This is a genomic window from Amycolatopsis sp. NPDC114505 (genome assembly GCF_055633615.1).
Genome location: NZ_JBVKDV010000002.1, coordinates 894,413 through 951,207, shown reverse-complemented (window position 1 = coordinate 951,207; position 56,795 = coordinate 894,413). Strand labels below are relative to the sequence as shown.

Annotated in this window: 49 protein-coding genes and 2 pseudogenes (2 of these 51 running past the window's edge); 25 read left to right on the top strand and 26 right to left on the bottom strand. The window is 70.9% G+C overall.

Going from position 1 to position 56,795, the window contains the following annotated elements; all coding sequences use genetic code 11:
* From ACZ7OU_RS22530 to ACZ7OU_RS22520, 3 genes and pseudogenes are all read left to right on the top strand, one after another.
* Positions 1–1,521 (top strand): annotated as a pseudogene (locus ACZ7OU_RS22530) (CocE/NonD family hydrolase) (it extends 234 nt beyond the left edge of the window).
* Positions 1,518–1,994 carry a nuclear transport factor 2 family protein gene (locus ACZ7OU_RS22525; RefSeq protein ID WP_470256528.1) on the top strand — a complete coding sequence of 159 codons (477 nt, stop codon included), beginning with the start codon at positions 1,518–1,520 and terminating at the stop codon, positions 1,992–1,994. Before ACZ7OU_RS22530 ends, ACZ7OU_RS22525 begins: the two are co-directional and overlap by 4 nt.
* 23 nt (positions 1,995–2,017) lie before the next feature.
* Positions 2,018–2,332: an NIPSNAP family protein gene (locus ACZ7OU_RS22520; protein ID WP_470256527.1), complete on the top strand. Its 315-nt coding sequence runs from the start codon at positions 2,018–2,020 to the stop codon at positions 2,330–2,332.
* 23 nt (positions 2,333–2,355) lie between these two features.
* Here ACZ7OU_RS22520 and ACZ7OU_RS22515 read toward each other — a convergent pair whose 3' ends face one another.
* On the bottom strand, positions 2,356–2,736 hold the full coding sequence (locus tag ACZ7OU_RS22515; protein ID WP_470256526.1) for a hypothetical protein: 381 nt from the start codon (positions 2,734–2,736) through the stop codon (positions 2,356–2,358).
* A gap of 63 nt (positions 2,737–2,799) precedes the next feature.
* Between ACZ7OU_RS22515 and ACZ7OU_RS22510 the strand changes: the two genes are divergently transcribed.
* The 3 genes from ACZ7OU_RS22510 (at position 2,800) to ACZ7OU_RS22500 (ending at position 6,126) form a co-directional block, all read left to right on the top strand.
* Complete coding sequence (locus ACZ7OU_RS22510; protein ID WP_470256525.1) at positions 2,800–3,525, top strand: PP2C family protein-serine/threonine phosphatase; 726 nt, start codon at positions 2,800–2,802, stop codon at positions 3,523–3,525.
* 94 nt (positions 3,526–3,619) lie between these two features.
* Positions 3,620–4,921: a DUF1800 domain-containing protein gene (locus ACZ7OU_RS22505; protein ID WP_470256524.1), complete on the top strand. Its 1,302-nt coding sequence runs from the start codon at positions 3,620–3,622 to the stop codon at positions 4,919–4,921.
* Positions 4,918–6,126: a DUF1501 domain-containing protein gene (locus tag ACZ7OU_RS22500; RefSeq protein WP_470256523.1), complete on the top strand. Its 1,209-nt coding sequence runs from the start codon at positions 4,918–4,920 to the stop codon at positions 6,124–6,126. The genes ACZ7OU_RS22505 and ACZ7OU_RS22500 overlap by 4 nt, the downstream gene beginning before the upstream one ends.
* Here the strand turns inward: ACZ7OU_RS22500 and ACZ7OU_RS22495 are convergent.
* The 4 genes from ACZ7OU_RS22495 to ACZ7OU_RS22480 all read right to left on the bottom strand — a co-directional run bounded on the left by ACZ7OU_RS22495 (position 6,123) and on the right by ACZ7OU_RS22480 (position 9,414).
* Positions 6,123–6,464, bottom strand: coding sequence for a hypothetical protein (locus ACZ7OU_RS22495; protein WP_470256522.1), 342 nt, complete (start codon positions 6,462–6,464; stop codon positions 6,123–6,125). The two genes, ACZ7OU_RS22500 and ACZ7OU_RS22495, sit on opposite strands and share 4 nt — an antisense overlap.
* Before the next feature lie 167 nt (positions 6,465–6,631).
* A complete protein-coding gene (locus ACZ7OU_RS22490) occupies positions 6,632–7,936 on the bottom strand; it encodes a sensor histidine kinase (protein ID WP_470256521.1) in 1,305 nt (434 codons plus the stop codon).
* Positions 7,933–8,613 carry a response regulator transcription factor gene (locus tag ACZ7OU_RS22485; protein WP_470238159.1) on the bottom strand — a complete coding sequence of 227 codons (681 nt, stop codon included), beginning with the start codon at positions 8,611–8,613 and terminating at the stop codon, positions 7,933–7,935. Before ACZ7OU_RS22485 ends, ACZ7OU_RS22490 begins: the two co-directional genes overlap by 4 nt.
* Before the next feature lie 45 nt (positions 8,614–8,658).
* Positions 8,659–9,414 (bottom strand): GntR family transcriptional regulator, encoded by a 756-nt coding sequence (locus ACZ7OU_RS22480; RefSeq protein WP_470238160.1) that lies wholly within the window; start codon positions 9,412–9,414, stop codon positions 8,659–8,661.
* Between the two features lie 95 nt (positions 9,415–9,509).
* On the opposite strand from ACZ7OU_RS22480, the gene ACZ7OU_RS22475 reads away from it, so the two are divergent.
* Together ACZ7OU_RS22475 and ACZ7OU_RS22470 are read left to right on the top strand one after the other, a co-directional pair.
* Positions 9,510–10,562 carry a YeiH family protein gene (locus tag ACZ7OU_RS22475; RefSeq protein ID WP_470256520.1) on the top strand — a complete coding sequence of 351 codons (1,053 nt, stop codon included), beginning with the start codon at positions 9,510–9,512 and terminating at the stop codon, positions 10,560–10,562.
* A 430-nt stretch (positions 10,563–10,992) separates the two neighbouring features.
* Positions 10,993–11,835, top strand: a complete 843-nt coding sequence (locus tag ACZ7OU_RS22470; protein ID WP_470256519.1) for a hypothetical protein — start codon at positions 10,993–10,995, stop codon at positions 11,833–11,835.
* Positions 11,836–12,078: 243 nt separating this feature from the next.
* Here ACZ7OU_RS22470 and ACZ7OU_RS22465 read toward each other — a convergent pair whose 3' ends face one another.
* Complete coding sequence (locus ACZ7OU_RS22465) at positions 12,079–12,342, bottom strand: hypothetical protein (RefSeq protein WP_470256518.1); 264 nt, start codon at positions 12,340–12,342, stop codon at positions 12,079–12,081.
* Between the two features lie 113 nt (positions 12,343–12,455).
* On the bottom strand, positions 12,456–13,289 hold the full coding sequence (locus ACZ7OU_RS22460; RefSeq protein ID WP_470256517.1) for a DeoR/GlpR family DNA-binding transcription regulator: 834 nt from the start codon (positions 13,287–13,289) through the stop codon (positions 12,456–12,458).
* A 187-nt stretch (positions 13,290–13,476) separates the two neighbouring features.
* Between ACZ7OU_RS22460 and ACZ7OU_RS22455 the strand changes: the two genes are divergently transcribed.
* Genes ACZ7OU_RS22455 through ACZ7OU_RS22435 form a run of 5 tightly spaced genes read left to right on the top strand, consistent with a single transcriptional unit; the run spans position 13,477 to position 18,264 of the window.
* Positions 13,477–14,616: an SIS domain-containing protein gene (locus ACZ7OU_RS22455; RefSeq protein WP_470256516.1), complete on the top strand. Its 1,140-nt coding sequence runs from the start codon at positions 13,477–13,479 to the stop codon at positions 14,614–14,616.
* 3 nt (positions 14,617–14,619) lie between these two features.
* Positions 14,620–15,591: an N-acetylglucosamine kinase gene (locus ACZ7OU_RS22450; RefSeq protein WP_470256515.1), complete on the top strand. Its 972-nt coding sequence runs from the start codon at positions 14,620–14,622 to the stop codon at positions 15,589–15,591.
* Entirely contained in the window at positions 15,588–16,514 is a 927-nt protein-coding gene (locus ACZ7OU_RS22445; RefSeq protein ID WP_470256514.1) for a DMT family transporter, read from the top strand. The genes ACZ7OU_RS22450 and ACZ7OU_RS22445 overlap by 4 nt, the downstream gene beginning before the upstream one ends.
* Entirely contained in the window at positions 16,511–17,443 is a 933-nt protein-coding gene (locus ACZ7OU_RS22440; RefSeq protein ID WP_470256513.1) for a 1-phosphofructokinase family hexose kinase, read from the top strand. The genes ACZ7OU_RS22445 and ACZ7OU_RS22440 overlap by 4 nt, the downstream gene beginning before the upstream one ends.
* Positions 17,440–18,264, top strand: coding sequence for a class II fructose-bisphosphate aldolase (locus ACZ7OU_RS22435; RefSeq protein ID WP_470256512.1), 825 nt, complete (start codon positions 17,440–17,442; stop codon positions 18,262–18,264). Before ACZ7OU_RS22440 ends, ACZ7OU_RS22435 begins: the two co-directional genes overlap by 4 nt.
* A gap of 3 nt (positions 18,265–18,267) precedes the next feature.
* Here ACZ7OU_RS22435 and ACZ7OU_RS22430 read toward each other — a convergent pair whose 3' ends face one another.
* From ACZ7OU_RS22430 to ACZ7OU_RS22420, 3 genes are read right to left on the bottom strand one after another with little or no spacing between them, the layout of a single operon-like run.
* A complete protein-coding gene (locus tag ACZ7OU_RS22430) occupies positions 18,268–19,110 on the bottom strand; it encodes an ABC transporter permease (protein WP_470256511.1) in 843 nt (280 codons plus the stop codon).
* 22 nt (positions 19,111–19,132) lie between these two features.
* Positions 19,133–19,930 (bottom strand): ABC transporter ATP-binding protein, encoded by a 798-nt coding sequence (locus ACZ7OU_RS22425; protein ID WP_470238171.1) that lies wholly within the window; start codon positions 19,928–19,930, stop codon positions 19,133–19,135.
* Positions 19,923–20,723: an IclR family transcriptional regulator gene (locus ACZ7OU_RS22420; RefSeq protein ID WP_470256510.1), complete on the bottom strand. Its 801-nt coding sequence runs from the start codon at positions 20,721–20,723 to the stop codon at positions 19,923–19,925. Before ACZ7OU_RS22420 ends, ACZ7OU_RS22425 begins: the two co-directional genes overlap by 8 nt.
* A 176-nt stretch (positions 20,724–20,899) precedes the next feature.
* Between ACZ7OU_RS22420 and ACZ7OU_RS22415 the strand changes: the two genes are divergently transcribed.
* The 4 genes from ACZ7OU_RS22415 to ACZ7OU_RS22400 are packed head-to-tail and all read left to right on the top strand — an operon-like array spanning position 20,900 to position 24,532.
* On the top strand, positions 20,900–21,982 hold the full coding sequence (locus tag ACZ7OU_RS22415) for an ABC transporter substrate-binding protein (protein ID WP_470238173.1): 1,083 nt from the start codon (positions 20,900–20,902) through the stop codon (positions 21,980–21,982).
* A 32-nt stretch (positions 21,983–22,014) separates the two neighbouring features.
* The gene (locus ACZ7OU_RS22410; RefSeq protein WP_470256509.1) at positions 22,015–23,196 is read left to right on the top strand and encodes a thiolase family protein; all 1,182 of its coding nucleotides are present in this window, start codon (positions 22,015–22,017) and stop codon (positions 23,194–23,196) included.
* On the top strand, positions 23,196–23,855 hold the full coding sequence (locus ACZ7OU_RS22405) for a 3-oxoacid CoA-transferase subunit A (protein ID WP_470256508.1): 660 nt from the start codon (positions 23,196–23,198) through the stop codon (positions 23,853–23,855). Before ACZ7OU_RS22410 ends, ACZ7OU_RS22405 begins: the two co-directional genes overlap by 1 nt.
* The gene (locus tag ACZ7OU_RS22400) at positions 23,852–24,532 is read left to right on the top strand and encodes a CoA-transferase (protein WP_470256507.1); all 681 of its coding nucleotides are present in this window, start codon (positions 23,852–23,854) and stop codon (positions 24,530–24,532) included. Before ACZ7OU_RS22405 ends, ACZ7OU_RS22400 begins: the two co-directional genes overlap by 4 nt.
* Before the next feature lie 108 nt (positions 24,533–24,640).
* Here the strand turns inward: ACZ7OU_RS22400 and ACZ7OU_RS22395 are convergent, their stop codons facing one another.
* From ACZ7OU_RS22395 to ACZ7OU_RS22380, 4 genes are read right to left on the bottom strand one after another with little or no spacing between them, the layout of a single operon-like run.
* Entirely contained in the window at positions 24,641–26,053 is a 1,413-nt protein-coding gene (locus ACZ7OU_RS22395) for an endo-1,4-beta-xylanase (RefSeq protein ID WP_470256506.1), read from the bottom strand.
* A gap of 28 nt (positions 26,054–26,081) precedes the next feature.
* A complete protein-coding gene (locus tag ACZ7OU_RS22390) occupies positions 26,082–27,548 on the bottom strand; it encodes an arabinofuranosidase catalytic domain-containing protein (protein WP_470238178.1) in 1,467 nt (488 codons plus the stop codon).
* Positions 27,549–27,579: 31 nt separating this feature from the next.
* Complete coding sequence (locus tag ACZ7OU_RS22385) at positions 27,580–29,964, bottom strand: ricin-type beta-trefoil lectin domain protein (protein ID WP_470256505.1); 2,385 nt, start codon at positions 29,962–29,964, stop codon at positions 27,580–27,582.
* 28 nt (positions 29,965–29,992) lie between these two features.
* A complete protein-coding gene (locus ACZ7OU_RS22380; RefSeq protein ID WP_470256504.1) occupies positions 29,993–31,960 on the bottom strand; it encodes an alpha-L-fucosidase in 1,968 nt (655 codons plus the stop codon).
* Between the two features lie 254 nt (positions 31,961–32,214).
* On the opposite strand from ACZ7OU_RS22380, the gene ACZ7OU_RS22375 reads away from it, so the two are divergent.
* Both ACZ7OU_RS22375 and ACZ7OU_RS22370 read left to right on the top strand, forming a co-directional pair.
* Entirely contained in the window at positions 32,215–33,594 is a 1,380-nt protein-coding gene (locus ACZ7OU_RS22375) for a glycoside hydrolase family 43 protein (RefSeq protein ID WP_470256503.1), read from the top strand.
* Between the two features lie 22 nt (positions 33,595–33,616).
* Positions 33,617–35,230, top strand: coding sequence for a glycoside hydrolase family 27 protein (locus ACZ7OU_RS22370; protein WP_470256502.1), 1,614 nt, complete (start codon positions 33,617–33,619; stop codon positions 35,228–35,230).
* 49 nt (positions 35,231–35,279) lie between these two features.
* On the opposite strand, the gene ACZ7OU_RS22365 is transcribed toward ACZ7OU_RS22370, so the two are convergent.
* The 4 genes from ACZ7OU_RS22365 to ACZ7OU_RS22350 all read right to left on the bottom strand — a co-directional run bounded on the left by ACZ7OU_RS22365 (position 35,280) and on the right by ACZ7OU_RS22350 (position 40,113).
* Complete coding sequence (locus tag ACZ7OU_RS22365) at positions 35,280–36,737, bottom strand: arabinofuranosidase catalytic domain-containing protein (protein WP_470256501.1); 1,458 nt, start codon at positions 36,735–36,737, stop codon at positions 35,280–35,282.
* Between the two features lie 60 nt (positions 36,738–36,797).
* On the bottom strand, positions 36,798–37,817 hold the full coding sequence (locus ACZ7OU_RS22360) for a LacI family DNA-binding transcriptional regulator (protein WP_470238184.1): 1,020 nt from the start codon (positions 37,815–37,817) through the stop codon (positions 36,798–36,800).
* 68 nt (positions 37,818–37,885) lie between these two features.
* On the bottom strand, positions 37,886–39,235 hold the full coding sequence (locus ACZ7OU_RS22355; RefSeq protein ID WP_470256500.1) for an RICIN domain-containing protein: 1,350 nt from the start codon (positions 39,233–39,235) through the stop codon (positions 37,886–37,888).
* A gap of 134 nt (positions 39,236–39,369) precedes the next feature.
* Entirely contained in the window at positions 39,370–40,113 is a 744-nt protein-coding gene (locus ACZ7OU_RS22350) for a FadR/GntR family transcriptional regulator (protein WP_470256499.1), read from the bottom strand.
* 211 nt (positions 40,114–40,324) lie between these two features.
* Here ACZ7OU_RS22350 and ACZ7OU_RS22345 point away from each other — a divergent pair, with 211 nt between their 5' ends.
* Positions 40,325–41,206, top strand: coding sequence for an RICIN domain-containing protein (locus ACZ7OU_RS22345; protein WP_470256498.1), 882 nt, complete (start codon positions 40,325–40,327; stop codon positions 41,204–41,206).
* Positions 41,207–41,520: 314 nt separating this feature from the next.
* Positions 41,521–42,228, top strand: a complete 708-nt coding sequence (locus tag ACZ7OU_RS22340; protein ID WP_470238189.1) for a FadR/GntR family transcriptional regulator — start codon at positions 41,521–41,523, stop codon at positions 42,226–42,228.
* Between the two features lie 3 nt (positions 42,229–42,231).
* Here the strand turns inward: ACZ7OU_RS22340 and ACZ7OU_RS22335 are convergent, their stop codons facing one another.
* The 4 genes from ACZ7OU_RS22335 to ACZ7OU_RS22320 are packed head-to-tail and all read right to left on the bottom strand — an operon-like array spanning position 42,232 to position 47,197.
* Positions 42,232–43,257 (bottom strand): ABC transporter permease, encoded by a 1,026-nt coding sequence (locus tag ACZ7OU_RS22335; RefSeq protein WP_470256497.1) that lies wholly within the window; start codon positions 43,255–43,257, stop codon positions 42,232–42,234.
* Positions 43,250–44,749: a sugar ABC transporter ATP-binding protein gene (locus tag ACZ7OU_RS22330; protein ID WP_470256496.1), complete on the bottom strand. Its 1,500-nt coding sequence runs from the start codon at positions 44,747–44,749 to the stop codon at positions 43,250–43,252. The genes ACZ7OU_RS22335 and ACZ7OU_RS22330 overlap by 8 nt, the downstream gene beginning before the upstream one ends.
* A gap of 26 nt (positions 44,750–44,775) precedes the next feature.
* The gene (locus tag ACZ7OU_RS22325; protein WP_470256495.1) at positions 44,776–45,828 is read right to left on the bottom strand and encodes a sugar ABC transporter substrate-binding protein; all 1,053 of its coding nucleotides are present in this window, start codon (positions 45,826–45,828) and stop codon (positions 44,776–44,778) included.
* Between the two features lie 46 nt (positions 45,829–45,874).
* The gene (locus ACZ7OU_RS22320) at positions 45,875–47,197 is read right to left on the bottom strand and encodes an enolase C-terminal domain-like protein (protein ID WP_470238193.1); all 1,323 of its coding nucleotides are present in this window, start codon (positions 47,195–47,197) and stop codon (positions 45,875–45,877) included.
* A 197-nt stretch (positions 47,198–47,394) separates the two neighbouring features.
* Here ACZ7OU_RS22320 and ACZ7OU_RS22315 point away from each other — a divergent pair, with 197 nt between their 5' ends.
* Genes ACZ7OU_RS22315 through ACZ7OU_RS22305 form a run of 3 tightly spaced genes read left to right on the top strand, consistent with a single transcriptional unit; the run spans position 47,395 to position 50,252 of the window.
* Entirely contained in the window at positions 47,395–48,492 is a 1,098-nt protein-coding gene (locus ACZ7OU_RS22315) for a substrate-binding domain-containing protein (protein WP_470256494.1), read from the top strand.
* A 9-nt stretch (positions 48,493–48,501) separates the two neighbouring features.
* Complete coding sequence (locus tag ACZ7OU_RS22310) at positions 48,502–49,476, top strand: ABC transporter permease (RefSeq protein ID WP_470256493.1); 975 nt, start codon at positions 48,502–48,504, stop codon at positions 49,474–49,476.
* The gene (locus ACZ7OU_RS22305; RefSeq protein ID WP_470256492.1) at positions 49,473–50,252 is read left to right on the top strand and encodes an ATP-binding cassette domain-containing protein; all 780 of its coding nucleotides are present in this window, start codon (positions 49,473–49,475) and stop codon (positions 50,250–50,252) included. The genes ACZ7OU_RS22310 and ACZ7OU_RS22305 overlap by 4 nt, the downstream gene beginning before the upstream one ends.
* Positions 50,253–50,323: 71 nt before the next feature.
* On the opposite strand, the pseudogene ACZ7OU_RS22300 reads toward ACZ7OU_RS22305, so the two are convergent.
* Positions 50,324–50,646 (bottom strand): annotated as a pseudogene (locus tag ACZ7OU_RS22300) (helix-turn-helix domain-containing protein).
* A gap of 326 nt (positions 50,647–50,972) precedes the next feature.
* The gene (locus ACZ7OU_RS22295) at positions 50,973–53,729 is read right to left on the bottom strand and encodes a glycosyl hydrolase family 65 domain-containing protein (RefSeq protein WP_470256491.1); all 2,757 of its coding nucleotides are present in this window, start codon (positions 53,727–53,729) and stop codon (positions 50,973–50,975) included.
* Between the two features lie 148 nt (positions 53,730–53,877).
* On the opposite strand from ACZ7OU_RS22295, the gene ACZ7OU_RS22290 reads away from it, so the two are divergent.
* Positions 53,878–54,746 (top strand): IS5 family transposase gene (locus ACZ7OU_RS22290; protein ID WP_470256490.1). Its coding sequence is split into 2 segments (ribosomal slippage): positions 53,878–54,249 and positions 54,252–54,746, totalling 867 coding nucleotides; the frame shifts between segments, so codons are not numbered across the junction.
* Between the two features lie 15 nt (positions 54,747–54,761).
* On the opposite strand, the gene ACZ7OU_RS22285 is transcribed toward ACZ7OU_RS22290, so the two are convergent.
* Together ACZ7OU_RS22285 and ACZ7OU_RS22280 are read right to left on the bottom strand one after the other, a co-directional pair.
* Positions 54,762–56,711, bottom strand: coding sequence for a right-handed parallel beta-helix repeat-containing protein (locus ACZ7OU_RS22285; protein ID WP_470256489.1), 1,950 nt, complete (start codon positions 56,709–56,711; stop codon positions 54,762–54,764).
* A 43-nt stretch (positions 56,712–56,754) separates the two neighbouring features.
* On the bottom strand, positions 56,755–56,795 hold the end of the coding sequence (locus tag ACZ7OU_RS22280) for an SDR family oxidoreductase (protein WP_470238199.1). It continues 730 nt past the right edge of the window; the window shows 41 of its 771 coding nt (coding positions 731–771); the start codon falls outside the window, past its right edge; the stop codon is at positions 56,755–56,757.

Here is a 56,795-nt window from a genome sequence, read left to right as displayed (position 1 = left end):
CCCGGGACGTTCGTGCCGCACACCTGCGAAGGCCCGGACAGCGTCGACACCCTCGCCTGGCTGACCGCCCAGCCGTGGTGCGACGGCGCGATCGGCATGTGGGGCGGGTCGTACATGGGGTTCAGCCAGTGGCAGGCCGCGGCGCACGACGTTCCGGCGCTGCGGGCGATCGCACCGGTGATGAGCTCGGCCGACCCGTACGCGGCGCCGTGGCGCTCCCCCGGCGGCGCGCTGTCCCAGGACGCGGTCCTGACCTGGGGCACGCTCTCGGCGTTGCGCAACAACCTGCGGCACGGGCTCGGCGACGCCGGAGCGCTGCTGTCCGGCTTGGCCGACCCGCGGTCGCTGCACGAGCCGTTGCCGATCGCCGAGCGCGCCGCGGTGACCCGCTCCCTGCCCTGGCTTGGCGACGTGCTCGACCACCCGGAGCGCGACGCCTTCTGGCGGGAGATCGCCGCGATCGACCACTGTGGACGGATCACCGTGCCGGCGCTCCACATCGGAGGGTAGTACGACGTGTTCGTCCGCGAAACCGTGCGGTCGTACACCACGATGCGCCGCGGCGGCGGCAGTGCCGCCGCCCGCGACGGTCAGCGGCTGGTCATCGGCCCCTGGTCCCACGCCGACGGGACCGACCTCGGCACGTACCCCGACCGGTCGTTCGGGCTCGCCGGCAGCATCAAGACCGCCGGCATCACCGAAGCGCACCTGCGGTTCTTCGACCGCTGGGTCCGCGGCCGGAGCGAGCCTCCCGACGACACCCACCGGGTCCGGATCTTCGTGATGGGGGCCGACGAGTGGCGCGACGAGCCGGACTGGCCGCTGCCGGACACCCGGTACACCGGCTTCTTCCTCGACGGCGGCGGGCGGGCCAACACCGCCGGCGGTGACGGCGTCCTGAACTCGGACGTCCCGGCCGAGGACGCGACGGACACGTTTCGCTACGACCCGCGTGATCCGGTGCCCAGCCTGGGCGGCACCGTGCTCGCCGCCGCGCCGGGTACCTACCCCGGACCGGCCGACCAGGCCGCGGTCGAAGCGCGCGAGGACGTCCTGTGCTTCACGAGTCCCGTCCTCGAGCGTCCCGTCGAGGTCACCGGGCACGTCTCGCTGGTGCTGCACATCCGATCGTCCACACCGGACACCGACTTCACCGGCAAGCTCGTCGACGTGCACCCCGACGGCCGGGCGATCCTGCTGTGCGAAGGCATCCAACGCGTCCGCTACCGCGATTCCCTCATCGAACCCGCGCTCCTGGCGCCGGGCACGGACGCCGAGCTCACCCTCGACCTGGGCGTCACCGCGAACGTCTTCCGGCCCGGGCACCGCATCCGGCTGGAAGTCTCCAGCAGCAACTTCCCCCGCTACGACCGCAACACCAACACCGGCGCGACGATCGCCACCGACGGCGCGGACGACGCGGTGGTCGCCGTCAACCACGTCCACCACGGACCCGCGCACCCCAGCCGGCTGTTCCTTCCGCTGATCGACCGGCCCACCCCCGAAGAGGATCGACCATGAGCGCACTACAGGATCTTCTCGATCGCGCGGCCATCGCCGACGTCGTCGCCGGTCTCGCCCACGCCCAGGACGACCGGGACTGGACGGCCCTGCAGCGGCTGTTCGCCGACGAGGTGGTGGTGGATCTGTCGACCCACCACCACGGCAGACCGCCGACGACGATGGCCGCCGCGGAGCTGGTCGAGCTGGCCCGCGCGACCCTGGAGGGTTTCGACAGCACCCACCACGTCGCCACGGACCTCGTCGTACGGCGGTCCGGCGACGACGCCACGTGCCGCGCGCAGGTGGTCGCCTACCACCACGTCCCCGCCGACCCCGGCGTCGTCGACCACTGCACGATGCGCGGCCGCTGGGAGCTGCGGCTGCGCGAGCGCGACGGGCAGTGGCTCATCCACCACTGGACCGTCCTGCGCACCGCACCGTGGGACGGCTCCCCGGACGTCTACGCACTCGCCGCCGCACGCCGCGCTTGACCGCCACCCGAGGAGTACCGCCGATGTTCTACGAGATCCGCACCGAGCACGCCCGCCCCGGCCGGGGCGCCGAACTGGCCCGCTACCTGGACGAGACCGTCATCCCGCTGCACCAGGAACACGAGATGAGCGTGGTGGGCTCGTTCACCGTGACCGGCGACGAGGAAGCTGTCGTCTGGATCAGGCGCTTCGAAGACGACGCCGACCGCGAACGCATCCTGAACGCCGTCCACCGCGATCCCCGGTGCGCGGCCCTGGCCGAGACCGTCGCCGCGCTGACGGGGGAACCCGCGTCGACGGTACGCCTGGCCCCGACGGCCGGATCCCTGCTCCGCTGACCGTCGGCGACGGCGAGTCCGCCTCAGCCGGGGCGCTTCCCGTAGTACGGCCGGACCACCTTCCCCAGCTTCCGCTGGACGCTCCGCAGCACACCGATCGTCGCCCCGTCGTCGAACCCGGTCGTCGTCGGCCACTCGAAGCCGGTGCCCGCCAGATCGCTGACGAAGACGATCTCCGTCGCGATCAGCACCCGTGCCCAGTCCGCCGGGGTCAGCGGGGTCCCCGCCCGCAGCGCGTCGCGCAGCCGCCGGCATTGGGCGACCAGGTCGGCGAAGCCCGCGAACCCCATGCCGACCGCCAGCTCGTCACTGCACCGGGCCGGGCCGCCCCACTCCAGCAGCGCCCGCTCCAGCAGCGCGATCTCGTCCGGGGCGAGCACGTCGCCCGCCGTCACCGGTGTCACGTCGATCCCTCCCCTTGGGTCGTCCTCCGGACAAGCCGACGACCGGCTGGCATCCTTGTCAGGGTGACCGACTTCGCGTTCCGTGCCGCTGCCGGCAGTGTCGTCGGCCGACGGTACTCGGACAATTTCGACGTCGTCCACCTGACACAGGAACCCTTGCTCGCGGTCGTGGCCGACGGCATGGGCGACGGGGAAGGCAGCCGCACTGCCGGCCGCACCACCGTCGGCGTCTTCATCGACCGAATCCGCACAGCCGGCGACACCCTCGACGCCGCGACACTCCGGGCCGCTGTCGCCGAAGCCCAAGTGCAGGTCGGCGCGGCCGGCCGGCGGATCGGCGAGCTGACCGGCTGCACCCTGACCGCGCTGGCAGCGTCCCCGGCCGGACTGTGGCTGGTGCAGATCGGCGACTCCCGCGGCTACCGCCTCCGAGACGGATTGCTGGAGCAACTGACCGTCGACCACACCATGGCCTGGCTCGGCGCCATCAACGGCTGGTACCCGTTCGACTCACCCGAAGCCCACTCCGCCCGCTACCAGCTGACCCGGTATATCGGGCACAGCGCGCACCCCGAACCGGACGTGCTCAACATCGCCCCGCGCCCCGGTGACGTCCTCCTGCTGTGCAGCGACGGCCTCACCGACCAGGTCCCGTACGCCCGGATCAGCGAAGTCCTCCAGTGGACGGCCACCCCGGACCGGCAGGTGCGCCAGCTGCTCGCCGACACCGAAAAGGCAGGTGGCGACGACAACGCCACCGCCGTGATCGTCCACGTGACCCCAGAGTGAGCGCACAACCGAAGACGACGCCGTAGCTGTGGATCGGCTTAAGGACCGCTCCGACCGGTCGCGTCGGTGCGCTCCCGCGTCCACCATCGAATGCATGGTGGTGCTTTCCGAACGAGCGGCCGTCCGGCGGCTGCACGACCGCCTCGGCTTCGGGCCGCGGCCCGGCGACCTCGACCGCGGGTTCGCCGAAACCCGTGACCGGCTGCTGGGTGCCGGGCCGGACGCCGGTGCGGCCGCGACGCCGATGCCCGATCCCGGTCCGCCGCCGGACAAACCCGGCAAGAACGCCGACCCGGCGGCGAAGCAGCAGGCCCGCAAGCAGACCCAGGCCCAGGCCACGCAGGCCGTGAGCTGGTGGCTGGACCGGATGGCGGCCACCGACCTCGCCTCCGTGGAACGGCTGACCTGGTTCTGGCACGGCCACTTCGCCACCAGCGAGCAGAAGGTCCGCAGCCCGCGGCTGATGCTCGCCCAGAACCGGACCCAGCGCGAACACGCCCTCGGCAGCTTCACCGACCTCGCTCGCGCCATGGTCGTCGACCCCGCGATGCTGCTGTGGCTGGACGGCAACAGCAACAAGGCGGGCAAACCCAACGAGAACCTCTCCCGCGAGTTCATGGAGCTGTTCACCCTCGGCGTCGGGCACTACACCGAAGACGACGTCCGCGAGGCCGCCCGCGCGCTCACCGGCTGGACCGCCAAGCGCGACGCCACCGGCGCGCAACTGGTCGCCAAGCGGCACGACGACGGTGTCAAGCACGTCCTCGGCACCGACGGTGACTACGACGCGGAGTCCTTTGTGGACCTGGTGTTGAGCCGGCCGGAATCGGCGCCGTTCGTCGCCGGCCGCGTCTGGTTCCGGCTGGTGTCCGCGACCCCGCCGCCGGCCGACGTGCTCAACCGCCTGGTCGCCGCCTACGGGAGCCGCCGCGACATCCGCGCGCTGCTGCACGCGATCACCGACGAAGCCGCTTTCCACGACAGCGCGACTTCGCTGGTCAAGCAGCCCGTCGAATGGCTGGCCGGGCTGCTGCGCGCTCTGGGGGTACGGCCGGCGAAGCTCGAGGACAAGACCCGGACCCAGCTGCTGGCGGCGTTGCGCGGAATGGGCCAGGTGCCGTTCCAGCCACCCAGTGTCGGCGGCTGGGCGGCCGGCGGGGCCTGGCTGACGACGTCGGCGGGCGTGGCCCGCCTGCACGCGGCCCAGCTGGTCGCCGAGCACGCCGACCTCGGCGCGGTGGCGAAGGCGCGGGACAAGACCGCGGCGATCGGCGACCTGCTCGGCGTCGACGCGTGGTCGGACCGGACCCGCACCGCGCTGGCCGGCGTCGGCGGCAACGTCCGTCAACTGTCCACAGTGGCCGCTTGCGCCCCCGAATACGTAGTGAGCGGGTGACGATCGTGCAGAAGGTGAACCGCCGCCGGTTCCTCACCGCGACCGGCGTGACGGCCGCCGCGGCCCTGGCCGCCGGCGCCACGCAGGTCGACTGGGGCCAGCTGCTGTCGGCCGCGCAGGAGAACCCGCTGGACCCGGACGCGGGCGTGCTCGTGGTCGTCACCCTCTACGGCGGCAACGACGGCCTCAACACCGTCGTCCCGGCGGGCGACCCGGCGTACCGGAACGCGCGCTCGGAACTGGCGTACAAGCCGGAAGAGGTGCTCGACCTCGGCGAGGGCCTCGGGCTGAACCCGGGGATGAAGGGGTTCAAGGGCCTCTGGGACAGCCGGCAGCTCGCCGTGCTGCGCGGCGTCGGCTACCCGAAGCCCGACCACAGCCACTTCCGGTCGATGGCGATCTGGCAGACGGCGTCGCCGGAGACGTCCGTGCCGACCGGCTGGCTCGGCCGCTGGCTGGACGCCACCGGCGACGACCCGCTGCGCGCGGTGTCGGTCGACCCGGTGCTGCCGCCGTTGCTCGCCGGGGAGCGGACCGCGGCGGCGTCGCTGCCGGTGGGCGGGCTGAAGCTCCCGGAAGGCGCGCTGGGCAAGGCGTTCGCCGACCTCGGGGCCGCCCAGCCGGGCGAGGGGTTCTGGCAGGCGCGCGCGGCACGGTCGGTCACCGACCTGCACCGGGCCGTGCAGACCCTGGGCAAGCCCGGCGACGCCGGGAAGAAGGCGAAGGGCGAGCTGGCGGCCCAGCTGGACGTCGTCGCCGGGCTGATCGAGGCGGGCGTGCCGACGCGGGCGTATTCGGTGTCGCTGGGCGGTTTCGACACACACGCCGACGAGCGCGGCACCCAGCAGCGGCTGCTGACCGAGCTGGACGGCGCGCTGACGCCGTTCGTCCAGCGGCTGGCGAAGTCCGACCGCGGCAAGCAGGCCACGGTGCTGGTGTATTCGGAGTTCGGCAGGCGGGTCGCGGCGAACGCGAGCCAGGGCACCGACCACGGCACAGCGGGCCCGGTGTTCGTCCTCGGCCCCCGCGTGAAGGGCGGCTTCCACGGCGCCGAGCCGAGCTTGACCGACCTGGACGACGGCGACCTGAAGCTGTCGACGGACTTCCGCGACGTGTACGCGACCTTGGTGGAGGACGTCCTCGGCACCGACGCGGGCAAGGTGCTCCCCGGCCACAGTGGACGGATCGCCGGCCTGTTCGCCTAGGCGTTGTCGGGCGCTGCTGTCTCCTTCGCTGCCCGATCTCCGTCTTGCTGGTTCCAGGACGTGGAGCGCCTCTGCAGCGTTCGGCGCGCCGCACGAATAGACCTGGAATATTTGATGGGCCGATACCGACTGAGATCCAGCACCGCTTTCGCGACCAAAGCACTGGCAATGAGGTCCAGCGCGTACTTTTTGAACCCTGATACAACCGGTTCGAGCAGAGACGGCTCAAGATCGCGATGGCCGTCCTTCTCGAGATCCGCCCGGAACCCGTCGAGAATTTCGAGATGATCATCCATGCCGTCGAGTGCGCCGGCGATCAGGATGGCGGCCTCCTTCAAGACGGCAGCCTGTCGTTTCCGAGTTCCGGAGAAACTTACAATGACTGCGAGCGTGGCCGAGAGCTTGATCCTCTTTTTCGCCGCGGTGATGATGCGGTCTTTTCGTCTCTCGAGGTACGGCTTCGTAGACCTCCGCCGACACGGATGAACCGCTTGCGGAAACAATCCTAAGCCGGCTGCAGGCCGGTCAACCGGAACCGCGCTCCCCCGCCCGGCGCGGCCTCGCACCACAGGTCGCCGCCGTGGGCGCGGGCGAAGCCGCGGGCGATCGGCAACCCCAGGCCCGAGCCGCCCTGCTCGCGCGCCGCGTCCAGGCGGACCAGGCGGTCGAAGATGCGCTCGCGCTCCGGGCCCGGTACGCCCGGTCCCGTGTCGGTCACCGTGAACCCGTCGGCGGTGACCTCCACGGTGAGCGTGCCCCGGCCGGCCATCGCGCGGACCGCGTTGCCGGCCAGGTTGGCCAAGATCTGCGTCAGCCGCGCCCGGTCGCCCACCACGACCGTGTCCGGCCCGGTGATCTCGACCGTCACGTCCGGGGTGGTCAGCCGCAGCTGCTCGGCCTGCGCGGCCGCCAGCTCGCGCAGCGCGACCGGCGTCCGGTCGAGGTCGGCGCCCGCGTCCAGCCGCGCCAGGTCGAGCAGGTCGGCGACGAGCCGGCCGGCCCGCTGGGACTCGCGGACCACCAGCAGCTGCAGCCGTTCCCGCTGCTCCTGGGGCGTGTCCGGCGGCTGCTGCAGCAACGCCTCGGCCGCCGCCTGCACGCCGGCCAGCGGCGTGCGCAGCTCGTGGGCCGCGTCGGCGACGAACCGCCGGGTCCGCTCCTCCGACGCGCGCGCCGCCTGCTCCGCGCCCTCGAGGGCGTCCAGCGCGGAGTCGAACGCCGCCGCCGCGCGGCCCAGCTCGGTGCCGGGCTTCTCCGGGGCGAGCCGGCCGCCCCGGCCGCCGGAGACGATCGAGCGGGCCAGCCGCGTCATGGCGTCCAGCGGCGCGAGCGCGAACCGGACGGCCAGCAGCAGCGCGACCGCGGCGACGACCAGCGCGCCGACGCCGGTGGCCAGCAGCACCCACCTCAGGCTCTGCTCGGCCGCGGCGATCAGGGACTCGTCCGCGGTGAGCGTCAGCTTCGCGCCGTTGATCCGCGCCGGTCCGGACAACGTCGCCCGCACCTGGCGGATCCGGGCGTCCGCCGGCAGGCCGGGGCCGCCGAGGACCGTGCCGTCGGGCAGGGTCAGCGAGCCCTGGACCCCGCGCGTTTCGACGCGCCGCAGCAGGTTCTGCGGGGCCGTGTTCTGCTTGGCCAGCTGCTGCGCCAGCTGGACGCGGGCGGTGAGCACCGCGTTGACGTCCCGCTCCGCCTGCGCGCGGAACACCGTGTCCACGACCAGGCCGACGGCGACCAGCACCACCGCGAGCACCACCAGCACGGTGACGGTGACCCGACGGCGCAGCGACGCCGTCCGCAGCCCGCTCACGCCTCACCGCGCAGCACGTACCCCTGCCCGCGCACGGTGTGCAGCACGCGCGGGCCGTGCGCTTCGAGCTTGCGGCGCAGCGTGCTGACGTTGACCTCGACGAGGTTGGGCGCCAGTTCGCCGTAGCCCCAGACGGCCGTGAGCACCTGCGTCTTGGACACCACGCGGTCGCGGTGCCGGGCGAAGTACAGCAGCACCTTCCACTCGGTGGCGGTCAGCTCGACGTCGGTGCCGTCGTAGCGGGCGCGGCCGCCTTCGACGTCGATCACGAGGCCGCCGACCTCCACGGCCGGCCGGGTGCGCCCGGTCCGGCGCAGCACCGCCGTCACCCGCGCGACCAGTTCGGCGAGGACGAACGGCTTCACGACGTAGTCGTCGGCGCCCTCGCCGAGTCCGCGCAGCCGGTCCTCGACGCCGTCTCGCGCGGTCAGCATCACCACCCCGGCCGCCGACGCGCGCCGGATCACCCGCAGCAGCTCGAACCCGTCCCGGCCGGGCAGCATGACGTCCAGCACGACCAGGTCCGGGCGGGCGCGGGCGAACTCCGCCTCCAGCCCGGTGCCGTCGGGCAGCGAACGGACCGTGAACCCCGCGCCGGCCAAAGCGGACTCGACGGGCACCCGGATCGCTTCCGCGTCCTCGATCACCAGGATGCGCGGCGGGGTCGGGTCGTCCACCCGGCCAGCTTAGAGGCGGCCGGGGCGCCTCGCGGGACGTCTCGCTCAGGCGCGTCCGAGCAGCCGGTAGCCCGCCGCCGAGAACTCCGCGGTGAGCGCGAACCGGTCGCCGCGGACGAGGGTGTGGCGCCACTCCACCGGGCGGCCGCGGGCGTGGCTCAGCCGGTTGATCGCGAACGCCGCGACGTCGTGCGCGCACGCGAGCTGGACGCGTTCGGCCGCGGTCGGGATGACCGCGCGCACCTCTTCCCGGCCGTGGTCCAGCTTGACCCCGGTTCGGCGGGCCAGTTCGGCGTAGAGACCGGTGTGGGAGAAGTCCGCCCGCAGCAACGGTTTCGCCAGATCCGCCGGGAGCCAGACCCGGTCGAGGGCGAGCGGTTCGTCCCCGGCGAGGCGGAGCCGCTCGAGGTAGACCAGAGGGGTGGACGATTCCAGGTCGAGGCGTTCGGCCACGAGGGCGTCGGCGCGGACGTCGAAAGTGCGCACGACGCTGTGCTGCGGCAGGCCGGCGGCCTCCACCGACGCGAAGAGGCTGTAGAGCGCGCCCATCGGCTGGGCGATCTCGGCCGGCGGGGCCACGCGTGGCTGCCGGCCGCGCTCGGCCACGATCACGCCGTCCGCGCGCAGCTGCCGCAGGGCCTGCCGGACCGTGTGCCTGCTCACGCCGTACTCGTCGACCAGCGCGAGCTCGCCCGGGAACCGGTCGGCGAACTCGCCCGCGTCGAGCCTGGTCAGCAGCTCGCGCTGCAGCTGGCGCCAGAGCGGCTCGGTATCCGAGCGGCTGAGCGTCCGCGGCGGCATGGTCCCTCCCGGCTGTCGCGCCCGACCCTACCCATGGCCAAATGTCCGAACATCATCTACTTTGATTGTACGTACATTTACCCGTGGAGGAGCCGGTGACCACATTCCGGGACGCGCCCGCCGAGACGCCGGCGCCGCCGGCCCGCGGGACTCGGGCGCTGCCGGGCTTGCTGGTCGCCGTCGCCGTCGCGGCCGTCGCGACCGGGCTCGGCGAGCTGGTCCCGGTCGTCGGCGGCCCGGTGTTCGGCATCGTGCTCGGCGCTGTCGCCGGCGCCGTGGTCCCCGGCTTGCGGGGCGAGCGGTGGGCGCCGGGCTACGCCGTGGCGGCCAAACCCGTGCTCCAGGCGTCGATCGTGGTCCTCGGCACCGGCCTGTCCCTGACGCAGGTGCTGCGGGTCGGCGGGGAGTCGCTGCCGGTCATGCTCGGCACGCTGGCGGTCGCCCTCGGCGGCGCGTGGCTGCTGGGCCGGTGGCTCGGCGTCCGCGGCGACACGCAGACCCTGATCGGCGTCGGCACCGGGATCTGCGGCGCGTCCGCGATCGCGGCCACCACCGCGGTCATCAAGCCGCGGCAGGCGGAAGTCGCCTACGCCATCGGCACGATCTTCACCTTCAACATCGCCGCCGTGCTGCTCTTCCCGCCGCTCGGGCACCTGCTCGACCTGGACGCGCACGCGTTCGGCCTCTGGGCGGGCACGGCGATCAACGACACGTCGTCGGTGGTCGCGGCGTCCTACGCCTACGGCGGCGACGCGGGGTCCTACGGCCTGGTCGTCAAGCTGACCCGCACCCTGACGCTGATCCCGATCGTCATGGTCCTGGCCGTGCTGAAGGCCCGCCGCGAGGCGGGGCGGCCGGGTTCCGGCGTCCCCGCGCTGCCGTGGCGGAAGATCGTCCCGCTGTTCCTGCTGGGTTTCCTCGCCGCGGCCGCGCTGAACAGCCTCGGTGTCGTCCCCGCGTCGTGGCACCCCGCCCTGTCGGCGCTGGGCGCTTTCCTCATCACGACGGCGCTGGCCGGCATCGGGCTTTCGACGCGCCTGGCCGACATGCGCCGGGCGGGGCCCCGTCCCCTGCTGCTGGGCGGCCTGCTCTGGCTCGCCGTCGCGGCGGCGAGCCTCGGCCTCCAGGCGTTGACCGGGGCCCTCTGACCGGGACCCTCTGACCGGCAGCCCGCTCAGCGGCTCGTCGTCGCCGGTGGCGGCGACCCCGCTGATGGTCAGGTTCCTTGGCAGAGACAGGAATCAGACAGGTTGGGCGAAAAGTCTAGACCAAGGCGTGGGCCCTTCTCACACTGGTGGGTGAATATCTCCCTGTCCCCGGAGGTGTGGCGGCACGACGGGCGACCCGGTGACCGGCCGGTGCTGTTCGACCACGATCTCCTTCACCACCAAGAGATTCCGCAGGAGTACCGCCTGAAGCCGGTCACCTCCTGATCCGCGCGGGGCCACCGGCCCCGTGCGCTCCCTCGCGCGCGCCGGCGCCGGTCCGTGTCCCCGGCTCGCTTGAGCGAGCCCGGCAAACCCCGCTCACGCACCGGATCCGGAGCCTGGGCGATGCGGTCGCAGACAAGGAGTTCTGATGCGAAAAACCCTCATCGCACTCTCCACCGCGGTATTCCTCGGCGTACCGGCCACTTCGATCGCGGCGCCGGCCCCGATGACGACGGAGGGCACCACCGTGGTCGGGGCCGTCGACGGCACCACCCAGGTCGCCGCCGCCGACCGGTTCCGGGAGATCCGGACCGGGCAGGCCGGCCACCGCACCCCGGCCACCAGCATCCACGACGACTGGGGCGTCTACACCGGTGGCAGCGCGGTCACCGGGCAGGACGCCGTCCAGTCGGCCTACAACGACCTCACGGTCTCCGGCGACACCCTCTACGCCCCGACGATGAAGGCCCCGAGGTCCTGCGTGGAGCTGGTGACCGCCTACAACGGCGGCGCCAAGCAGGTCTGGGCGTGGGACTGGTGCGTCGGCGTGCACGTGGCCAAGTCGGTCAGCATCGATGCCACTTTCCGCACCAACTACGTGACTTCGGTCAACGGCCACGACTCCTACCACGGCAAGGTCGAGCAGACCGACGCGAGCAGGAACACCTGGACGGCGTCGCTGTTCAACTACCACGCCAACCGCTGGGACACGCTGTACACCCAGTCGGGCACCGACCAGTCCCAGGACAACCGCAGCTGGAACATCTTCGAGGTCTACGCCAGCGGCACCACCACCGCGGCCTACTGCACCGCACTGGGCACCCGCACGATCGAAAGCAGCAGCTACAAGATCAAGCTGAACGGTTCCTGGCAGGCCGCGACCACCGGCAACACCTCGGTGCTCTCCAACTCGTCGACCGCGAACTTCCTGTGCCCGAACCTGTCCCGCACCGTGGCGCACGCCAACGACCAGTGGCAGGTCCACCGCTGACCGTCCACTGTAGACCGGGCGCCGGTTCGAGCACGTCCGGGCCGGCGCCCATTCGAAACCATCCGGACGGACGACCATCGGCTCGGCCGCGCCCTGCCACTCGTCCCGTGATCACGATGGCCGACTCCCGTCGCCCCGCCCGCGACCGCCCAGTGCGGTCACCTTGAGCACACGCTGGAGACGGCTCGTCGGTTCAGGCGGGCGCCGTTGTCGCGGCGGTGCCGTGGTCCGGTTGTGAGCGGGTCATGTTGTGGCCAGCGGTGGGAAGCCCCCGCCGAAGGCCGTCCGGTACCAGCTCACGGGCCGCGGCGAAGCATCCTCCGCGGCGTAGTCGATGAACCGCACGCCGACGGCCTCGGCGTACTGGTGCTTGGCGGCGCTCCCGGTGCCGATCACCCGCAGTTCGCGCGCCGCGGCCGGCTGGGCGACAGCGAGGCCGAGCTGGTCGAGCGCGTCCACCGCGGTCGTCCCGGCGATCATGCCGGCGACGTCGACCCGGATCAGCACCTCCCCGCGACCGGGGGCCCGAATCGGGGCGTTCGAAGGGCTCCCGCACTTCCGGCCCGCCGGGCCGGCGCCCACTCGCAACCGAGCCAGGTCCGCGCGCGGCGCCACCTTTCTCAGGCGATCGATCGGTTGTTCACCCCTTGCGCGGGCAGGTCGACGACCGTCACCTTCACTCCCCCCGCCCGGATCGCCGCCACGCTGGCCGCGTCGGCCGATGAGTCCGTGATCAGCTCGTCGACCTCGGTGATGTCGCCGATCCGGGCCAGTGTTCGCTTGCCGAGCTTGCTGCCGTCCGCGATGACGACCACCCGTTGCGCGCGGCCGAGCATCGCGCGGTTCGTCCGCGCCTCGTTTTCGTCGTGGGTGGTGATGCCGCCCGCCGCGTCGATGCCGTCGACCCCGATGAAGGCCGTGCCGATGTTGATCGACGCCAGCACCTGCTCCGCCCACGGGCCCACGAGCTCGTAGGACCGCGGCCGGGAGACGCCGCCGACGACGACGAGCTTCACCCGGGGCCGCAGCACGATCTCCATGGCCGTGTTCAGCGCGTTGGTCACCACCGTGAGATCCGCACGGTCGGGCAGCCCCTTCGCCAGCTCGCCCGTGGTCGTACCGCCGGTCAGCGCGATCACGTGCGGACCGGTGGGCAGCGTGCGCACCGCCTGCCGGGCGATCGCCCGTTTCGCCTCCCTCGACCGGCCTTCCCGGTACCGGACCGGCAGCTCGGAGGCCACCCCCTGGGCCAGCGCGCCGCCGTGGGTCCGGGTCAGCAGCCGCTGCTCCTCCAGCGCGGTCAGGTCGCGTCGCAGCGTGGCCTCGGAGACGCCGAACCGGCGCGCGAGCTCACCGACGCGCAGGCGGCCCGTTTCGCCCAGTTCGCGCACCATCTCCGCCATCCGTTCGGACCGGGGCGCGCGCCCTCGGGGCCGCACATCGACAAGGCTCATACTTGCACACTATACGACACTTTCGAGCATTTTCACGCATCGATCTGACAAATCACCAGCGGTAACGCGGGGCAAACGAACATCCGCGATGCTCGTTTGCGCAGCAACTCTTGCTCACGGGACGCGGCACGACGTACCAAGAGCGGACCGCTTGGCCGAACCGGCCACGACCCGAAAGGTGATGTGGGTGTCAGTGCACGAAACGCAGCCGGGGCACCAGGAGCAGCCGGACGAAAGCCGCACCGCCGGCGAGATCCGGCAGCAACCCGGGACGTGGCCCGCGGTGGCGCGGACCGTCGCCGCCGCGCGGGCCGACATCGACCGCCTGCTCGACGACGCGCTCGTCGACCCGCGGACCCGGATCGTCCTGACCGGCGCGGGAACTTCGTCCTACATCGGCGAAGTCGTGGCCCCCGACCTCACCCGGCACCTCGCCCGGCCGATCGAGCCGATCGCGACGACCGACATCGTCGCCGACCCGCACTCCGTGGTCGTCGACGACCGGCCGGTGCTGCTGGTGTCGTTCGCCCGCAGCGGCGACAGCCCCGAGTCGATCGCCGCCGCCGAGCTGCTGCAGCGGCTCACTCCCGCGCTGCACCACATCGTCATCACCTGCAACCCCGCCGGCGCGCTCGCCCGCCGCTGGGCCGACGCCAAGAACGCCGTCGTCCTGACGCTTCCCGACCAGCTGAACGACCGCGGCTTCGCCATGACGTCGTCGTTCACCGGGATGACCTTGGCCGCCCTGCTCGCCCTGGGCCTCGAGGTTGACGTCGACGCCGCGGCCCGAGCAGCGGAAGACGTCCTGGTCACCGCGGCGAGCCGGGCGGAAGCGGTCGCCGCCGCCGATCCGGCCCGGCTGGTCTACCTCGGCTCCGGCGCCTTCAAGGGCCTGGCCCGCGAAGCCGCGCTGAAGTGCCTCGAACTCACCGCCGGCACGGTCGTCGCGGTCGCCGACACCCCGCTGGGCTTCCGGCACGGCCCCAAGTCGTTCCTCGACGACCGGACTCTCGCGATCGTCTTCCCGTCCGGCGATCCGTACACCCGCCGCTACGACGACGACATCACGCGCGAGCTGGTGGAGTCCCTGGGACCCGACCGGGTGCTGGTCATCGGCGGCGACGACGGTGCGTGGCCGATCCCGGGGATCACGCACCTGCCCGACGCGCTGCGGGCCATCGTGGCGGCCATCCCGGCGCAGTCGATCGCCCTGGCGTGCTCGCTCGCCCGGGGCCTGACCCCCGACAACCCGTTCCCCGGCGGTGAGGTCAACCGCGTGGTCCAGGGGGTCGTCATCCACGAGTTCCCGAATCCGGCGAAGGGCTGAGCCATGTTCCTCGGTGTGGACGGCGGCGGGACGAAAACCGCCTTCTGCCTGGTCGACGAGCGGGGCCGCGTCCTCGCGGAAGCCGCCACGGCCGGGATCTACTACCTGCAGCAGGGCATCGACATCGTCGAGCCGTTGCTGCGTCAGGGAATCGGCGAGGTGTGCGCCACCGCGGGTATCGACGTCGCCGCCCTCTCCTACGCCTTCTTCGGCATTCCTTGCTACGGCGAGATTTCCGCCGACGTGCCGGTGCTCGACGCGCTCCCCCGCCGGATCCTCGGCGAAGTCGGTTACGCGTGCGGCAACGACATGATCTGCGGCTGGGCGGCCTCCCTCGGCGGCGCGGACGGGATCAACGTCGTCGCGGGCACCGGGTCCATCGCCTACGGGGAGCACCGGGGACGGCAGTGGCGAGCCGGCGGCTGGAGCGAGCTCTTCGGCGACGAAGGGTCCGGCTACTGGGTCGCGGTCCAGGGGCTCGGCGCGTTCTCCCGGATGAGCGACGGGCGCCAGCCGGCGAGCGCGCTGGCCGAAGAGATGCGCCGGACGCTCGGGGTGAGCACCGACCTCGACGCCATCGACATCGTCATGAACCGGTGGCACGGCGACCGCGGGCGGATCGCGGACCTCAGCAAGGTCGTCACCCGCGCCGCGGAGGCGGGCGACCCCACCGCGGCCGTCATCCTCGGCCGCGCCGGGCGGGAGCTCGCCCTCCACGTCGAAGCCGGCGCCGCCGCGCTGGGGTTCGAGCCGGACCAGACCGTGCCGGTCTCCTACTCCGGCGGCATGTTCGGCTCGGCCCACCTCCTGGGTTCCTTCCGCGAAGCGCTCCAGCACGGCAGCCACGGCTACGAACTGCGCGAGCCCCTGCTGCCCCCGCACGTCGGCGCGGCGGTCTACGCCGCCCGGCTGGCGGGCCACTCCATCCCGCTCGACCGGATTTCCGCCGTCCCCACCCTGGAGGGGTTGTCATGACCGCATCGAAGCGCCGCGCCACCTGGATTCCCTACGCCGGCCTGCTGGTCCTGTTCTGGGGTGTCTGGGGCGCGTTCTCCAGCCTGCCGACCTCCCGCTACGGCTACCCCGACCCGATGGTCTACGTCATCTGGTCGATCACCATGCTCATCCCCGCGTACTTCTCGCTGCGCGGGCAGAGGATCGACCGCCGTCCCATCGCCGCGGTCTACGGCCTGCTGATCGGCCTGACCGGCGCCGGCGGGCAGCTGGTGCTGTTCAAGGCCCTCACCATCGGGCCGGCCTACATCATCTTCCCGATCGTGGCGCTCTCCCCGGCGATCACCGTCTTGATGGCCTTCGCGGCCCTGCGGGAACGGCTCACCGCGCTCAGCTGGATCGGCGTCGCCCTCGCCCTGGTCGCCATCGTCCTGTTCTCGGTGTCTTCGGGCGACTCGCAGGAAACCAGCGGGACCTACCTGTGGCTCGCGATCCTGGTCTGCATCGCCTGGGGCGTGCAGGCGTACTTCATGCGCAAAGCCGCCGTCGTCGGGGTCAACGACGCGACGACCTTCGGCTGGATGACCGTCAGCGGGCTCCTGCTGATCCCGGTCGCGATCATCATGATGGGCGGGCTCCCCCTGTCGTTCCCGTGGCAGGCGCCCGCGTTGACCGCGATCACGCAGCTGCTCAACGCCGTGGGCGCGCTGTTCCTCGTGATGGCCATGAGCCGGGGCAAGGCCACGATCGTCGCGCCGATCACCAACGCGCTGGCGCCGGTGCTGACCATCGTGCTCTCGCTGATCGTCTTCCAGACCCTGCCTACCGGTTTCCAGATCGGCGGCATCGTGCTCGCCCTCGTGGGCTCGTCGCTCATGGTCTACAGCACGGAAAAGAGCGGCGAAGAGCCGGCCGATGTCCCCGCGCGGGAAGCCGCGTCGTGACCAGGATCCTCACCGTCACCCTCAACCCGGCCATCGACGTCACCTACCGGGTGGCCGGGCTGGCGGTCGGGGAGACCGTCCGGGTGACGGAGGTGCGCAGCCGCGCGGGCGGCAAGGGCGTCAACGTCGCCGCGGTGGCCCGGCAGCTGGGCGGCGACAGCCTCGTCCTGGCACTGACCGGCCGGGAAGAGCCGGACGAGTTCCGGGCCGGTCTCGACCGGCTCGGGCTCCCCCACCGCCTGGTCCCGGCGCTGGCCGCGGTCCGCCGGACCGTGGCCGTGGTGGCGGACGACGGCGTCACGACGAGCCTGCAGGAACGCGGCAGCGCCGTGGCGACCGGAACCCGGGACGACGTCGTGGCGGCCTTCCGCGCCGAGCTGGCGGCCGGCGTGGGAGCCGTGGTCGTCTCCGGGAGCGTGCCGCCCGGGCTCGGCGAGGACGTGCCCGCCCGGCTGGCGGAGCTCGGCGCCGAAGCCGGCGTCCCGGTGATCGCCGACGTCTCCGGCGCCGCTTTGCGCGCCGCGGCGACGACGGGGAGTGTGCTCGTGCCGAACCGGGACGAACTGGCCGAACTGTTCGGCGCCCGCCTCGACGTCCTCGCGGCCGGCCGGCGGCTGGTCCGGGACGGCGCCGCCGCCGTGGTCGCCACGCTGGGCGAAGAGGGCGTGGTCGCGGTGACCGCCGACCGCGAGTTCGCCGTCCGGCCGGTCGAGCGGGTCGTCGGCAACCCCACCGGCGCCGGCGACGCGGCCGCCGCCGCGCTCGCCCGCCACCTCGCGGCCGGTGTGTCCACAGTGGACTGGCCCGCCGCGCTGGCCGACGTCGTCGCGACGTCGGCCGCCGCTGTCCTGTGCCCCGTCGCGGGCGAAGTCGATCTCGAGGCCCGGGCCGGCTGGCTCGACGCACTCGCCGTGAAGGAGACCGCGTGAACACCGACGCCCCCAGCATCTTCACCGGCCTGCGAGGGGCGGTCGGGGCCTTCAACGCGATCCTCCTGGAGCACGCGGAGGCCATCGTGGCCGGCGCCGAACAGGCCGGGCTCCCCGTCATCCTGCAGATCTCCCAGAACGCCGTCCGCTACCACGGCTCCCTCGACCCGTTCGGCGCCGCGTGCCTGAGCATGGCGAGCGCCGCCGCGGTGCCGGTCCTGGTGCACCTCGACCACGTCGAGGACGAAGCCCTGGTCGACCAGGGTCTCGCGCTGGGCATCCGGTCGATCATGTTCGACGCCGCGAGCTCGGCCTACGCGGAGAACATGACCCGGACCCGGGCGGTCGCCGACCGGTGCCACGCCGCGGGGTGCTGGGTGGAGGCCGAGCTCGGGGAGATCGGCGGCAAGGACGGCGCGCACGCACCGGGCGTCCGGACCGATCCGGCCGAAGCGGCCGCGTTCGTCGCCGCGACCGGCGTCGACTCCCTCGCGGTGGCCGTCGGGTCGTCGCACGCGATGGCCGGCCGCGACGCGGTCCTGGACGACGAGCTGATCAGCCGGCTCGCGGACGCCGTGCCCGTGCCGCTGGTCCTGCACGGCTCGTCCGGGGTCCCCGACGACGGCGTCCGGCGCGCGGTCGGGCGCGGCATCCGCAAGGTCAACGTCGGCACCCGGCTCAACCAGGTCCTGACCGGCGCGGTCCGCGCGACGCTCGCCGAGCGGGAGAGCCTGACCGACCCACGCCGGTACCTCTCCCCCGGACGCGACCGGATGCGCGACGAGGTCGCCCGGCTCCTGGAGCTGCTGGCCGGCGCCTGAGCGTCACAACCGCTCTCGCACGGTCCGGTGTTCGGCGGACCAGAACACGATCTTCCGGTTGCCCACCACCACGATCGCGTGCAGCACCAGCCCGATGACCGAAAGGATCACCAGCACGGCGAACGTGCGGGACACGTCGAGCGTGAAGTTGGTGGCCTGGATGACGTAGCCGAGGCCGGCGGTCGCTCCGACGAACTCGGCCACGATGGCACCGGTGACGGACAGGACCACCGCGACGTCGAGCCCGGCGAAGATGTGCGGCAGCGCCGACGGGAGCTGCAGGTGGCGCAGGACGTGCAGGCGGCTCGCACCGAACGAGCGCAGCATGTCGACCTGGTCGGGGTCGGCCGAGCGCAGCCCGAGGATCGCGTTGATCAGCAGCGGGAAGAACGCGATGAGGGCGGTGGTCAGCACCTTGGACGTCATCTCGGTGCCGAACCAGATGACGAGCAGCGGCGCCATCGCCACCTTCGGGATCGTCTGCGTCATGACGACCAGCGGGAACAGCGCCTTGTCCAGGAGACTTGACTGGGTCACGAGGAACGCGCACAGCAACGCGGCGGCGACCGCCAGGCCGAAGCCGATCAAGATCTCCTGCAGGGTCACCCACGAGTGCTCGATCAGGGAACCGTCACCCAGACCGTCCACCAGGGAGGCCAGCACGTCGGTCGGGGCCGGCACGAGCACCGCCGACACGTCGAAGGCCCGGACGACGACCTGCCAGGCGACGAGCACGACGAGGAACACGGCTCCGCTGAAGACGAAACCCGGAGCCTGCCGCCGGGCTCGCTCGGCCGGTGGCTCCCGTCGCGGCCCGGCTTCGACGGTCACGCTGGAACTGGTCACGAGTCCTCCCACCCAGCGCGGTTCAGTGAGCGCTGTTCTCGGAGTTGAGCAGGATCCGGATCCGGCGCACGATCGCACCGAACTCCGGGGTGTTGATGTTCTCCAGCCCACGCGGACGGGGCAGGTCGACGTCGATCACGTCGGCGATCCGGCCCGGCCGCGGCGTCATGACGACGACCCGGTCGGACAGCAGGACCGACTCCGGGATGCTGTGGGTCACGAACAGCACGGTCTTCCGGTCGCGTTCCCAGATGTTCAGCAGGTCCATGCCCATCTGGTCCCGCGTCATGGCGTCCAGCGCGCCGAAGGGCTCGTCCATGAGCAGGATGTCGGGGTCGTGCATGAGCGCGCGCCCGATCCCGACCCGCTGCTGCATGCCGCCCGACAGCTCACCGGGGTACCGGTCGGCGAACTCCGCCAGGCCGAGCATCGCCACCATGGCTTCGGCCCGTTCCCGCGCGTCCCGCTCGTCCAGCCGGTGGTTGATGTCCTGGGAGATCAGCAGGTTCTTGGTCACCGTCCGCCAGGGAAGCAGGAGTGGCTGCTGGAACACCATGCCGAGCCGGGTGTCTCCGGCGCCACCGAACTCGACCTCGCCCGCGGTGCGCCCGGTCAGGCCGAGCAGCACTTTCAGCAGCGTGCTCTTGCCGCATCCGCTCGGTCCGACGATGGAGACGAACTCCCCGCGGGCGACGGAAAGTTCGATGTCGTGCAACGCGTCGACGACCCGGGGCGCCCCACGCCTCGAGCGCCTGGTCGTGTACCGCTTGGACACGTGCCTCAGTTCCACGGCACGGTCCGCGGTGGCTGCGTCACCCATGATGTCCCTTCGTCGCGACGTCGGTGGCCCCGCCACCCATTTCCGCGGTCACCCGCGCGGCGGCCTCGGCGAGCAGCGCCTCCTCCCGCGTGCTCCCGCCGACGGGCAGCAGGTGCGCGGTCCCCACGAACGCGAGCGTGGCGCAGATCGACGACTTGTCGAAAACCGGCGCGGCGACAACGCTGATCCCCCGCGCGTTGAGCATCGGTCCGGTCATGCCGAGGTCCCGGATCCCGGCGATCCGCTCGCGCACCCGCAACCGCTGATCGGCGGGCAGGGTCCCCAGCAACCGGTCGGCGGCCAGCTGATCGGGCAGGAACGCCAGGAACACCTGAGCCTGCGCGGAGCTCAGCGGCAACTGCACGCCGACGCGCACGGTGACGATGGTGCCGTGGGACTCGTCGTCCTCGACGTGGGACACCACGGCCCCGGATGGTCCCCAGAGGCTCAGGACGGCGGTGAGCCCGGTGGCCCGCGTGAGGTCCTGCATGTGGGGCGTCGCCAGCTGGATGACCTTCCGCCGGCCGAGGGCGAACGCCCCGAGCTGCAGCAACACGCGTCCCGGCGCGAACACCGAGCTGCGCTCCTCGGTGCGTTCGAGGAGCTGGGCCGCTTCGAGGGAGGCGAAGTACCGGTGCAGGGTCGTGCGGTTGAGGCCGAGCCGTTCGGCCGCCTCCGCGACGGTGATCTCCGGCGTCTGAGGACCGAACATGGTCAGGATCTGCGCGGTCCTGGACACGGCTTGGATGTCGCCGTTCGCCACGGCTCCCGGGTCGGGCCCAGCTGACGCCATCGTCATCCTCACGCTCGGCGGTGTTCACTTCATGAACAGCGTGTGCGGAAATCTAGGACATGCATCAGGGCAAATGCAACAGCTTCGGCAAAACTCAGCCTTGACACACCTCATCGTGAACATGGAGTGTGCGATGTGAACACGCCGACGGACGCCGGGCGTTCGAGGAGGAACCCATGCGCAAGCTGCCAGCCAGAGTCCACGCCGGACTCGTCGCCCTGATCGCCGCCGTTCTCGTGACCGGTCTCGCCGCCTGCGGCAGCGGGAGCGGTCACTCGTCGCTGAAGGTGGCCGTCACCACGCCCAGCTGGAACGCCGGGTTCGCCACGTTCCTGCTCTCCCAGGCCGAAGGCTATTTCGCCGACGAAGGCATCGACGTCCAGTTCACCCTGCCCCCGTCCGGAACGCAGGCGGCGCAACAGGTCGTCGCGGGCGGCGCCGACATCGCCCTCGTCACCCCGGAACCGGTGATCATCGGCGCGACCAAGGGCACGGACCTCACCTACTTCGCTTCCTACTACGGGGACTGGATCTACGGGCTGGCCTCGGTCGACGGATCCGGCATCACCGACGTCGCCCAGCTCAAGGGCAAGCGCATCGGCGTGACCACCGTGAGCAGCTCCGGCACGACCTTCGCGCGGGTCGCGCTGGGGCTCGCGGGGATCGACCCGGACGACGCGAAGTACGTCCCGATCGGCGTGGGAGCCCAGCAGGTCAGCGCGGTCCGGGACCACCAGGTCGACGCGCTGGCGTTGTGGGACACGCAGTACCAGATCCTCCGGAACGCCGGGCTGCGGATCGCCGACCTGCCCGTCGACCAGATGCAGGACATGTTCGGCGGCGGGTTCGTCGCCCGGAAGAGCAAGCTCGACGCGGACCCCGACCTCTTCGTGAAGTTCGGGCGCGCCTTCGCCAAGGGTGTCGTCTACGCCCAAGCCAACCCCGAAGCCGCCATCAAGGCGATGTGGAAGACCCAGCCCGACACCGCACCCGGGGCGTCGACGCCGGAAGCCGAAGCGCTGGCGCAGCAGGTGAAGGTGCTCGAAGTGCGGCTCGCCGGGCTCGGCATCCCGAAGGGCGCCAAGGACTGGGGAACCATCGACACCGAGCGAGTGGAGCGGTCGATCGCGTTCGCCCGGAAAGCCGGCCTCATCACCCAGCCGGTGGAGGTCGCCAAGATCGTCGACACCGGTCTCCTCGGGAAGATCAACGACTTCTCCCGCGACGAGATCCTGAAGCAGGCGTCCGCGAAGAAGTGAGCACCCCCTCCCCCGTCGAGAAAGTGAGCCCCATGCCGTCCTCCTTCGTCTACGCCGCCGTGCGCACGCCGTTCGGCCGCTACGGTGGCGCGCTGTCCGGCGTGCGGACCGACGACCTCGCGACCACCGTCCTGTCCGAGCTGCTCGCCAGGACACCGGAACTGGATCCGGCCCGGATCTCCGAGGTCGTGTACGGCAACGCGAACGGCGCCGGGGAAGACAACCGCAACGTCGGCCGGATGGCGGTGCTGCTCTCGGGCCTGCCGGTCACCGTCCCCGCCACGACGGTGAACCGGCTGTGCGGATCCAGCCTCGACGCGGCGATGATCGCCTCCCGGGCGGTGGAGACCGGCGACGCGGAAGTCGTGGTGGCGGGCGGGGTCGAGTCGATGAGCCGCTCGCCGTGGGTGCTGGCCAAACCGGCGCGGGCCTTCCCCGCCGGGGACGCCGCCCTGGTGTCGACCGCCTTGGGCTGGCGCATGGTGAACCCGCGCATGCGTCCCGAGTGGACGGTGTCGAACGGGGAGGCGAACGAGCAGCTGGCCGAGAAGTTCGGCGTCACCCGCGAACAGCAGGACGAGTTCGCGCTGCGCTCGCACCGGCTGGCGGCCCAGGCCTGGTCCGACGGTTTCTACGACGACCTCGTGGTGCCGGTGGCGGGCACGGACCTCAAGCGGGACGAAGGGATCCGCGCCGGGACCACGATCGAGAAGCTCGCCGCGCTCAAGCCGTCGTTCCGGCCGGACGGGCGGATCACCGCGGGCAACGCGTCACCGTTGTCCGATGGCGCGTCCGCGGTGCTGATCGGGTCGGAGGCGGCGGCGGGCACCATCGGCACCGGCCCGATCGCCCGGATCGCCGGGCGCGGCGCGGTCGGCTCCGTCCCCCAGGAGTTCGGCTACGCGCCGGTCGCGGCGGCACAGCGGGCGCTCGACGCGGCCGGGATCACCTGGTCCGACGTCGGAGCGGTCGAGCTGAACGAGGCGTTCGCCGCACAGTCGCTCGCCTGCGTGCACGCCTGGCCGATCGATCCCGGCATCGTCAACACCAAGGGTGGCGCACTCGCGCTGGGCCACCCCCTCGGCGCGTCGGGCGGCCGGATCCTCGGCACGCTCACCGCCGTGCTGCGGGAGCGCCGGGCGCGCTGGGGTGTCGCGGCCATCTGCATCGGCGTCGGCCAGGGTCTCGCGGTCGTCCTCGAGAACGTGACGTGATGGCGGAGATCGTCCCGGACACCGATGCCGCGGTGCACGGCATCGCGGACGGCGCCACGGTGCTGATCGGCGGGTTCGGGCCGGCCGGGCAGCCCGTCGCCCTCATCGACGCGGTGCGCCGCGCCGGTCCGAAGGACCTCACGGTGGTGAACAACAACGCGGGCAACGGAACGACCGGGCTGGCGGCGTTGCTGGCCGCCGGTCAGGTGCGCAAGATCATCTGCTCGTTCCCCCGGCAAACGGACTCGTTCGTGTTCGAAGAGCTCTACGCGGCCGGCCGGATCGAGCTGGAGGTCGCGCCGCAAGGCACCCTCGCCGAGCGCATCCGCGCGGCCGGCGCCGGCATCGGGGCGTTCTACACCCCGACCGGCGCGGGCACGCTGCTCGCCGGGGGAAAGGAGACCCGGGTCATCGACGGACGCGAACAGGTTCTGGAGTACGCGATCCACGCCGACGTGGCACTGATCCGGGCCCACACCGCCGACGAGGCGGGAAATCTGGTCTACCGCAAGACCGGGCGGAACTTCGGCCCCGTCATGGCGACGGCGGCGAAGCTCACCGTCGCCGAGGTCGTGCGGACCGTCCCGAGCGGCGCGCTCGACCCGGAAACCGTGGTGACGCCGGGAATCTACGTCGACCGGATCGTGGTGACCGCGTGATCGAGCACCTCGACCGGGGCCCGCTGGACCGCACCGAGCTGGCCCGGCTGGTGGCCGCCGACATCCCGGCGGGCGCGTACGTCAACCTCGGTATCGGCCGGCCGACCGCGGTCGCGGACCACCTCGATCCGGCGAGCGGCGTCGTGCTCCACACCGAGAACGGCATGCTCGGCATGGGACCGCTGGCCCACGGCGAGGACATCGACCCCGACCTGGTGAACGCGGGCAAGGTCCCGGTCACCGAACGGCCCGGCGCGTCGTACTTCGACCACGCGCAGTCGTTCGCCATGATGCGCGGCGGCCACCTCGACGTGTGCGTACTCGGCGCGTTCCAGGTAGCAGCCGACGGCACCCTGGCCAACTGGCACACCGGCGCCCCGGGCGCGATCCCCGCCGTGGGCGGCGCGATGGACCTCGCGGCCGGAGCGAAGGACGTCTTCGTGACGATGACGCTGTTCGACAAGGGCGGGAGACCGAAGCTGGTGCGGGAGTGCACATACCCGATCACCGGGCGACGCTGCGTGAGCCGGGTCTACAGCGACTTGGCGGTATTCCACCTCAGCGGCGGCAGCGTGCTGGTGGACCGGACGTTCGGCACCAGCTTCGCCGAGCTGTCCGCACGTCTCGATCTTCCGCTGGCTCCGACGCACCATAAGTCACTGTCCGGATCACCGTGATCAACGAATGGCCCCGGGGCACCATGGCGACCGAGCTGACGGCCGCCCGCCGCTCGGGGAGAGGACGGACCGTCCTCTCCCCGCGGAGATCGCGCCGGTCCGGCCGGCCTACGCGGTCGCCGGCGCGGTCCACTGCTGGTTGGTCCCGCCGTTGCAGGTCCAGACGATCACGGCGGTGCCGTTGGCGGTCGCCGCGCCGGTCACGTCCAGGCACAGGCCCGACTGCCCGTTCGTGATGGTGCCGTTGGTGTTCGACGTCCACCTCTGGCCGTTCCCGCCCGTGCAGTTCGCGATCACCGTGGCGGTGCCGGCGGCCGTGCCGCCACCGGCGGTGTCCAGGCACCGCTGCGAGCCACCCGAGTAGACGGTCAGAGCCCCGGCGCTCGTCCGCGTCCACTGCTGGTTGGTTCCGCCGTGGCAGTCCCAGATCTGCAGAGCGGTGCCGGCCGTGGTCGACGAGCTCGGCACGTCCAGGCACCGGTTCGCGGCCACCGCACGCAGCGCGGCGTCACCTCCACCGCCGCCACCGCTGTTGAGCACGTCGAGGACCGCGCTGTAGGCCTGCTTCTTGCCGTAGTTGCCGTCGAACAGCAGCGGCGTGTCGCCCGAACGCCACGAGTACTTGTCCGTGACGCCCCAGACGGTGATGCCGGTGCAGCGCGACACCGCCAGGCACGCCTGGGCGACCTGCCGGTACACGTTCGCCTGGCCGGAACCCGAGCCGCCGACGTCCAGCTCGGTGATCTGCACGTCGACCCCGAGGTCGGCGAAGCGCTGCAGGTTCGCCTGGTAGCTGCTCAGGTTGGACGTCGAGCCGAGGTGGCTCTGGAAGCCCACGCAGTCGATCGGCACGCCGCGGCTCTTGAAGTCGCGGACCATGGTGTAGATCCCGGTGCTCTTCGCGTTGACGCCGTCGGTGTTGTAGTCGTTGTAGCAGAGCTTGGCGTTCGGGTCGGCCGACCTTGCCGCGCGGAACGCGTCCTCGATGTAGCCGTCACCGAGCTTCTGCTGGAACACCGACTGCCGGCGGGTGCCGTTCTCCTCGAACGCCTCGTTGACGACGTCCCACGCGTAGAGCTGGCCCTTCCAGTGCCCGGCCACCTGGCTGATGTGGTTCAGCATCGCCGAGCGCAGGTTGCCCGCGTCCAGGCCGCTGACCCACCCGGCCAGCTGCCCGTGCCACACCAGCGTGTGCCCGCGGATCTTCATGCCCTTGCTCCGGCCCTGGCTGACGATCTGTTCGCCCGGCCCGAAGTTGAACTGGTTGCGGTTGGGCTCGACCGTGGCCCACTTCATCTCGTTTTCCGGGGTGACGCCGTTGTGTTCCGACGTCCAGGTGTTCACGTAGGCCGCTTCGCCGAGGTGGCTCGTGGAGATCGCGGCGCCGAAGTACCTCCCGCTCTGCGCCGCCGCGGCGCCGAGCGTGCTCGCCGCGCCCGCGGTGCCGGGGACCAGCACCAGGGAAGCCGCTGTGAGGCCGGCGGCGAGTGCGGCCCGCCGCCGGGTCGGACTGGTGGTCATCACAACCTCGTTCCTTCCTCGAAGGTGCCTAACCGAGCGTCCACTGCTGGTTGCTGCCGCCGTTGCAAGTCCACAGCTCGACCAATGCGCCGTTGGCCGTGGACGCGCTCGTCACGTCCAGGCACAGCCCGGACTGCCCGCCGGTGACCGTGCCGTTGGAGTTGACGGTCCACTGCTGGTTGGCCCCGCCGTTGCAGGACCAGGTCACCACCTTCGTGCCGGCGCTCGTCCCGTTGCCCGAGGCGTCCAGGCAGAGCGTCTGCCCGCCGACGGTCGCCGTCAGCTGGTTCGACGACGTGCGCGTCCAGGTCTGGTTCGGCTGGCCGCTGCAGCTGTAGATCTGCAGCTGGGTACCGGGAGTGGTGCTGGAGCCCGGGACGTCGAGGCACTTGCCGGCGCCGACCGCGTGCAGCGGCCCGGTGGTGGTGCCACTGCCGCCGGTGCCGTACCCGGCCGCGGTGATGTTGGCCTGCACGGCGTTCTCGGTGGCGTCCGACGGGTAACCGGACGTCATCACGCCTTCGTAGAACGTCCCCGCGGAGCCGATGCTGTTGTCACCACCGGTGCCGAGGATGATCGCGCCTTCCTTGCGCATCGGGTTGTAGCCGGAGACGTTGGGACGGGCGCCGTCGTAGAAGGTCGACAGGCCGCCGGACTGCGCGTTGCCGCCGCGGATGGCCCAGTGGTTGGGCGCGCCCTTGATGATCGCGGTCAGGTAGCGGTGGCTGATGCTGGGGTCGTTGGCGTTGTAGCGCTGGTTGATCCCGGAGAACAGGCCGTTCTCGAGGTCGGCCATGATCCACGGGCCGTTCCCGGCGCCGTAGCCCCAGACCTTGATGTTGCCGAAGTAGATGGCCTCCATCGTGCCGTTGCCGTTGTCCCGGCTGTTGCGCTCGGCGTTGCCGTAGTCGAAGCAGCAGCCGCCGTTGTAGTGCGTGCCGTCGAAGATCGCGTACATGCCCTCGGACTGGTCACCGGTCGCCGTGCCGGTGGCGTTGTTGTTGCGGTACCCGGTGCCGGGCGCCACGAACACGCCGTAGGCCTTCTGACCGCCGACGGTGATCGGGGCGGCCGCCGCGTTGGCGAGGTTGTCGTACCCGCCGGCGGCCGGTCCCTGGAACCCGCCGGGTGGCGCCTGCGTGAGGTGGTTGCCGCGACCGGACTGGTCGTAGATGACGGTGATCAGGCACGTCGTGCCCGCGCAGAACGAATCCTGGGTCGCGGCGTTCGCGACACCGCCCGCGCTCAGGACGCCGACGTCCCGCGTCGCGTTGTCGGACGCCCGCCGGACCTGGTACAGGGCACCGTTGTACGAGCCGTACAACGCCCGGGTGGTCGAATGGGCTGCCACGCACGGCGTGCTGCCGGCGGCGTAGAGGTCACACGGCCCCTGGGTCGCGGCCTGCGCCGGTGCGGCCGGGCCGGCCAGCGCCCCCGCGGCGAGCGCGAGCGCGGCTCCCGTGGTCTGAAGCGACCTTCTCCATCGTGGTGTCATCGGCGAACTCCTTTGTCCGGACGAGATGCTGCTAGCTTCGTGTCCACTTCTGGGCGTCGCTGCCCGTGCAGGCCTGCAGGGTCACCGGCGCGCTGTTCGCGGCGCCGCTCGGGCCGAGGCAGAGTCCTGATGGGACACCGGTGATCGTGCCGTCGGTGTTGGCGTTCCACTGCTGGTTGGTGCCGCCCGTGCAGTCCCAGATGATCGCGCGGGTGCCGGCCGTGGTGCTCGTGCCTTCGGCGTCGAGGCACTTGGCGCCGTACACCAGGAGCTGCTTCCCGGAGGTGAGCGTCCACTGCTGGTTGCCGCCGCCGTTGCAGTCCCACAGCGCGACCTGGGTGCCGTTCGTCTGGGACACGTTGGGGACGTCGAGGCAGCGGCCGGAGCCCGTGTTGCGCAGCACCGACGTCGACCCGCCGCCCGTGCCGGTCACGGCGAGGTTGTCGAACTGGGCGGTCTCCCCCGTGCTCGTGCCGATCCCGGCCTGGCCGGCCGGGAAGGTGCCGTCGGTGACCGTGCCGAGCACGGCGCCGTCGAGCGAAGCGGTGATGGTGCTGCCGGAGAAGCCCAGGGACAGCTTGTGCCAGCGGTTGGTGCCCAGCGCGGTCGTCGTGCCGCTGCGCAGCGTCGTGACCTGCTGGCTGGTGTTGTTGCGCTGGATCGACCACGCGCCGGCGTCGCTGATCCGCAGGTAGTACGCGTTCACCGCGCCCTGGTTGCCCGTGTCCTGCGAGCCGACCCGGCCGAGCAGCTGGACCGACCCGGACTTCTCCAGCAGCACGTCCGCGTTGACCGTGTAGGTGCTCCAGGCGATGTTGCCCAGCAGCGCGTAGGGATCGACGAACTTCTTCCAGGGGATCGTCTTCTGCGGCGCGGCCTGGCGCACGCAGGTGCCGGAGCGGCCGGCACCGCAGGCGGATGTCTCGAAGGCACCCTCCATGTCCATCAGGTACTTGGCTTCCTTGCCGGTCGCGTACCCGTCGAAGTCGTCGCTGTAGGGCAGGTTCAGCGAACCCTGCGACGGGCCGGCCGCCGTGCCCTTGCCCTGTCCGGTGGTGGTCGTGATCGTGTAGAGGTACCCCGGCTGGGCGGTGAGCGAGAACGCGCCGCCGGACGGCGTGATGTCGGCCGTGTGCTTGAAGAAGTCCGCGGGGTTGTTGGAGTTCAGGTTGGTCGCCCACACGTGCACCTGGCCCGTGGACAGCCCGCCGGTGACGTTCAGGTTCAGCGTCTGGGCCGCAGTGGCGTCCATCGTCTCGATGACCGTGCTGTAGTCACCGGTGCTCGGGGACCTCAGCGAGACGTAGCTGCCGTTGGCGCGGTTGCCGCCGAGGTAGCCGCTGGCGGTGTCGAGGTACTTCCAGCCGGGTGCGGTGAACTGCGTGGTGTGCGCCAGCGCCCAGGCGTCCTTGCCGACCGAGTAGTACCCCGACCACGGCTGGTTGGCCAGGATCAGGCCCACGGTGGGCCAAGGGATGTTCGGCGTGGTGGCGGCGATGAGGTCCCAGTTGAGGTAGGCGGTCATCTTGCCGTCGAGGTAGACGCGGTTGATGCCGCGGGCCAGTGGCTTGGCGCCGTCGTTGTAGTCCTGGGAACCGTTTTCGCTCGACCACAGCGTCTTGCCGGTGCCGGTGACGCTCGAGGGGACGCTGCACGACGTCTGCGCGCTGAGGTAGCCGCACGTGTAATGGGCGCTGAGCACGTCGGTGGCGTTGCGGTAGGCCGTGTTCGTCGAGATCGCGCTCGCGGGTCCCCAGTCCCCCGGCCACGAGTCGCCGGAGATGACCTTGACCGCGCTGTACCCGTTGGCGTTGAGCGCATTGCGCAAGGTCACGGTCCAGTCCGCGCTCCACTGCTTCTCGTTCTGGACGCTGGTGAGGTAGTCGATCGTGAGCCCGTGCTGTTTGGCGCACCCGAGCCACGAAAGGTAGTAGCCGGTGAGGTCGTCGGAGAAGAACGTGCCGTTGCCGATCCAGCCCGGTGCGCCCCACGGCAGGCCGACCAGCTTGATACCGGGGTTGCGCGCCTTGGCCTGCTCCATGAGCCACCACTCGTACCCGCGGTTGCAGTCCAGGTCACCGCGGAAGTGCGCGTGGCTGGGTTCCGCGCCGCTGGTGGAGTTGGTGTCGCCGCCCATCTCCACCTTGAGGATCTGCAGCGCGGCGCCGTACCCCGGCTTGAAGAGGTAGTCGAGGATCTGGCCGCGCTGGGGCTCGGGGTAGTCGATCAGCAGACGGCTGTTGCCCCCGCCGCCGCTGACCGCGCCGACGCCGTCGAACGTGCGCCCGGCCGACCCGCCGTTGATCGTGATCGAGGTGGCGGCTTCGGCGGGCGCTGCGCCGGCCACCGCGCCGGCGGCCAGGACGACGGTGGCGACCACCGCGGCTCGCGCCCGCCGCAGCAGGGTTCGGGGCATGGCAGTTCTCTCTTCCGACGAAGGGGGATCAGACGGCTGTGAACGTCCACTGGTTGTTGGTGCTGCCGTTCGGGGCCCACAGGACGACCGGCGAGCCGGCCGTCGTGCTGCCCGCGCCGTCGAGCGCGGTGCCGGTGGCCCGGTTGACGATCTGGTAGCGGCCGTTGCCGAGCGCGGCCAGCCGCCACTGCTGGTTGTCGCTGCCGGTCCAGGCCGACTGCACGGCGTTGACGCCGTTGCCGGTCCGGCCGCCGCTGTCGGCGACCATGCCGTTGGTGCGGTTGACGATCCGGTGGTAGCCGGTGCCCAGGTCGACCAGCTGCCAGTGCAGGTTGGTGGAACCGTCGTAGGACCACTGCTTGAGCACCGACCCGGCCGCGACGGTCCCGCCGCTGTCGAGCACCAGGCCCGTCGTGACGTTGGCGATCCGCACCCAGCTCGTCGGGACCGGGCCCGAGCCCAGGGCCGGGATCTGGCCGGAGAACGTCAGCTTCACCACGTACGCCGGGGCGCTGAACGGCGCCGACGGCAGCCGGATGTGCAGCCCGGAGCCGTCCTGGGTGCGGTCGGGCAGGTCGGTGGAGGACCCGGCGGTGGCGCCGAGCAGCTGCACGGACTTCAGCGAGCCGAGGTTGATCCGGCCCGACCCGAGCGTCGTGATGTCCAGCGTGCCGCTCGGCCAGCCCAGGACCGTGGCGTACAGCACGGTGTTGTCCTTGCTGCGGGTGAAGCGGATGTCCCGGTTGGTGCCCTCGCGGGGTGTCGTGAAGGAACCGCCACCCATCTGCGTCGGGCCCTCGCCGTAGGCCGACCACGCGCGGGTGGCGTAGATCGACTCCCCGAAGCGGGCGAGGTAGTCGCCGATGCCGAGCAGGATGGTCCGCTGCCCGGACGGGATGGTGCCGTCGGCCATCGGCGCGATGTTCAGCAGCATGGTGCCGTTCTTGCTGACGCGGTCGATCAGCGAATGCAGCATCGCCTTCATCGAGTAGTAGCCGATGCCGGTCGTGTAGCACCAGCTGGAGCTGGAGATGCTGTCGTCGGTCAGCCAGTACGGGTTCTGGATGTCGCCCGGCCCGCCGCGCTCGAAGTCGAAGACCTCACCCCGGTTGTCGAACCCGTCCTTGTAGGTCGCGACGACGTCCTTGTTCCACGCGACGGCTTTGTTGTAGTAGTACGCAAGAAAGTTCAGCCGCCGAGACTCGTCGACGCGGGGCAGGTTGAAGTCCTGCCAGAGCAGATCCGGCTGGTAGCCGTCGATCACCTCGGCCAGCTTGTCGTACCAGAGCTGGTTCTCCGCCGCCGAGCCCAGCTGGCCGTACAGCTTGCGCAGACTGGAATCGGACTGCGTGGGCACGTGGTCGTAGTAGCCGGTGAAGTGGTAGGCGTGGTGCAGCGAAACCATGAACTTCAGGCCCCGGGCCCGGATCGCGTCGGCGTGCAGCCGCACCAGGTCCAGCCGCGGCCCCTTGGCCACCGAGTTCCACTCGTTGACGGCGCTGTTCCACATCGAGAAGCCGTCGTGGTGCTCGGCGACCGGCCCGGCGAACTTCGCGCCGGCGTCGGCGAACAGCTGCGCCCACTCCGCCGGGTCGAAGGTGCCGCCCGCGGACTTGAGCTTCGGCGCGAACTGCACCCAGTTGCCGGCCTTGTCGCGGGCCCCGTTGACGAAGTTGTGGTACGGCCACGCCGACGGATCGCCGTACACGGCCTTGTGGTGGTTGTTCTCGCTGGACCCGCTGACGTACATGTTCCGCGGGTACCACTCGTTGCCGAACGCGGGGACGCTGAACACACCCGAGTGGAAGTAGATGCCGAACTTGGCGTCCTGGAACCACTCCGCCGCGGGCGGGTGCTGGTCGACCGACGTCCAGGTGGGTGTGTAGCTGCTCGGCCCGGCGGTGGCCGAGGCGATCCCGCCGCGGAGGAGACCGGCCGCCGCCGCGCCGCCCACCGTGATCAGGCCCAGTGCTGTGCGACGGCTGAACTCGGGCATATCGGGAAGCCTCCTCGACGCCGATTAAGTTAGCGCTAACACGATCTGTTTAAGCTCCGGCGCTACCAGCGGTCAAGTTTTCCCCCCGCTCGAACCCGCGGACTGCCGCGAATTCCCAGCGTGCACCGCGCGGACGGCGTGTAACTTTCATGCGCTGCGACGAATGCTTGTGAGCGTGAACACCCGCGTGCCACACTGCTTTTCGCCTGGCCTCGGAGCGCGAGCAACGGTGACCTAAACCCGAAGGAGCACCCGTGAAAGTCGCTTCGACGACCGCCCGACGCCGGCGCACCCGCACCCTGGTCGTCGCGCTGCTGTGCGCGCTGGGCCTGGTCCCGGCCGTCGCCAGGGCCGACAACCCGATCGTCCAGACCATCTACACCGCCGATCCCGCGCCGCTGGTGTACAACGGCCGCGTCTACCTCTACACCGGCCACGACGAAGACGCCTCGACGTACTTCACCATGAAGGAATGGCGGGTGTGGTCGTCGGCGGACATGGTGAACTGGACCGACCACGGTTCGCCGTTGAACCTCGCGAGCTTCTCCTGGGCGAGCGCCAACGCCTGGGCGGGCCAAACCGTCTACCGCAACGGCAAGTTCTACTGGTACGTCCCGATGACGGTCCGGGCGACCGGCGCGATGGCCATCGGCGTGGCCGTGGCGGACAGCCCCACCGGGCCGTTCCACGACGCCCTCGGGCACCCGCTCGTCGCCAACGGTGAGTTCGACCCGACGGTGTTCATCGACGACGACGGGCAGGCGTACCTGTACTGGGGCAACCCGCACCTGTGGTACGTCAAGCTCAACGCCGACATGATCTCCTACTCCGGTGGGGTGAACCAGATCCCGCTCACGACCGCCGGGTTCGGCACGCGCACGGGGAACGCGAGCCGGCCGACGCTGTTCGAGGAAGGACCCTGGGTCTACAAGCGCAACGGCTTGTACTACAACGTGTTCGCGGCGAAGTGCTGTTCCGAGTTCATCGCCTACTCGACCGCGCCCGGCCCGACCGGGCCGTGGACCTACCGCGGGACGGTCATGCCCACCCAGGGCAGCAGCTTCACCAACCACCCAGGGGTCATCGACTTCGCCGGGAACTCCTACTTCTTCTACCACAACGGCGCTTTGCCTGGCGGCAGCGGCTACACGCGCTCAGTCGCCGTGGAGAAGTTCACCTACAACTCCGACGGCTCCATCCCCACGATCGGCATGAGCACCACGGGCGCGCCGCAGGTCGGCACGCTGAACCCGTACACGCGGCAGGAAGCCGAGACGATCGCCTGGGAGTCCGGCGTCGAGACCGAGCCGTCCACCGAGGGCGGGATGAACGTCGGCTACCTCGAGAACGGTGACTGGATCAAGGTCAAGGGCGCCGCTTTCGGTTCCGGCGCCCGGTCCTTCACGGCGCGAGTCGCTTCCGCGGCGGCCGGCGGGCGGATCGAGCTGCGGCTGGACAGCACCGCGGGCACCCTGGCCGGCAGCTGCACCGTCGGGGGCACCGGCGGCTGGCAGACCTGGACGAGCGTGTCCTGCCCGGTGAGCGGCGCCACCGGAACCCACGACCTGTACCTCCGGTTCACCGGCGGCAGCGGCTACCTGTTCAACCTGAACTGGTGGCAGTTCGCCGCCTGACGACTCCTGGAAAGGGGCGACGATGCCCGTTCGACCGCGTCACCTGCTCACCGCCGCGGCCACCGCACTGGCCGTGCTCACCGTGCCGACGTCCGCCACAGCCGCGCCCGGCAGCCCGGCGCTCACCCCGCCGCTGGGCTGGAACAGCTGGAACAGCTTCGGCTGCGGCGTCACCGAGACCGCCATCCGCCAGGCCGCCGACGCGATGGTCTCGTCCGGGATGAAGGACGCGGGTTACCAGTACGTCGTGGTCGACGACTGCTGGTTCGACCCGCAACGCGACGCCCAGGGCGCGCTGCGCGCCAACGCGTCGAAGTTCCCCAGCGGCATGAAGGCCCTGGGCGACTACATCCACGGCCGGGGCTTGAAGTTCGGCATCTACCAGGTGCCGACCGACCGCACCTGCGCCCAGCGCACCGGCACCTACCCCGGGTCGACCGGCAGCGCGGGGCACGAGGTCCAGGACGCGCGCACGTTCGCGTCCTGGGGCGTGGACTACCTGAAGTACGACTGGTGCTCCCCCGCCGGCACGCGGGACGAGCAGGTCGCCCGGTTCACGGTCATGCGTGACGCGGTGCGCACCACCGGGCGCCCGATCGTCTACAGCATCAACCCCAACAGCTACCACGCCATCACCGGCGACAAGTACGACTGGGGTCAGGTGGCGGACCTCTGGCGCACCACCGAGGACCTGCTGGACATCTGGCAGAACGGCAACACCAACAGCTACCCGATGGGCGTGGGCAACGTCCTCGACGTCACCGCCCCGCTGGCCGCCCAGGCCGGTCCGGGGCACTGGAACGACCCGGACATGCTGGTGGTCGGCCGGCCCGGGCTGTCCCTGACCGAATCCCGCACGCACTTCACGCTGTGGGCGCTCATGGCGGCGCCGCTGATGGCGGGCAACGACATCCGCACGATGTCGGCCGACATCGGCGCGGTGCTGCGGAACCCGCGGCTGCTGGCGGTCGACCAGGACCGGCTCGGCGCCGGGGGCCGCCGGGTGCGCGACGACGGCAACGTCGAGATCTTCGCCAAGGCGCTGGCCGACGGATCGGTGGCGGTCGGGCTGCTCAACCGCGGCAGTGCGACGGCCACCGTGAGCACGACCGCCGCGCAGGCCGGACTGTCCGGCACGGCGTTCACGCTGACCGACCTGTGGACCGGCGCGACGTCCTCGACGGGCGGGGCGATCACCGCGAGCGTCCCGGCGCACGGCGTCGTGGCGTACCGGGTTTCCGGCGGTTCCCCGCTCGCCACCACGACGTCACGGCTGCGGGGCGCGGGCTCGAGCCGGTGTCTCGACGTGGACAACGCCTCGACCGCGGCCGGGGCGGGCACGCTGCTCTGGGACTGCCAGACCGCGGCGAACCAGCTCTGGACCAGCTGGGAAAACGGCGAAGTCCGCGTCTTCGGCGACAAGTGCCTCGACGGCACGACCAGCGGCGCCCAGGTGACGAGCAGGCCGTGCACCGGGCAGGACAACCAGAAGTGGACGTTCGGTGCGGACGGCTCGGTGCGGAACGTCCATTCCGGACTGTGCCTGGACGCCGAGGGTGCGGCCACCGCCAACGGGACGCACGCGATCCTGTGGAGCTGCAACGGTCAGCCGAACCAGCGGTGGAGCCGCGTCTGACCACACGGAGGCCCGGGTCGTCCGAGGACGGCCCGGGCCTCCGTGTGGGTCAGCGGTAACCGGCGGCCACGATGTTCGCCTGCACCGCGTTCTCCGTCGCATCGGACGGATACCCGGCGACCATCGCCCCTTCGTAGAACGTCCCGGCGCTCAGGTTCGCGCCCCCGCCCGGCTTGCAGCAGTCACCGCCGCTGCCCAGCACGATCGCGCCCTGCTTCTTCATCGGGCTGTACCCGCTCGGGAGCCCGCCGTCCCACAGGGTCGTCAAGCTGCCGGACTGGGCGTCGCTGCCCTTGATCGCGAACCGCGACGTCCCGTTGTTCTTCAGCACCGCCGTGACGAACTTGCTGCCGAACGCCCGCTGGTTCGGGTTCCACGTCTGGCTGCCGCCGGGATAAAGCCCCCACTCGAGGTCGGCCTGCACCCACGGGCCGGTGCCGGAACAGCCGCCGAACCAGCACTGCTTGCCAAAGTTGAGGGCGTCCATCGCGCCGGCGGCGTCGGCCTTGCGGGTCGTTTCGCTGTTGCCGTAGTCGAAGCAGCAGCCGCTGTTGACGTGCGTCCCGCTGGTCACCATGTACATGCCCTCGGGCGCGCTGCCGGTGGGCACGCCGGTCGCGTGGCCGTCTCGCCAGTAGCTGTTACCGGGGTTGATGTACAGCGAATACGCCTTCCGGCCGCCGACCGTGAGCGACTCCGTGGTCGCCTTCGCCGGACTGCTCTGGCTGGACCCGGGCACCACGCTCGACCCTTGGTACCACAAGTCGTTCCCCCGGCCGGACTGGTCGTAGACCACCGTGGTGACGCAGGACGTGTTGGCACAGAAGGAGTCCTGGCCCGCGGCGTCGGCGGCCCCGCCCGCTGCCACGACGCCGACGTTGCGGGTCGTGTTGTCGGACGCGCGCCGGACCTGGTACAGATTTCCGCCGTAGGAGCCGTAAAGCGCGCGAACCGTGCTGTGCGCGGCGATGCACGGCGTACCGCCCGACGCGTAGATGTCGCACGGGCCCGCGCCGGTCGGCGGCGGGGTGCTCGTGCTCCACCGCTGGTTGCTCTGGCCGTGGCACGTCCAGAGGATGACCGCGGTGCCGTTGGCCGTCCCGGCCCCGTTCACGTCGAGGCACAGCCCCGACTGGACGCCGGTGACCGTCCCGTCGGAGTTCTGCCGCCACTGCTGGTTCGCCCCGCCGGTGCAGGTCCAGATGATCACCGCCGTCCCGGGCGCGGTCTGGTTGCCGTAGGCGTCCACGCACCGCGTCCCGCTCATCGCCCGCAGCTCCCCGGCGGAGCCGAACTCGAAGACCTGGCTCGCCTGGCCGGTGCAGTCCCGGATCTCCAGCGCCGTTCCCGCCGTGTCGACGCCACCCGGCACGTTCAGGCACCGCCCCGAGGCCGCGCTCGTGAGGGACGTCGACGCCGCGGACGCCGGTGCCGCGCCGGTCAGCGCGGCCGCCAGCACCGCGGCCGACACCAGGACGGCGCGCACCGGCTTGACTCGAATGGTCACGAATCCTCCTTCGCGCACTGCGGATCACCCGCAGGCGATTGTTAGCGCTAACAGTAAGAGCTAAGCTGTCGCCCGGAGGACGAGCTTGGTGTCCAGCACGGCACAGCGGGGCGCGGCCGAGCCGCCGAGCATCGCGAGCAGCTCCGCCGTCATCCGGGCCCCCATCTCCTCGATCGGCTGGCGGACGGTGGTGAGCGGCGGATCCGTCCGGCGGCCGATCGGCAGGTCGTCGAACCCGATGACGGCCACGTCGCCGGGTACCCGCCGTCCCGCGCGGCGCAGGGCCCGCATCGCGCCGACCGCCATCATGTCGGAGGCGGCGAAGATGGCATCGACGTGCGGCCGGCGATCCAGCAGGCGGACGGTGGCGTGCTCGCCGGAGGCCTGGCCGAAGTCGCCGAACACCACCAGGCCGCGGTCGGCGTGACCGGCGCCGACCACCGCCTGCCGGTAGCCGAGCAGCCGGTCCACGCCGGCGGTCATGTCCTGGGGGCCGGCGATGGTCGCCACCGTGCGCCGGCCCGCGTCGATCAGACGTTGGGTGGCCCGCCGCGCACCGCCCCGGTTGTCCACGTCGACGTACGAGGAGCAGTCCCCTTCGCGGACCGGGCGGCCGCCGAACACCACCGGGATGCCGAGCCAGTCCAGGTCGAGCGGACGGCGGCCGTGCATGCCGACGACGAGGGCGCCGTCGACGTGGCCGCCGTCGAGGTACCGCACCACCGGGGCCTGGTAGTCCTCGGTCGCGGGCACGGTGAGCAGGACGAGCTGCAGGCCCGCCTCGGTCAGCTCCTTCCCGGCGCCGGCCGAGATCCGGGCGAAGTAGGGATCGGCGAACAGCCGCAGCACCTCCTCGCACACGACCAGCGCGACCGATCCGGTGCGCCCCGCCGTCGCCCGCGCGGCTCTCTGCCGGGCGTAGCCGAGAGCCGACATCGCCGACTCCACCTGCTTGCGCGTTTTCGGCCGGACCCGCGGAAAACCGTTGAGCACGCGGGACGCGGTGGCGGTCGACACCCCGGCCGCCCGCGCGACGTCGGCCAGGGTCGGACGGAGCTGGGGCAACTCGACGGACGACACGTTCGCTCTCCCAAGACGTCTTTGTCTTTGCAGGGCCCGCTCGAGGATACCGCCGGGTAGCGGAGGCCTCAGGCGCGTTGGAGCCGGAACCGCTGGTTGGCCCCTCCGGTGGCCGTCCACTGGGAGATGCGCGCGCCGTCGGCGGTCGAGGCGCCCCACACGTCCATCGTCAGGCCGCTCAGGCGGTTGACCAGGCCGACGACACCGCCACCCTGGTCGGCCACGCGCCACTGCTGGGCGGCGGCCCCCGAGTCCGGCTGCTGGCTGATGTCCGCGCCGGTGCCCGAACCGGCCACCTGGAGCACCAGGCCGCTGTGGCGGGCCCGGACTCGGTAGTAGCCGTCGCCGGAGTCGAGGAAGTCGAACTGCTGGTTCTGCCCGCCGGTGGCCGGCCACTGCTGGAGCAGGGCGCCGGCCGCGGTGGAGACGCCGCTGACGTCCAGGAGCTTGCCGCTGTGCTCGGCCACCAGGGTGTAGTTCACCCCGACCTGCACCGGCGTCCCGGACGGCGGGGTCGACGAAGCGAACTGCGTGAAGAACTTCCACACCTCGCCGGAGGTCCAGGTCTGCCAGCCGCTGCAGGCGCACCCGTCGCGCGGGCCGGGGTCGTGGCCGCCGTCGAACGCGGCCCAGACCACCGGGTACCCGGCCCGGCAGCCGGAGTACGCGGTGACGATGTGGGTCCGGCTGCCGCTCGAGGGCTCCGGTGGGTTCTGCGCGGTGCAGCCGTTGTTCCGGACGAACTGGTCGCGCAACGACCGCCCGGACGCGATCGGCAGGACGTTGTCGCCGATGCCGTGCATGCCGATGTAGGCGACGGGCTGGGTGCCACCACTGCAGCCGCTGAGGTTCGCCCCGGAGTAGACGGCGACCGCGCGGAAGACCGCCGGCCGCGCGCAGGCGAGCGCGTAGCTCATGGCTCCGCCGTAGCTGAAGCCGCCCGCGAAAACCTGTGACGTGTCAACGCACAACGCCGCTTCGAGCTGCCTCAGCAGATCGTCGACGAACGTGACGTCCTGGCCACCGGGATTGGCCCAGCCGTTGCCGTTGCCCTGGGGCGCCACGAAGATCGTGGTGTCGCCCGCGGTGTCCGCGAGCCGCCGGAGCCCGTAGTACGACCAGTTGTAGCCGTCGGTCCCGCCGGAGTCGACGTCGTTGGCCGTGCCGCCGAGCCAGTGCAGCCCGACGAACAGCCGGTACGGATGGCTGCTGTCGTAGTTCGCCGGGATCCGCAGGATGTAGCTGCGGTTCTGGCCGCCACTGGAGATCGTGTGGGTGCCGCTCGCCAAGCCGGGAGCGGTCCCGCAGCCGGCGGCTGCCGACGTCTCACCGGCAGGGGCGGCCGCTTGCGCGGTACCGGCTGTCACCACCAGCGCCCCGATCGCGAAGGACGTGAGCAGGCTTCTGAACTTCACCATCGCGCGGCTCCCTCTGGTCGTCGAACCGGCTGGATCCACGATAGAAGTCGGCGTCGGCGAAGGTCAATGCGCGATGAAACTTACGCGGCGCAACGGATCGCGCCGGTCTGAACAGTCCACAAAGGAGGGATTGCTCACCGGGTGAAGAGCCGCCGCCGGATCTCACGCCGGTAGTCCTCCAGGGTGTTGTCGAGGTGGACGGCGGCCGCCTGGGCCGCTTCTTCCGGGTCGCCGTCACGGATCGCGCGGTAGATCGCCGCGTGCTCTTCGACCGCGTCCACGGCGTGTCCGCCGACCGCGCCGGACATCCCGATGATGTTCGTCTGGCGTTGCAGGCGGCGGGCTTCGCGCACGGCCGCGACGAGGAACTGGTTGTGGGACGCGGTGGCGATGGCGAGGTGGAAGTCGTCGTCGCCGCGGTCGAACACCACGCTCTGTCCGGTCAGGTGGCCCTGCCGGCAGGTCTCGGCGGCGGTCTCGATCGCACGCAGCTCGACCGGGGTGGCGTTCGTCGCCGCCAGCCGGGCGGCCGCCGTCTCCTGGACCCGGCGGAACTCGAAAAGCATGTACACGTGGTCGAGATCGGCGGGCAGGAAGAACCCGCCCCACCGGGAAGCGCCGAGCATGCCCTCGTCGTCGGAGACATACAGCCCACGTCCCTTGTGCGCGCGTACCCGGCCGATCGCCGAGAGGATCTTGACGGCCTCCCGCACCACGGTCCGGCTGGTTCCCATCCGCGCCGCCAGCTCGACCTCGGTCGGCATCCGGTCACCGGGCCTCAGTTCCAGCTCGGCGATCAGGTGCAGGATCTGCTCGGCCACCACTTCGTAGCCGGGCCGGTACGGGGCAGGCGGTGCGGTTTCCTCGCCACGAGTCACCCGATGAGTATGACTCAAGGGGCGCCGGCCAGTGACTGTACCTCGCGACCCGGTTACCGAGTCAACAGCAGCGGATCCGGGATGAAACTTACATGCGTTCCCGCAGGCGGAAAGTCGAGCGGCGCGAGGCCCGTGCTCATCCTCCGGCGCCCCGGGGACCATGGTCGGGCATGGGTCACACCCATCGCCGTCCCCAGGGAAGGTAGCCGCCATGCCGCCGCGCTCCGGTTCCGTGGCCGCCGCGCTCGTCACCGCCCTCGTGGTGACCGCGGTGGCCACGCCGCCCGCCCACGCCGCGACGGTCACCATCACCGTGGCACCCACCGGCGACGACGCCGACCCCGGCACCCCCGGCCGGCCGGTCGCCACCCCGGCGAAGGCCCAGCAGCTGGCCCGCGCCCGATCGGCGGCCGGTGACGTGGTCGTGCAGCTCGCCGGCGGCACCTACCGGCTCTCGGCCCCGCTGAAGCTCACCGGTGCCGACTCCGGGCAGGAGTCGGCCGTCCGCACGTTCAACTCCGCGATCCCCGGGATCGTCGCGAACAACCAGAACGCCGGGAAGCACGTGCACCTGGTGGACATGCACTCCGCGGTGACCACCGGCGACCTGATCGACGGCATCCACCCCACAGCCACCGGGTACGACAAAATGGCCGCCACCTGGTTCGGTGCGCTGCAGTCCGTGTCAGGGAGCATCGGCACCCCCGGGACCTCCTCGGCGCGGCAGATCGTCGGCGCGCAGTCGGGCCGGTGCGCGGACGCCGCGAGCGCCGCCAACGGAACCCAGGTGCGGCTGCAGGACTGCGGCGGGCAAGCCGGCCAAGCGTGGACTCCGCTGGGCCGGACGCTGACCGTCGGCGGGTCGAAGTGCCTCGACGCGTCCGGCCACGGGACGGCCAACGGCACCCCGGTGATCGTCTGGGACTGCCACGGGCAGGCCAACCAGCAGTGGACCGTGAACGCGAACGGCACGATCACCGGCGTCCAGTCGGGTCTCTGCCTCGACGCGTACGGGCAGGGCACCGCCAACGGCACCCAGCTGGTCCTGTGGACCTGCGGCGGGCAGGCCAACCAGCGGTGGACATTGCGCTAGGAGATCGTCACGCGCTTCTTCGACCGGGAGCTCCCGGACGTGGAGCAGGCGGGCACCGACGCGCCCGATGTCGTCGACGGCGCGATGGTGCCCTGCCGTGGCCGGCCCGGCTTGCCCGAGTGGTCCGGTGCTTTCCTTCGGGTGCTCGAGAAGGCGCTCGGTTCAGCGGCGCACGGAAGCCGAACTCCAAAGGCATCACATGTTTAAGCCTCCCCATAGCGCCTTTCTGGTCGAAATCGGCGAATAGCTCGACCTCAACTCGGAAATCATCATACGAATGATAGGATCTCGGCAGTCGACGCCCGAGGAGTGCCATGGCGAGGTCCCTGACCGACGAAGCGATCGACCGGATCCGGGAGTTCGTCCGGTCCGGGCGGTTCCCCGCCGGCGCCAAGCTCCCTCCCGAACACGAGCTCGCCACCGAGCTGGGCATTTCCCGCAGTCCCACCCGGGAAGCGGTGAAGGCGCTGGCATTGGCCCGGGTTCTCGAAGTCCGCCGCGGTGACGGCACCTACGTCACGAGCCTCGCGCCCAGTCTCCTGCTCGAAGGCCTCGGCAACGCGGTGGCGCTCATGCAGGGCGGCACCGTGCTCGAGCTGACCGAGGTTCGGCGGCTCCTGGAGCCCGCCGCCACCGGCCTCGCCGCGACCCGGATCACCGACGCCCAGCTCCGCACCGTGGCCGAGCTCCTCGACGCCATGCAAGAAGCCGTCGAGGACGTCGAACGCCTCACGGTGCTCGATGCCGCCTTCCACCGGGAAGTGGTCACCGCGGCGGGCAACGAAACCCTGACGGCTCTGCTGGACGGCATCTCCTCCCGGACGCTGCGGGCGAGGATCTGGCGGGGCACCATCGACCGGGGCGCGACGCACGAGACCCTGTCCCAGCACACGGCGATCCACGACGCACTGGCCGCCCGCGATCCCGCCCTGGCCACCGCGGCCGCGCTGTTGCACGTGGACACCTCCGAGCGCTGGCTGCGAGCGCACCTGGCCGATTTCCCGAACCTGGAAGACGGGTGACCCTCAGTTCTGCCGCTTGCCGCTGGTGATGCGGGACATCACCAGCGCGACCAGGATGATCGTGCCGTTGAGCGCCCCGATCCACTGCGCCGGCACCCCGGCCAGCGTCAGCACGTTCTGGATCATGTACAGCAGCAGGATCCCGGTGAAGGCACCGAACACCGTGCCCCGGCCGCCGTTCAGGCTGACGCCGCCGATCACCGCCGCGGCGAACACGGTGAAGATGTAGCCGTTGCCCTGAGCCGCGGCCACCGAAGCCAGCCGGCCCGACAGCAGCAGCCCGCCGAGCGCGGCGAGCACGCTCGCTCCGATGAGGACGATCCACACGATGCGGTCGGTCCGGATCCCGGCGGCTTTCGCCGCGTCTTCGTTGCCGCCGATGGCGTAAAGGCTGCGGCCGAACCGGGTGTACCCGAGCAGGACGACACCGCCGGCGAACAGCAGCACGCAGATCCAGATGGACGCCGGGATCCCGGCCCACAGCGTGGTGCCGAGGTAGAGCATCGAATCGGGCATGCCGAAGAACGTCTGGCCACCGGAGATCCCGGTCAGCAGGCCGCGCAGCACGATCAGCATGCCGAGGGTGACCACGAACCCGCTCAGCCCGAACCGGACGATCAGCAGGGCGTTGAGCACCCCGACGAGCACCCCGACCGCGAGCACCACGGGCACCGCGGTCCACGCGGGCAGCAGCCCGAGGGAATGGCCGCCCTCGATCGTCAGCCAGGCCGCCACCCCGGGGGCCAGGCCGAACGTGGACTCCAGCGACAGGTCCATCTTGCCGACGACCAGGACCAGCGTCTGGGCGAGCACCAGCAACGCGATCTCCGACATGGTCTGCAGGATGTTGATCACGTTGTCGTACTGCAGGAACACCGGGTTCACCAGCTGGCCCACCACGGCGATCGCGATGATCCCGGGCACGAGCGCGAGGTCGCGCAGCCGGGCGAAGGCGATCCGCCGCGGCGGTCGCGCGGCGGCGGGTTCGGTCTGCGCCTCGGCACGCAGCGCGGTCGGGCTTTCAGGCATCGAGGTCGACTCCTTCCATTGCGGCTACGACCTCGCGGTCCGGCCAGCCGGCGGGTAGTTCGGCGGTCAGCCGTCCGTGCACCATGACGAGCACGCGGTCGCAGAGGCGCAGGTCGTCCAGCTCGTCCGAGGCGATCAGCACCGCCGTGCCCTCGGCCGCGGCTTCCGCCACCTTGCCGAGCAGGAACTCCTTCGACCGCACGTCCACCCCGGCGGTGGGAGCGATCAGCACGAGCACGCGGGGATCCCCGGCGAGCGCACGGGCCAGGACGACCTTCTGCTGGTTGCCGCCGGAAAGCGCCGACACCGCGAGCTCCGGGCCCGGCGTCTTCACTGCCAGCCGGGTGATCATCGTCCCGGCCAGCCGGTCGCGGAGGGCGGACCGGACGAAGATGCCCGGGCCCAGCCGGTCCATGACGGACAGGGTGGTGTTGTCCGCGACCGACATCTCCGGCACGAGTCCCTGGCGGTGCCGGTCTTCCGGGACGAAGCCGATCCCGGCGGCGAGTGCCGCCGGGACGTCGCCGGGACGAGGGCGGTGGTCCCCGACGAGGATGGTGCCCGAACCGGCCTCCCGCAGCCCGGTCAGCGTCTCGGCGACCTCGGTCTTGCCGCTGCCGCCGGCCCCGGCCAGGCCGACGATCTCCCCCGGCGCGACGTCGAAGGAAACGCCTTCGTAGCCGGGGACCAGGGTCAGGTCGCGGACCTGGAGCATCGCGGGCGCGCCCGGCCGGATCGTGGACGGGCGTTCGGCCGACAGGGTGGCGTCTTCCCCGGTCATCGCGGCGACGAGGTCGGGCTTCGGCAGCTCGGCGACCGGCGCGGTCAGGACGTGCCGGGCGTCGCGGAAGACCGTGACGGTGTCGCAGATCTCGTAGACCTCCTGCAGGTGGTGGCTGATGAACAGGAACGTCACACCCTGGCGCTGCAGGTCGGCGATGTGGCCGAACAGCCGGGTGATGGCGCCCCCGTCCAGCTGCGCGGTCGGTTCGTCGAGGATGACGAACCGGGCCCCGAAGGACAGCGCCCGCGCGATCTCGACGAACTGCCGCTGCTCGACGCCGAGCTCCCCCGCGGGCCGCAGGACGTCGACGTCCACCGACCAGCGTTCGAGCAGCCGGGTGGCCGCGCGGCGCACCGCGGACCAGCGGACGAAGCCGCGCCGGGTCTCCTGCCGGTTGAGGAACAGGTTCTCCGCCACCGACAGCTCGGGGATGATCGTCGACTTCTGGTACACGCAGGCGACCAGCGACCGCCACCTGTCCCGATCGGACAGTCCCGGTACCGGCTCGCCGTTGACCAGCAGGGAACCGGAGTCCGGCTCGGCCAGGCCGGTGAGGATGGACACGAGCGTCGACTTCCCCGCGCCGTTGCGGCCGACGAGGGCGTGCGTCTGTCCCGGTAGGACGGTGAGGTCGGCGTGGTCCAACGCGACCGTGGCGCCGTAGCGCTTCACCACCTGCCGCGCTTCGACGACCGGTACCGTACTCATGTCCACCTCCTCCGCGGCGCGAGCGGTCAGCTCTTGCTGTTGCCCCACAGGGACGGGTCGTCGACCTTGACGCTGGCGACCGGCCCGAAGGTCGCGCCGTCCGCGGTGACCAGCGGCGCGGCCAGCTGGTCCTCCATCAGGCCGTCGCGGACGGCCACGACGGTGCTGTCGTGGTCGGTCTTGCCCGGCACCGGCTTCTTGCCCGCGATCGCGTCCTTGAGGTACTGCAGCGCGTACTTGGCGAACAGGTCCGCGGGCTGGGAGACGGTCGCGTCCATCTCCCCCGCCCGGATCTTCGCGAGCTCTTCGGGGATGCCGTCGTTGGACACGATGAACACGTGCTTCGGGTCGGCCGCCGGGACGAGCAGGCCCCGCTGCTTCAGCAGCTGCAGCGTCCCGGAAAGGGCGAAGCTCGACTGCATGTAGACGCCCTTGATGTCCGGGTTCGCCGTCAGCCGGGTCTGCAGTTTCTGCGCCGCGGTGCCGGCGTCCCAGTTGGTGGCTTCGCCGAACACCGTGATGCCGGGGAAGTTCTGCTTCATGCAGTCGTTGAACGCCTCGGTGCGGTCGCGCCCGTTGATCGAGGCGAGGTCGCCCTGCAGCATCACGACCTTGCCATGGCCGCCGAGCTTCGTGCCGAGGAACCGGCAGGCCTTTTCGCCGTAGGCGCGGTTGTCCGCCCGGACGACCATGTAGACCTCGCCCTGGTCGGGCCGGGTGTCGACGGACACGACCGGGATCTTCTTCCCGGCCAGCTGCTGCAGCGTCGGGATGATCGCCGCGGTGTCCTGCGGCGCCATGACGACGCCCTTCACGCCCTGGCTGATCATCGTCTGCACGTTGGCCGTCAGCGTGGCGACGTCGTTCTGCGAGTTCGTGGTCTTGAGGTCGAACCCGTCCTCGCCGGCGAACCGGGGCACGTACTTGATGTAGGCGTTCCAGAAGTCGGTGTCCGAGCGGGGGTAGTCGACGCCGACGACGGTGCTGCCGGACGCGGCGGTGCCACCGCCGCCGCTGCTGCAGCCGGCGAGCACGCCGGCCGCGACGACCGCGGCCGAGCACAGGTAACGGATTTTCATGGCCTCTCCTCGTTGACAGGCTGCGGGGTGGTGCGCGGGCCGGTGGTCACGCGACCACCACGGTGTTTTCGTGCCAGGCCGGACCATCGGGGTACCGGTAACGCGCCAGGGACTCGGTGTGCAGGCGGGCGCCGAGGCCGGGCCGGACCGGCGCCCGGTACCTCCCCCGCTCGACCCGCACCGGGTCGACGAAGTGCTCGTGCAGGTGGTCGACGTACTCGATGACCCGGTCCTGGTGGGTCCCGCTCACCGCGACGAAGTCGAACATCGCCAGGTGCTGCACCATCTCGCAGAGCCCGACCCCACCGGCGTGCGGGCACACCGGCACGCCGAACTTCGCGGCCAGCAACAGGATCGCGATGTTCTCGGTGACGCCGGCGACCCGGCTCGCGTCGAGCTGGAGGATGTCGATCGCCTCCGCCTGCAGCAGCTGCTTGAACATCACCGCGTTGTGGGTGTGCTCCCCGGTGGCCACCTTGATCGGCGCGACCGCCCGGCGGATCGCGGCGTGGCCGAGCACGTCGTCGGGCGAGGTCGGCTCCTCGATCCAGTACGGGTCGAACTCCGCCAGCGGCCGCAGCCAGGCGATGGCCTGGGCGACTCCCCAGGCCTGGTTGGCGTCGATGGCGATCCGCACGTCCGGCCCGACGACCTCGCGCGCCAGCCGCAGGCGCCGGACGTCCTCGTCGAGATCGGCCCCGACCTTGAGCTTGATCTGGGTGAACCCGTCCCGGACCGCCTTCGACGCGAGCGTCGCCAGCTTCTCCGGCGAGTAGCCGAGCCAGCCGGGAGTCGTGGTGTAGGCGGGGAAGCCGGCCGCGAGTAGCTCGGCCTGGCGCGCGGCCCGGCCCGGCTCGGCGCGGCGGAGGATGTCCAGCGCGTCGCCGGGGGTAAGCGCTTCCTTGAGGTACCGGAAGTCGACCAGGTCGACGAGGTCCGCCGGGGACATCTCCGCGAGCACCCGCCAGACCGGCTTGCCTTCGCGGCGCGCGCGCAGGTCCCACGCGGCGTTGACGATCGCCGCCGCGGCCATGTGGATCGCGCCCTTGTCGGGACCCAGCCACCGGAGCTGGCTGTCACCGGTCAGCCGGCGGGAGAAGCCCCCGAGGTCGGCGAGCGCGTCGTCCACCGGCATGCCCACGACCAGGGGCACCAGGGCCCGGACGGCGGCGACCTGCACGTCGTTGCCGCGGCCGACGGTGAACGCGAGGCCGTAGCCCTCCTCGCCCGCGCTGGTCCGGATCGTGACGTACGCGGCGGAATAGTCGGGTTCCGGGTTCATCGCGTCCGACCCGTCCAGGCTCAGCGAAGTCGGGAAACGCACGTCCACGGCTTCGATCGCGCTGATCACCTCGGGCACCGGCGTCACCTCTCACTCATCGACGAGTCAGACAACATACGTATGGCTACGCTCCGATCGAGTAAATGTCCAGAACTCCGATAGTTTTGCGATAGTTTCGCGAAAGTTTGTTCGAGACATCATACGTCTGCTACGGTCATCGACGCTGGACCGTGAGAGACCCGTCGTAGCCGGAGCACAGCCGCTGAGACGATTGCGGGGTCACGATGACTGCTGGAACGAATGCCACTTCCCGGAGAACAGCACTGAAGTACCTGGGTGCGGGCGGGGCGACGGTGGCCGCGAGCGCGGTGCTGTCGGCGTGCACCGGCGTCCAGGAAGCCCAGAACGGGGGCAAGTCGGGCCCGTTCCCGAGCACGCCGGGGTGGCGGTTCGTGTTCGTCAACCACGTCACCACGAACTCGTTCTTCGTACCGACGCGGACCGGGCTCGCCGACGCCGCCGCGCTGCTCGGCGTGCCCGAACCCCAGTGGACCGGTTCGGAGAACGGCAACGTCGCCCAGATGGCGAGCGCCATGGAGACCGCGATCACCGGCAAGGCCGACGGGATCGCCGTCGCGCTGACCGACGACAACGCTTTCGTCGACCTCACCAAACGCGCGCTGGGCGCGGGCATCCCGGTCATCGCCTACAACGCGAGCGCGGCCGGCAACTACCCGCTCACCTACGTCGGCCAGGACCTGTACCTGTCCGGATTCCGGATGGGACAACGCATCGCGCAGAAGGTCACCTCCGGCGACATCCTGGTCGGCATCTCCCAGCCCGGCGGCAACAACGTCCAGCCGCGGCTCGACGGCATCACCGACGCGCTCAAGCAGGCCGCGCCGGGTGTGCGCGTCCAGTCGGTGAACACCGGGGCCGAGCAGGCGGGCGAACTCAACGCGATGACCGCCGCCTACACCGGAAACAGTGCAGTGAAAGGGATCTACGCGGTCGACGCCGGCAGCACCGCCGCGTGCGCGAAGCTGGTCGCCGACCGCAAGCTGTCCGGCAAGCTCGGCAGCGGCGGGTTCGACCTGCTCGACGACACCGTCACCGGGGTGAAGGACGGCGCGCTCGACTTCACCATCGACCAGTCCCCCTACCTGCAAGGTTTCCTGTCGGTGCTCTACCTCTACCTGTTCCGGCTGTCCGGCACGCTGGTCGCGCCACCGGTCACCGACACCGGCCTCACGTTCGTCACCAAGGAGAACGTCGGCCCCTACGCGACGGCCAAGAGCAGGTTCGAGGGCGGCGACAACAAGGACGTGCTCGCGATGCCGGCTTCGATCCCGTTGCCGCCCGCGTCGGTGCTGAGCCGGTAGGCGCCGGCGATGTCGTCGAAGCCCGTGCTGCTCGGCGTGATGCAGGTCAAGGAGCTGAGCATCCTGCTGGTCACGATCGCCGCGGGGATCTACTTCACGGTGACGAGCGGGGCGTTCAACTCCCTGGACAACTACCAGACGATCGCGCAGTACGTCGCACCGTGGTCGATCATCGCTGGGGGACAGGTGATGCTGCTGATCTGCGGCGAGATCGACCTGTCCGCCGGGTTCGTGTTCACCCTGGCGCCGTTCATGATGATGCAGTTCTTCGTCAACGGCTGGCCGCTGTGGCTCGCGCTGCTCGGCGCGGTCGTGGTGAGCACGCTGGTCGGCTTGGCGAACGGCCTGATCCGGACGGTGCTGGGGATCCCGTCGTTCATCACCACGCTGGGGATGGCGTTCCTGTTGCAGGGCCTGGTGTTGATCATCTCGAACGCCCGCCCGGTCGGCACGCCGAAGAACAGCGGCGTGCTCGACGTGTTCGGCGGCGCGCGCTGGACCGAGTTCCTGTGGGCCCTCGGCGCGGTCGTCGTCATGCAGGTGGTGCTCTCGGCGACCCGCTTCGGCATCCACACGCAGGCCACCGGCGGCAACCCGGTCGGCGCCGCGGAGTCCGGCATCCCGGTCAACCGGGTGAAGGTGGTCAACTTCGCGATCACCAGCACCCTGGCCGGCCTCGCCGGCATCCTGCAAGGAACTCGCGTCGGCTCCTACGACCCGACCAACGGCGGGTTCACCACGATGTTCTTCGCGGTGGCGTCGGCCGTGATCGGCGGCACGGCGCTGCTCGGCGGGTCCGGCACGGTGGTCGGCGCGTTCCTCGGCGCGCTGCTGCTGGGCATCGTGTTCGACGGCTTCAACCTGACCGGCGTCAGCGCGAACGCGTTCAACGTGGTGCTCGGCGCCGCCATCCTGGGCGCGATGGTGCTCAACGTGACGCTGATCGTGGTGCGCAAGCGCGTCGGATCCCGGGAGCGGACATGACCGGCGAACCCGTGACCGAGCCGGCCGGGGAGATCATCCGGGTCGAGGGCATCAGCAAGAAGTTCGGGCCCGTCACCGCGCTCGCCGACATCAACCTGCATGTGCGGCGGGGAGAGATCCTCGGGCTCATCGGGGACAACGGCGCCGGCAAGTCGACGCTGATCAAGATCCTCACCGGCTACCACCAGCCGGACGGGGGAAGCATCGCGTTCGAGGGCGAGCCGACCACGCTGAAGTCCGTGGTGCACGCGCGGTCGCTGGGCATCGAGACGGTGTTCCAGGACCTGGCGATGATCAACGACCTGCCGGTGTACCTGAACCTGCACCTCAACCGCGAGCTCACCCACCGCGGGCTGCCGTTCCTGCGGCGCTCCGAGATGAAGCGCCGCGCCCGCGAGGCACTGGACTCGATCGGCATCGACATCCCTTCGGTGACCGCCGAGGTCGGCATGCTGTCCGGCGGTCAACGGCAGGCGATCGCGGTGGCCCGTTCGGTGTACTCGAAAGCGAAGCTGCTGCTGCTCGACGAGCCGCTCGCCGCGATGGGCGCCAAGGAGAGCGCGGTGATCCTGCGCCTGTTGCGGGAGCTGAAGCAGCGCGGGGACATCGCGATCATCCTCATCGCCCACAACTACGGGCAGGTGACGGACGTGTGCGATCGCGTGAACCTGTTGCAGCACGGCGAGATCACCTTCGACCGCCGGTCGGAGGACACCTCGGTGGCCGAGCTCTTCGAGCTGGTGAACGCGGAATACCGTCTCAACGGCGGGAACTAGGCCGGCTTCACGGTCGCCTGACGGGTCATGCCGGGACGATGACCCGCCGTCGTCATCTCTTCGCAACCGGTTCAGTCGCCGGCGCGCAGTTCGGTGTTGAGCCGCTGGGCTTCGTGGAGCTGGTCTTCGAGAGCGCAGTCGCGTCGATGGCGGTGCCCTCGTCGACCAGCTCCCGCGCCCGAGCGGCCAAGCGCAGCTGCCGCCGGGAATAGCGGCGATGCCCGCCGGTGGAGCGTTGCGGCGTGATCAGCCCGGCTTCGCCGAGACTGCGCAGGAAACCCTGCGTCGTGCCGAGCATTTCCGCGGCCCGGCCCATCGTGTAGGCGGGATAGTCCTCGTCGTCGAACTTGTCGGCCCGGCTCGGCGTGTCCGGCCCTTCCTGGTCAGGGATCAAATGGGTTTCACCATTGTCAACCGGCGTCGCCGCCGGCTTCCTGCACCCGCGTCCGGCCGAAAGCCGGACTGAGCGGGGATCGCTGACTCGTGACCGAGCACCACCTCCGAACTCGATGGAACTGCGGCACCCGCGCGGCACTACCCGGCCGCTGCGGGCGATCCAATGATGGCTCCGTTCCCTTCTCTCCTGGTTGTTCCACTTACTCGGTACAGGACACGCCCTAGCCGCACGCCGCGTCCCTCGACCGGCGTGCGTTCCGTCCGGGCGATTCGCAGGTGCTCAGGTCCGGCGTTTCGGAGCCGCCGACGCCTCGATCCACCCGGTCAGGAACCGCAGTTCGTCGGGTCGCCTCCGGGGTGCCGGGTGGGTACCCGCAGGGTGGTGCCGGGCCTGACCTGGCGTACGTCACGGCTGCCGATACCGACGCGGACCGGGAGTGGCGGGCCGGCGCGCAGGAGCAGACTCGTCGTCTGGCGGCCGACCGACAGGTCGAACGTGCGGCCTTGCCACTTGACCCCAGTGACGTCGACGCCCGGCAGCTGCGGTGGCAGGAAGGGGTCGATGGTGACCGCGTCGGTTCCCCAGCGCAGGCCGGTGAACCCGTACAGGAACTCCTGCAGGTAGCCGCCCTGGCCGGTGGTGAAGTCGAACGCTCCCCCGGTGCGGGTCTCGTACCACTGGTCGAACGGCGCGGCCAGGTACGGGCCCGCGCTCTTGACCAGAGAGCTGTAGACGGCACACCCGGGCGATCCGAGGGCAGCGCCGGCGATGGTCGCGATCGCGTCCGTCATGGACGGACCGTTCAGGTCGGTGCGCGCCCCGTAGTAGTCGAGGTCGTTCTGGGCGAGTCCGGGCGGCATCGGCACCGCCCACGGGTACTGCAGCAGCGTGACGTCGGCCTGCTTGACGGTCTGCCCGGCGTACCCGTCGAACTCGGGATGGATGTTCGCGGCCGCGTCCACCGGGATCTTCAGGCCGTCGGCGACCTTGCCCCACGCCGGGTCGGCGGGCCGGCCCACGATCCCCGCGGCACGGATGGCGATGCGCAGCGAAGCCTGCGCCCCGGCGTTGGTGCTCGCGCTGTTGTCGACGTTGTCGTGGTACTCGTCGGCGCCCTTGACGTCCTTGATGGCGTACGTGCCGTCCGCGTCGGGCACGGCGCGCGTGGCCCAGTAGTCGGCGATGCCCCGCAGCACGGGCCACGCCTTGTCCCGCAGCCACGCCTTGTCGCCGCTCGCCTCGTAGTACTGCCACTGCGCCAGCGCGATGTCGGAGTCGATGTGGATTTCCTGCTTGCCGTCCGGGGACCAGTCCGGAGTCGTCTCCTTGCCGGTCAACGCGCTCTGCCACGGGAACTTCGCGCCCTTGATCAGGTGGTCCGGAGTGGACAGTGCCGCGGCCGCGGCCTGAGCCGCCGGCAGGCGCTGCTGCCGGTAGGTGTTCGCGTCGGCGGCGATGTCGGGGTACTGGGCGAGCAGCGCCGGGTACATCCACGTCTCCATGTCCCAGAACACGTGCCCGCTGTACCCGTCCGAGGACAACCCGCCCGGACTGGCACTCCAGGCGACCCCGGCGCGCACACTCGCGAGCAGGTAGAACATCGACGCGTGGATCTGCGCGGTCATAGTGGTGTCACCGGGGACCGAGATGCTCGACCGCCAGAGGCGCGACCAGGCGTCGTCGTTGCGGGCCAGCGCGCGCCCGTAGCCGTCCGCGGCGGCACGAGCCGCGGTCTTCGCGGCCGCCTGCCGCGGCGCCTCGGCCGCCAATGGCCGGTCGGTGTCGACGCTGGAGGCGACACCCACGTACTTGGTGACGGTCACCGGCACTCCGGCGCGGACCCGGAAGTCCGCGCGCTGACCGGCGCCACCGTCGCCCGGGTCGGCGATCGCCCGGGTCGGCACCGCCTTCTCGTCGACGCGCAGGACGGAGCTCATCGCGGCGGTGACCAGGTTCCCGTCGCTCACGACGGTCTGCGACAGCGTCGCGGACCGTCCATCCACCTTCGGGTCTTTCGTCGAAGCGTGGTCCAGGCCGCGGCCGTCGAACTCGTCGACCACGGTGGCCGTGCCGCTCCAGTGCGGGACGGCCCGCACGCTGACCGTGCCCAGGTGGCCGTCCGCGCGGTTGGCGTTGACCTCGTAGGCGAAGCTGGTCATGTCGCCCGCGGGCGAGGTCCAGTCGAACGAAGTGGTCAGCACTCCGGTACGCAGGTCGATCGACTGCCGGTAGCCGGTGGTGGTGCCGACCGTGGCGGCGGCGACCTGGGTCGGTGGCTGCGCGCCGTCCGGGTACAGCGCGAGGTAGTCGACGTTGACCCGCGCGGTGTCTCCGTCGGCCACGGTGACCTCGAGCGTGTTCGCGCCCGCCTTCAGCGTCACCGGCACGGTCACGACCGCCCAGTCGTCCCACCCGGCCAGGCTCGGCACGGACACCTGCCGCGACCCGCCGTTCACGCCGATGTGGAGGGTCTGCGGGCCGCCGCTGCCGTTGCCGTAGCGCACGGCCAGCGTCGCCGGACCGGCCGGCGCGTCCCGGATCGGGAGGACGTCGGTGCCACCGACCGTCGGGGTGTCGTTGGTGTTCAGCCCGGCCAGGTACGAGCCGGCGGTGGAGCCGGGGTGCGAGCTCTCGACGAACGCGCCCCCGGAAATCTTGCCGTACGCGGCGGGGCACAGCTGCCCGAACCCGCAGGACCACTCCCCCTGTCCGTAGACGTCGGCGCCGCGGCCGAACCCGAGCGTGGTCCAGGTCGGCAGGCCGGCTCGCTCCTCCTGCCCGGCCGAGGGAGCGCCGTAGAAGCCGGCGAGCTGGGACTGCGTGACGATGGGCTTGCTGCTGTACCCCTGCCCCGCCGCCGGTACGCGTGCGGCGAGGTAGCCGTTGCCGACGAACGTCGGCGAGTAGTTCGCCGACGGGTCGCTCGTGCTCAGCACCCACCCCTCGCCGGACCGGCCGGGCGCGGGTGTGGCCGCGGCCGGCACCGTCACCATGACCGCCAGGAGGCAGCCGACGACCACAGCCGATGCCGCGCGACTCCGGCCCGGCCTCGCGGCACCGGTCTCGCCGTGCTTCTTCATCGAAACGGCACCTCCACGCGGCACGACCTATATGTTGTGGGTGACAACATATAGGGCGACCCGGACCGGGTAAAGACGATCGCCACCGCCGCGTGGGCTAGGGCGTGTCCTGTAAGTGATCTAGCTGCGGTCCGGTTGGATTGCAGACGTGGTTGGTCGCGATGAGTTGACAGATAAGGCGTGGGCGGTGATCGAGCCGTTGCTGCCACCGCAGCAAGGCGGTGGTCGGCGGTGGCGTGATCACCGCCAGGTGATCAACGCGATCTTGTGGAAGCTGCGCACCGGTGCTCCGTGGCATGACCTGCCCGACCGCTATGGCCCGTGGAAGACCGCGCACGAACGGTTGCGGTTGTGGACCAAGGACGGCACCTGGGCGCGGATCCTGGACCGGGTGATCGTCAAAGATGACGCCATCGGCGACCTGGAGTGGATCATTTCGGTCGACTCGAGCGTGGTCCGGGCGCATCAGCATGCTGCTGGTGCGCGGAAAAAGGGGGATGCAGCGACGCCATCGAAGTCCTCGCCTGCGGCGGAGAAGGACTGGGGCGGTCCCGCGGCGGGCTGAGCACCAAGATCCACCTCGCGGTGGACGGGCGTGGTCTGCCGATGCGGTTCCTGCTCACGCCGGGCCAGGCCGGGGACAACCCGCAGCTGGTGCCGCTGCTGGACGGGATCAGCGTCGCCCGTCTCGGGCCGGGCAGGGCGCGGTGCCGGCCGGAGACGGTGATCGCGGACAAGGCCTATGCGCATCCCTCGACCCGGCAGGTGATGCGAGACCGGCGGATCACGTTCGTCAGCCCGGAACGTGACGACCAGATCGCCCGCCGCAAGAGCAAGGGCTCCCGCGGCGAGCGACCACCGGCCTTTGACGCGCAGGTCTACAAGCAGCGCAACGTGGTGGAACGGTGCTTCAATCGGCTCAAGCAGTTCCGTGATCTGGCCACTCGCTATGCCAAACGCGCCGCTTACTACCAGGCCGAACTCATCATCGCCGCTATCGTGCTCTGGCTCCGATGACTTACAGGACAGCTCCTAGTGCCCCGCCGGGGAGATGCCCGCCTCGCGCATCACCTCCTGCGCGGCGGACGGCCAGTTCGCGTCAGTGACCTTGACGTTGCCGTCCAGGACGTTGTTGTGCGGCGCGCCGGTCGCGACCTGTGTGACGCCCGTGTCGTACCAGTTGCCGGTGAAGGTGTTGTCGTCGGTGTTGTTGGTACCGCTCGCGTTCGTGAACGCCCAGACCCCGGCGTCCTGGATGACGTTGCTCGACAGGCTCACGTACCGCGAACCTTCGTCCAGGTACAGGCCCACGGTGTTGTGGTTGTCGTAGACGTAGTTCCGGTCGATGACCGCACCCGGGTCGGCCGACAGGTTGTAGATGCTGCCGCCGTCGTGGAAGACCTTCTTCGTCCCGTGCACGAGGTTGTAGCGGACCACGGTGTCCTTCAGCGTCGTCGGCGTGGTGTAGACGGGCTGGTAGGCGTACAGGCCGCGGTTGCGGTAGTCCTGGCTGCCACCGGGGTCGTTGGCGCCCCAGCCCCAGCCGACGTCGATGCCGTCGTAGGCCAGGTCGGACACCTCGTTGTGCTCGATCACGGCGTGGGTGACGTAGGTGCTCAGGATGCCGGCCATGTCCTTGTAGTCCCGCGCCACGTTCGTGACCAGGTTGTCGGTGATGGTGACGTTCTCGTTCGTCATCGCGGGGTTGCCCGGGTGGTGCGCGTCGGGCTGCACGCCGCCGACCACGACGGCGGAACCGGCGTCGTCGGTGAAGGTGTTGCGCCGCACCGTGATGCCGGACGCGCCGAGGCCGACGCCGCTCGCGTGCGCGTTGGCGTCGTTGCCGATGCCGAGGGCGACCTGGCCGAGGTGGGCGAACGTGTTGCCCTCGAACGAAATGCCGTCCGCCGCCGAGACCTGGACGGCGGCGGGAACCTGGTGCCAGCTGTTGCGCGCCGCCTCGAACAGGGGGCAGCCGATCTGGCAGGAGGTCAGGAAGTCGGCGGGCTGCGGGAAGGCGGACGCGATGAACGCGCCGCTCTGCTGGTCGGCGTAGCCGATCGACGTGCCGGGTTGCAGCCAGGTGGTGTGCTCGAAGCCGAGCCCGTGGAAGGCGAGGTTGCGGACCGGACGGTCGTAGGTCCCGCTCACCTGGACCAGCGACGTCAGGCGCGGCAGCTCGACGTCCTTGCCGGCCGGGGACTGTCCCGGCGCGGCCTTGTAGAACAGCTTCCCGGCCGCCGGGTCGAGGTACCACTGCCCGGTCTGCAGGAACGAGTACGAGTTCTCCAGCAGCAGCGTCCCGCCCGCGAAGGGGCGAGCGAGGGTGTCGTAGCCCCAGTTGTTGTTGTTCCACGCCGGTTGCTGCATGGTGATCGTCGTGCCCGCGATGCTCCGCACCGGCGCGTACCGGTCGGTGAAGGAGTTCTGGCTCTCCACCTCGATCCGGTTCTGGGCGGGCAGGGTGGCCAGGTAGCTCAACGCCGGGTTGACGATGGTCAGGCCGGTGGCGGTGACCTGGACGTCGGTCCGCGCGATGGTGATCGCCGCCCGGGGAGCCGAAGCGCCGTCGACGTAGAGCTGCCGCGAATCGGCGCCCTTCGGCACGTCGGCGACGAAGATGTTCGCCGCCGGATCCCGCAGCTTCCACCCGGTCACGGCTTGGCCGCCGGACAGCACCGGCTTCTGGCCGGGGCGGGCCTGCCAGGTGATGGTGTGGCCGCCCCGGCCGGAGTCCTCGCCGGTGAACTTCAGCGGGGCGTTCAGCCGGTACGTGCCGCCCGCGAGTTCGACGTGGACGTCCGCGAGCGCGGACAGCGTGCGGGCGAGCTTTTGGGCGTGCTGCAGGGTATCGCCGCCGTGGGGCGCCACGACGATCGTGAACGCGGGGAGCCCGGCCGCCTGGGCCGGGACGGCGGTCAGTGCCGCGGCGCCGGCGGTGACGGCCAGCGCGGCCAGCACTTTCTTGACGGGGTGACGCATGATCGTCCTCCTTGAGGATCGTGCGAGGGAACGGGGAGCGGGCTCAGCGGCCCAGCCAGCCGCCGTCGACGGGGACCAGTGCGC

Excerpts from the sequence above, each read along its gene's own strand:
- ACZ7OU_RS22525 (WP_470256528.1), top strand. The coding sequence starts at position 1,518 with ATGAGCGCACTACAGGATCTTCTCGATCGCGCGGCCATCGCCGACGTC.
- ACZ7OU_RS22520 (WP_470256527.1), top strand. The coding sequence starts at position 2,018 with ATGTTCTACGAGATCCGCACCGAGCACGCCCGCCCCGGCCGGGGCGCC.
- ACZ7OU_RS22505 (WP_470256524.1), top strand. The coding sequence starts at position 3,620 with ATGGTGGTGCTTTCCGAACGAGCGGCCGTCCGGCGGCTGCACGACCGC.
- ACZ7OU_RS22480 (WP_470238160.1), bottom strand. The coding sequence starts at position 9,414 with ATGCCGCCGCGGACGCTCAGCCGCTCGGATACCGAGCCGCTCTGGCGC.
- ACZ7OU_RS22470 (WP_470256519.1), top strand. The coding sequence starts at position 10,993 with ATGCGAAAAACCCTCATCGCACTCTCCACCGCGGTATTCCTCGGCGTA.
- ACZ7OU_RS22460 (WP_470256517.1), bottom strand. The coding sequence starts at position 13,289 with ATGAGCCTTGTCGATGTGCGGCCCCGAGGGCGCGCGCCCCGGTCCGAA.
- ACZ7OU_RS22450 (WP_470256515.1), top strand. The coding sequence starts at position 14,620 with ATGTTCCTCGGTGTGGACGGCGGCGGGACGAAAACCGCCTTCTGCCTG.
- ACZ7OU_RS22445 (WP_470256514.1), top strand. The coding sequence starts at position 15,588 with ATGACCGCATCGAAGCGCCGCGCCACCTGGATTCCCTACGCCGGCCTG.
- ACZ7OU_RS22425 (WP_470238171.1), bottom strand. The coding sequence starts at position 19,930 with ATGGGTGACGCAGCCACCGCGGACCGTGCCGTGGAACTGAGGCACGTG.
- ACZ7OU_RS22420 (WP_470256510.1), bottom strand. The coding sequence starts at position 20,723 with ATGGCGTCAGCTGGGCCCGACCCGGGAGCCGTGGCGAACGGCGACATC.
- ACZ7OU_RS22415 (WP_470238173.1), top strand. The coding sequence starts at position 20,900 with ATGCGCAAGCTGCCAGCCAGAGTCCACGCCGGACTCGTCGCCCTGATC.
- ACZ7OU_RS22410 (WP_470256509.1), top strand. The coding sequence starts at position 22,015 with ATGCCGTCCTCCTTCGTCTACGCCGCCGTGCGCACGCCGTTCGGCCGC.
- ACZ7OU_RS22405 (WP_470256508.1), top strand. The coding sequence starts at position 23,196 with ATGGCGGAGATCGTCCCGGACACCGATGCCGCGGTGCACGGCATCGCG.
- ACZ7OU_RS22395 (WP_470256506.1), bottom strand. The coding sequence starts at position 26,053 with ATGACCACCAGTCCGACCCGGCGGCGGGCCGCACTCGCCGCCGGCCTC.
- ACZ7OU_RS22390 (WP_470238178.1), bottom strand. The coding sequence starts at position 27,548 with ATGACACCACGATGGAGAAGGTCGCTTCAGACCACGGGAGCCGCGCTC.
- ACZ7OU_RS22385 (WP_470256505.1), bottom strand. The coding sequence starts at position 29,964 with ATGCCCCGAACCCTGCTGCGGCGGGCGCGAGCCGCGGTGGTCGCCACC.
- ACZ7OU_RS22380 (WP_470256504.1), bottom strand. The coding sequence starts at position 31,960 with ATGCCCGAGTTCAGCCGTCGCACAGCACTGGGCCTGATCACGGTGGGC.
- ACZ7OU_RS22370 (WP_470256502.1), top strand. The coding sequence starts at position 33,617 with ATGCCCGTTCGACCGCGTCACCTGCTCACCGCCGCGGCCACCGCACTG.
- ACZ7OU_RS22355 (WP_470256500.1), bottom strand. The coding sequence starts at position 39,235 with ATGGTGAAGTTCAGAAGCCTGCTCACGTCCTTCGCGATCGGGGCGCTG.
- ACZ7OU_RS22345 (WP_470256498.1), top strand. The coding sequence starts at position 40,325 with ATGCCGCCGCGCTCCGGTTCCGTGGCCGCCGCGCTCGTCACCGCCCTC.
- ACZ7OU_RS22340 (WP_470238189.1), top strand. The coding sequence starts at position 41,521 with ATGGCGAGGTCCCTGACCGACGAAGCGATCGACCGGATCCGGGAGTTC.
- ACZ7OU_RS22335 (WP_470256497.1), bottom strand. The coding sequence starts at position 43,257 with ATGCCTGAAAGCCCGACCGCGCTGCGTGCCGAGGCGCAGACCGAACCC.
- ACZ7OU_RS22330 (WP_470256496.1), bottom strand. The coding sequence starts at position 44,749 with ATGAGTACGGTACCGGTCGTCGAAGCGCGGCAGGTGGTGAAGCGCTAC.
- ACZ7OU_RS22325 (WP_470256495.1), bottom strand. The coding sequence starts at position 45,828 with ATGAAAATCCGTTACCTGTGCTCGGCCGCGGTCGTCGCGGCCGGCGTG.
- ACZ7OU_RS22315 (WP_470256494.1), top strand. The coding sequence starts at position 47,395 with ATGACTGCTGGAACGAATGCCACTTCCCGGAGAACAGCACTGAAGTAC.
- ACZ7OU_RS22310 (WP_470256493.1), top strand. The coding sequence starts at position 48,502 with ATGTCGTCGAAGCCCGTGCTGCTCGGCGTGATGCAGGTCAAGGAGCTG.
- ACZ7OU_RS22305 (WP_470256492.1), top strand. The coding sequence starts at position 49,473 with ATGACCGGCGAACCCGTGACCGAGCCGGCCGGGGAGATCATCCGGGTC.
- ACZ7OU_RS22295 (WP_470256491.1), bottom strand. The coding sequence starts at position 53,729 with ATGAAGAAGCACGGCGAGACCGGTGCCGCGAGGCCGGGCCGGAGTCGC.
- ACZ7OU_RS22285 (WP_470256489.1), bottom strand. The coding sequence starts at position 56,711 with ATGCGTCACCCCGTCAAGAAAGTGCTGGCCGCGCTGGCCGTCACCGCC.